The following is a 57,671-nucleotide window of genomic DNA, read 5'->3' as shown; positions in this document are numbered from 1 at the left end:
GAAGCGTTCTCCCCAGCCTGGCAGCAGTATCGCGACAGCCCATACCAGAATGTAACTCAGGCTCAGCAGGGCATACGCTTTACTGAGCGCCATTCGGTGCAGGGCCAGATACCAGCAGCCCATCGACGCCACATACCCCATTAGCCCCAGCACCAGCGCGCCAGTGCCCGATGCAAAATGCCAGAGGGCAGAGATAAACGTCATCACGTCGCTGACAGGCGGCAACGCCATCATGGCCTCTCGCAGCGACAGCTGCGCCGCACTGACCAACATTACGCTGCATAAAGCCCAGCCCCCCCCTTTCACAGGCTTCCTCCCAGAAAAATAATCCCGATGATGATCAACCCGACGCCCAGCCAGTGATGCGAAGCGACGTTTTCACGCCAGAACACCTTCGCAGCCAGCGTTACCCAAACAAAATTAAGGCTCAGCATCGGATAGGCAATTCCGACGGGGAGACGTTGTAAGACCACCAGCCAGACCAACATCCCGCAGCCCAGAGCCAGCATTGCCAGCCCTAGCCACAGCGCGATATGTGCTCCTCGCCGCCCGACTTTCGCCGGACGGGTAGCCTGTTTCTGGCAAAGCTGTCCTGCGCAGCTTAACAAGCTTGCCAGCGCCAGCCAGAGCCAGGCCATCATTGCGGCAGATACTGCAGCCAGGCCAGACGCCCCTGAACGGTCAGGCTATCTGGTTTTGGCAGCCCGGCGCGGGCAAGGTCATCATTCCGCGACAGCAAAATAACCACGGAAACCGCCCCCTGCTGGCGGTGTTCAGCCAGCCAATGTGCAAAATCGTCTTTGCGCACAAACCGGCCTTTCACATCCGGGTAATCGAGGCCGTACTTCAGCTCGCCGCTCTGACCAAAGAGAATGATGTCATGACGATTCAATTCCCACGCCAGCCCTGACGCGACCCCGACGTTATTGGCCAGCACGAACTTACTCTCCTCCAGCGGCTGGCGAACGGTATCTACCAATGACTGCGGCTGCTTGGAATCCACCACCAGATTGGGAATCGCAAAGCCGATCAGCAGCGCCAGACCCGCCGGGCACAGCGCCGCCAGCCACCAGCGCTGCTGGCTTTGTTTGAGGGTAAACCAGCCGACCGCAGCCCAGATGAGGAAAGCCACCACCGCGCAGAAGACTTTATACAGTTCGACCGATGTCCAGACCGGATGCTTTGAGGGCCCCCACGGAGAGACCACCAGCGCCGCCAGCACGCCAACAGCACCAAACGCGAGGTTAATCCCACCGTTAATGCGTAATACTCTTGCCCCTTTCTCCGCCGCGTTAACGGCATAGCGCGCCATCAGGATTGCCAGCGGGGCAAAACACGGCAGGATATAGGTCGGCAGCTTGCCTTTGGCAATGCTGAAGAAAATCAGCGGCATCACCACCCATCCCAGTAAATAGAGCCCGCCGCCTTCGCCATGCCTTTCACGCCAGCCAAGACGCAGCGCGCCCGGCAGCAGCGCCAGCCACGGCAGGCTTCCGGCAATCAGGAACGGCAGGTAATACCAGAAGGGAGCTTTGTGCTGCGCATCGCTCTGGGCAAAACGCTGAATATGTTCAACCCAGAAGAAGTAGCGCCAGAAATCAGGTTCGCGGTGGGCAATAGCCAGCGCCCAGGGCAGGACGATCAGCACGCAGCTCAGCACCGCCAGCCAGCCAAAAATCAGCACCTCTTTCCAGCGCTTATGCACAATCACCCACGGCAGCACGCCAATTACCGGTACCGCCAGCGCCAGAAAACCTTTGGTCATGACGCCCATGCCGCACGCCAGACCAAGCAGCACATAGCCCCCTGCTTTTCCGGCAGTCGTCGTCGACTGCGAGGCCAGCCAGAAGCTACACATCGCGGCGACCAGCCACAGGGTAATGATGGGATCCAGCACCGCATAAGTACCGATACCGTAGACCAGGAACAGCGTTAAGAAGATAAGGCCGGAGAAGAGGGCAACGCGCTTATCCCGCCAGAGACGCCAGGCCATCCAGATAACCAGCAGCGCCGTTAATCCGGTAGAGAAAATGACCCCCGCGCGTACGGCAAAGTTGGAGTGCCCAAACAGCAGTTGCCCGATACTGTTGATCCAGTAGCCGGCAATGGGTTTTTCAAAATAACGCAGACCGAGAAAATGCGGGACAACCCAGTCTCCTGACGCCAGCATTTCGCGGCTGATTTCCGCATAGCGCGTTTCATCAGGCTGCCATAACAGGCGGATATCGACAGGAATAAGATAGTAAACGATAAACAGTGCGAGTAGCGCTACGCCATAACGGGCTGTTTTCATGATACCGGGCTCACGGTTTGTTGATAGCCAAGCCAGCCTTCCCGGCCAGCCATTTCATTACGCACAATCTTGCCCACCGGCAGCGTGCTGAGATCCTCTGGCAGCATCTCGCTCAACGGACAAAACTGAATCCCCTCCTGAGCAGCCATCGTCAATAACGCATCAAAATCATGCTGATATGCGATACCTTCCACTTCTGCGTGGATGGTGTAGACCGGCGTCCCCTCATCGCGATGAATACAGTCCAGAATGTAGCGGTTAAACCCATCGGCGGTCACCTCGCGCCCGACCACTTCATCCCAGGTGGGAAGCGTGACCGGGATTTGCACAGTACCTAAGGTGTTTTCCCCGATAAGCGGCAAAAATGGGCCTGTCCCGCGACAATCACTGTTATAGCGAAACGCGAAGGGTTGTTTAGCTTTTACCACGCGCTGGTCGGCACGCCATCCCGCCACGGCGGAACAGCGTACGGACTGGCAGGTAATGGCTTCCAGCTCCATCATGCCGCGCTCAACTTCACGCGTCAGACGCGGGATGTCCCAGACGCCAGCCCAGGCTTGCCAGGCATGGTGATCCCAGGCATGCAGCCCCACCTCATGATGCAGAGCCGCTTCACGGATAACAGCCTCATTACCCGCCCCGATACGCCTGCCGGGCCATGCGGTTCCGGCCAGCAAAATATCCCAGCCGTAGAGGGATGCTGCGCGTGAGCGCAGCATTTTGAACAGGAATGCCGGTTTAATCAGACGCCATAAATGGCGTCCCATGTTGTCAGGCCCCACGCTGAAGAAAATGCTGGCACGCACATCGTGCTTGCTAAGCAGTTCCAGCAGGCGCGGCACGCCGTCACGTGTGCCACGGAAGGTATCGACATCAATGCGTAAACCGACTTTTTTCATGATCCTTGTTCCGACAGCTCCACGGTGCGCAGGAAGAAATCGAGCGTTTCATCGATGGTCTGATCCATCTTCACGGTTGGCGTCCAGTTCAGGCAGCGCTTCGCGTTGCGAATGCTTGGCTTACGGTGCTCAACGTCCTGATAACCTTTACCATAATAGCTGCTGCTTTCCACTTCGCGGAAGCCGGCAAACGGCGGGAACTGATTACGCAGCGGGTGACGCTCGAAGCTTGCCAGCAGCATTTCCGCCAGCTCACGGATGCTGGCTTCGTTTTCCGGGTTACCGATGTTGATGATTTGCCCGTTGCAGCGGCCATCTTTGTTTTCGATGATGCGGAACAGCGCTTCGATACCGTCGCTGATATCCGTAAAGCAGCGTTTCTGTTTGCCGCCTTCGATAAGCTTGATTGGCGACCCTTCCACCAGGTTTAGGATAAGCTGGGTGATGGCGCGGGAGCTTCCGATACGCGCCGCGTTCAGGTTGTCCAGACGTGGCCCCATCCAGTTAAACGGACGGAACAGGGTAAAGCGCAGGCCCTCTTTTTCACCGTATGCCCAAATCACGCGGTCCAGAAGCTGTTTGGAGACGGAGTAAATCCAGCGCTGTTTGTTAATCGGCCCGACCACCAGGTTGGAGTTATCTTCATCGAAGTTGTTGTCGGTGCACATGCCGTACACTTCAGAGGTGGACGGGAAGATGATGCGTTTATCGTATTTCACGCAGTCGCGAATAATCTTCAGGTTCTCTTCGAAGTCCAGCTCAAACACGCGCAGCGGGTTACGGGTGTATTCAATCGGTGTGGCAATGGCGACCAGCGGCAGCACCACGTCACATTTTTTAATGTGGTACTCGATCCACTCGGAGTGGATGCTGATATCCCCTTCCACGAAGTGGAAGCGCGGGTTGTCCAGGAAACGGCTGATGGCGTCGGAACCAATATCCAGGCCATAGATTTCGTAGTTATCATCCTTCAGCAGGCGTTCGGTCAGGTGGTTACCGATAAAACCGTTCACGCCGAGGATCAGCACGCGCGTGCGGCGTTTCATGGCAACAACCGGTGCGCTGGTGATAAGCGCGCCCGCGACCAGGCCAAGAGACTGCGCCAGCTGCATGCCCTGAACATAGAGGCCGTTGTCGGTTTGTCCGGTAACAATTTCCAGGGCCTGCTCGCCACAGCTCACAATCATCGGAGACACCGAAACAACGGTGCCCGGTTTCGCTGCCGGAATGTCGTCGCGCACGCGGGATTTCCAGACGATAAATTTGCTGACACCCGCAAAGCTGTACGCGCCCGGCCACGGGTCGGTCACAGCACGCACCAGGTTGTGCAGCTCGCGAGCTGGCCGGGTCCAGTCCAGACGGCCATCTTCCGGCTTGCGGCGGCCAAAACAGGTGGCCTTACTCTCATCCTGCATGGTTTCGCTATAGGAACCGTTAAGGATGGTTGGCAACGCATCGCGCAGCAGGTTCTGCGCGGTCACGTTCAGTTTTTGATGCAGTTCCAGCGCGGTTTCATCCGCATCGATAGCCACGCTCTGCTGCGCCACGATCCCGCCCGCATCTGCGCGGTGCACCATACGGTGCAGGGTCACGCCAGTTTGCGATTCTCCGTTAACCAGCACCCAATTTAGCGGGGCGCGACCACGGTATGCAGGCAGCAGGGAGCCGTGAAGATTAAACGCGCCTTTTGACGCCACGTTTAAGATGTCGTCACAAAGCAGGTTGCGGTAGTAGAACGAGAAAATCACATCCGGGGAAAGCGCGCGAATGCGATCCACCCACAGCGGATGGTTTACATCGTCCGGGGCATACACCGGAATGCCGTGTTCAGCCGCAATACGCGCTACCGAGCCAAAAAAGTTGTTCTCACCGGCAGTGTCCGGATGGGTGAAGATTGCAGCAATGTCATAGCCCGCATCCAGCAAGGCCAGCGTGCCCGTGCACCCCATATCGTGATAGGCAAATACGACAGCTTTCATGGGTGTTTTTCCTCTTGAGATGCTTTGTGTTCCTGACGGACAACACGTTGAATAAAGTAGCGCGGACGTGCGCGAACATCGTTGTAGATACGGCCGATGTACTCACCGAGCAGACCCATACCGATAAACTGGGCTCCGATGAACATGAACAGGACGGCAAACAGCATAAAGACCCCTTCCGCCGCCCACTGCGGGCCAAAGACCAGCCGCAGCACAACCAACAGGACGGAAAGTGCAAACCCGGCCACCGCGATAATGCTGCCGAATACGCTCAGCAGGCGCAGCGGCGTGGTGGTCAGGCAGGTGATCAGGTCGTACATCAGGTTGATGAGGCGCATAAAGCTGTACTTCGATTCCCCATGCTCACGCTCGGCGTGCAGCACCGGGATCTCTGTCGCTTTGCGTGCAAAAGTATTGGCCAGAATGGGAATGAAGGTACTGCGTTCATGGCAATGCAGCATGGCATCGACGATGTGGCGACGATAAGCCCGCAGCATACAGCCGTAATCGCCCATCGCTTTGCCCGTCGTGCGCTGGATCAGGCGGTTGATGGTGCGTGAAGCCAGCTTGCGGAACACGCTGTCCTGACGATTTTGGCGCACCGTGCCCACGACGTCATAGCCTTCATCCGCTTTGGCGACCAGGCGCGGGATCTCTTCAGGCGGGTTCTGCAGATCGGCGTCCAGAGTGATGATCAGATCGCCCGTCACGTGGCTAAAGCCGGCCATAATTGCCGAGTGCTGGCCGTAATTTCGGTTCAGGAGTACGGCAACGATATGGCTATCGTCGGCCTGCGCGGCCTCCGTCAGCATCATCGCAGAGTTATCACTGCTGCCATCATCCACCAGCAGAATTTCGTAAGCTTTGCCCATCGTGTCGCAGGCGGCCGTCGTGCGGCGGATCAGTTCGGGCAGGCTCTCCTGCTCGTTGTAAACCGGGATTACCACAGACACTTTTTGTACAGGCGGTACAGTGAACATATCAATGTCCTGCAAGCTGATGGAGTGCGGTAATGACGCGGGTTGTGTCGTCATGAGTCATGTCCGGGAAAAGAGGAAGAGAACAAATACGCGCGCTATTCCATTCAGAGTTTGGGAGAGAAACGTCTGGGAAACGCTCGCGGTAGTATTTTTGCGTGTGTGCCGCACGGAAGTGCAGGCCGGTGCCAATGCCTTTCTCCTTCAGCGCCGCCATCAGGTTGTCGCGCGAGATCCCACACCGGGCTTCGTCAACGCGAATGATGAACAGATGCCAGGCGTGCAGGTGTGGCCAGGCTGGAATGTGCAGCGGCTGGAACGGGGTATCAGCCAACTCAAGCAGGTAGCGGTCGGCAATGTCACGACGCCGCTTGTTGGCGTCACCCAGCTTGCCCAACTGCACCAACGCCAGCGCGGCGTTGATATCCGCCAGGTTGTATTTAAAGCCCGGTGAGATCACCTCAGCCTGTGGCGCGCGGCCGAGAGTTTGGCGATCGTAAGCGTCTACGCCCAGCCCGTGGAATTTCAGGCTGCGGATTTTTGCTGCAAGCAGCTCGTCATCGGTCACGACGAGCCCGCCTTCGGCACAGGTCATGTTTTTAATGGCGTGGAAAGAGAAGATCGCGGTGCCCTGCCAGCCGACGTGCCGATTTTTGTAATACGTTCCTGCCGCATGGGCCGCATCTTCAATAACGGGGATCCCGTGGCGTTCACCCACGGCGCGAATCGCGTCGATATCACACGGTGCCCCGGCATAATGAACGGGTACGATGGCTTTAGTGCGGGGCGTTACTGCTGCCTCGACGGATTCTGGCGTCACCATCAGCGTGTCTTTGTCGACATCGATCATCACCGGAGTTGCCCCCAGCAAAACGATCATATTCAGCGTCGATACCCAGGTCAGTGAGGGGGTAATCACTTCATCGCCGGGACCAATACCTAACGCCATCAGGGTGACATGCATTCCCGCCGTGGCAGAACTGACGGCAATAGCATGACGATTGCCCGTAAGCGTGCAGAATGCCTCTTCAAGCGCCTGATTTTTGGGTCCAGTGGTGATCCAGCCAGAGGTTATTACCTCCTGCAACGCGGCGATTTCCTCATGCCCCATTGAGGGACGCGAAAAAGGCAAAAAATCACTCATTATTAATGTCCTTGAGATAGGAAAGGCATTTTTTGATATTAACCAAAAGAGGATCAGCTTATTTCAACGAACCATAAACTCATTCAATAGTAGTGCGCATTTCTTAGGAAAGAATTAAGGGAGGATAGGAATAAAATAGTAGGAATACTTTAACTCATTGATAAAAAATAAAATTAATGAGTGTTAAATATTTATTTTGTGATGAAATTCCATATTAATAGGCCTGGTGTTATAAACCAAACCTCAACAAATAAAAAAAATCCCGGCCCTTCCGAATAAAATCGAAATGAGCCGGGAACTTTTCTTTCTAGTTAATTGTCGCGCTTATTTTAAATTTTCTGGAAAGTTTTCTGGCAACTCGCTGGCTGCACAGGAAATAACGCTATCGTCATTCGCGCCACAGTCGCGAACGAACGTAATCGTGGCGAACTCGTCAATCACTTCTGTTGGGTAAGCCGGGCCAGCATCGCGATAGCTGTTCATCAATGGAATGTGATCGTTCTGGAAGCAGACGGTTTTTTCCGGATTGTTCATGACCCAGCGTGGGAAGAAGATGGTGCCGTGGAACAGGCTATCACCCAGGTTGACGATCAGGCTCACGTCGGTCCCGGTAGGCTCTGTCCAGGAGATTTTATAGATGCTCTCCCCGACGCGAACAATGTATGCCTGCTGATCTTTCACCCAACGATTGCCGACCAGACCGCTGTGGATACGGTAGTCGAGGGTGTTTTCATTTTTGACATAAATTTCGTAGTTCCAGCCGTTATCGTAGGTGTAAACAAGGTGTTTGCCAACGAAGCCGCTTAAGTCATGTTTGTCGAAGGTGTTCATAAGATGTCTCCTTTGTTTTGATGAGATAATCGTACCCCTTCAAAAAATGAATGAATAACGCTATGTTTGAATCAAATCAATTCAAAATTTAGATAACTCATGCACAAGACAACCCTTGAACAGTGGTCATTATTAGAGAAGGTAGTCGAGCTTGGGAGCTTTGCCAAAGCCGCGGAAGAGACCCATCGCAGCCAGTCGTCCGTCAGCTATAACCTCTCGCTGTTGCAGGAACGGCTGGGTGTGGCGCTTCTCGTGCCGGAGGGGCGGCGCGCAGTGTTAACCCCCGCCGGCGAACTGCTGCTCAACCAGGTTAAACCGCTGCTCAAAGCCTTCTCCTACGTCGAAACGCGCGCGGCGACTCTGCGCAACGGCATGCGCACGCGACTGGACCTGGTGGTGGATAATATCTTCCCTCGCCGACGGCTATTCGCCATTTTGCGCCAGTTCCAGCAGCAGTATCCGCAGACGCAGGTGCGCCTCACCGAGGTACTGGAAAATACCCGTGCCGATGCCATTAATGATGAAGCCGATGTGATGATTTTAACCCGTCGTCAGGACATCACCGGGCTGGGCGAATGGCTGATGAACATCGATTTTGTGGCCGTTGCGCATCATGAACACCCTCTCTTTGCCCTCGACGCGCCGCTGAACGAAGAGATGCTGCGCCCGTGGCCGCTCGTTCAGATTGCGGACAGCCAGCCTGCTGCACGCCCGGCCGGTGAATCCTGGACATTTTCAACCATCGATGCCGCCATTGAGGCGGTCATGTATCAGGTTGGCTACGGCTGGCTACCGGAGGAACGTATACAGTCCCTGCTGGAGCAAGGGACGCTGAAAGCGCTGCCGCTCAGTCACGGCGTGCGTCGTGCAACGCCGCTGCACCTGATTGTGAAGCGATCGCTCGGCCCGCTCGATGAACAGGTTGAAACGCTCTTGCGCCTTTTTAGCCAGGAGCCATCATCATCAACTGCTACGCTTTAAGGTCCGAACGTTAATAACGATAAGGAGCAGATGATGAAAATTGATTTTACGGGGAAAGTGGCGTTAGTCACCGCATCAACCGGCGGGATTGGGTTCGCCATCGCCAGAGGATTGGCGGAAAGCGGTGCGGAAGTGATCGTTAATGGCCGCAGCACGGAGTCGGTCAATAAAGGGATCCAGCAGCTACAGCAGGTGGTGCCCGGCGTGCAGGTTCGTGCCGCCATTGCCGACCTCAGCTCGAATGAGGGCGTGGAATCCCTTCTAAAGGTGGCGTCCAACGTGGATATTCTGGTTAACAATGCCGGGATTTACGGCCCGCAGGATTTTTACTCCACCGATGATGAGACCTGGGAGCGCTACTGGCAGACCAACGTCATGTCCGGCGTGCGTCTCTCCCGCGCGCTTTTGCCGGGTATGGTGCAAAAAGGCTGGGGACGCGTCGTGTTTATCTCTTCCGAGTCGGCGTGCAATATTCCCGCAGATATGATCCACTATGGCGTCACCAAAACGGCGCAGCTTTCCCTGGCGCGCGGGCTGGCGAAGTTCGTTGCGGGAAGCGGCGTCACGGTGAACAGCGTGCTGCCGGGCCCTACCCTGTCAGACGGTTTCGCCGAGATGATGAAGGACGAAATCGAGAAAACCGGCAAATCGCTGGAGCAACTGTCAAAAGAGTTCGTGATGGCTAATCGCCCGAGTTCTGTTATCCAGCGAGCCGCCACGGTTGAAGAGGTGGCCAATATGGTGGTGTATGTCTGCTCTGCGCAGGCCTCCGCCACCTCTGGCGCGGCATTACGCGTCGATGGTGGCGTAGTGGATGACATCATCTGACCCGTCAGGCCGCACTGCCTGCGACCCGCCGGGCTGTAATGTAGTGCTCTTGCCAGTAGCTATCGGTCAGAGTGGACACCGTGACGCCCTGGCTGCTTGACGCATGAATAAACTGGCTATCGCCAATATATACGCCCACGTGCTTACGGTTCGGCCCGGTCTGGAAGAACACCAGATCTCCGGCCTTCAGGCGATATTGCGCCACCTGCACGCCGCGATGGATCTGCTCGCCCGTCGTGCGTGGCAGGTCAAGGTGCGCCGCCTCGCTAAACAGATGCTGCATCAGTGCTGAACAATCCACCCCGTGATGCGTTGACCCACCCCATTGATAGTGCGTCCCTTTCCACCTCTGATATTGATCCAGGATACGTGAACGCAGCGGCCCGGTTTCCGGATGTGCCAGCGCTGACTTTGCCGGTGAAACGGCCAGCTCGCTGTTCATCGACAGCATTGAGGCCGGCAGTTGAAAACTCAGTGCAGAAAACGACGCAAAACTTAACGAGAGTATTGAAATAAACGATCTAAGAGTCATATAGAAAAGAAGTAGTGAGTGAGTTTTTCCTTACCAGTGGGGGCCAACGTTCCCCCGAAATATCTTTCGATGCGGCGATAATATAGACAGCTCACTTTTTGCCCAATCTTTATCGAGTCTGATTTTGGACTTCTTTGCCAGGTCGCAAGAATGAGAAAAAAACGCGCGGGGTATAAGGACTGTGGCGCCAAAGCAGGTAAACTAATGAACAGAATGTGTATTTAAGCTAAGACGTATTTATGACCAATATGATTGCCGACGAGGCAGTGGCGAAGTCCAGCGTGCTCTCCGTCTTTGACTTCGATGGGACACTGACCCACCACGACAGCTTTATCCCTTTCCTGCGTTTCGCGTTTGGTAAACGTTACTTCGCGGGCCGACTGGTGCGTATGGCGCTGCCCACGCTCCACTGTGTTCGCCGCAAGCTGACGCGCGATGAGCTGAAAGAGGTGTTGATCAAAACCTTCCTGACGGGCGTAGACGAGCACTGGTTACGCCAGCAGGCAGAAGAATTTTGTGAAAAATACTGGAACAAGCTGATGCGCCCTGAGGGGGTGCTGGCGGTGGCGGCTGAAGTCAACTCCGGGGCAGAAGTCACCATCTGTTCCGCTTCTCCGGCGCTGGTGCTGCAGCCGTGGGCCGATAAGCTCGGCATAAAGCTGATTGGCACACAGCTGGAAGTGAAAAACGGCAAGCTGACCGGACGTATCACCGGGAATAACTGCCGCTGTGCGCAGAAGGTGGCGCGGCTGGAAAAGGTGTATGGCAATCTGAACGATTACCACCTGCGCGCCTGGGGCGATACCCGCGGCGACCACGAGCTGCTGGCAGCGGCGCAGGATCCGCACTGGCGACATTTCCATCACCCGCGCAAGCGCCGCAATTCACCGATTAAGGGTTAAGTGTAGCCTGGCATCCTCGCTCCGGCCCTCTCCCAGTGGGAGAGGGCGAAAAGCAATACATCAGGCCTCTTTTCTCCCCGGGAACATCACGCTCGCAATAATCCCCAGCGCCAGCACGCCCAACACGACAAACAGGCTCGCCGTCGCGCCAATGCTGTAACCGTGGTGCCAGAAGTGATCGGTGGCATTCAGCCCCAGCTTGAACGCCACGAAAAACAGCAGGAGAACAACGGCTTTCTCCAGATGCACCAGATACTGTTTTAAGGCTTCCAGCACGAAGTAGAGCGTACGCAGGCCGAGAATGGCGAACATCATGGCGCTATAGATGATCAGCGGCTCGCGGCTGACCGCAATAATGGCCGGCACTGAATCAAACGCGAACATCACGTCAGAGAGCTCCACCACCGCCACGCAGAGGAGCAGCGGCGTCGCGTAGCGTTTCGCCTTCTTCACGCGTCCAACCATTACGTCCTGGTTTTCCGGTTTTTCCAGCTCCGCATCCACCTCTTTCTGGGTCAGAATAAAAGCATTGCTGCTGATTTTCGGCCAGACGGGATAGAAGCGCTTCACCAGCCTGTAGGCCAGATGACCGGAGTAATCTTCAACTTCGTCGCTCTCTTCATTGCGTTTGAGCATCATCACCGCCGTCCAGCCGACAATCAGCGCAAAGACGACCTCAACATAGGGTCCCAGGCTCAAGAGACTGGTCCCGATGGCAACGAAAATACCGCGGAAAACAATGGCGCCCAGCACGCCCCAATAGAGTACGCGGTGACGATATTTATCCGGCACGCCGAACCAGGCGAAGATCGCCATCATCACAAAAAGGTTATCGATGGAGAGCACTTCTTCCAGCGCGTAGCCGGTCAGGAACAGGCTCGCCATCTCGGCACCGTGATGGATATATAAAAACCCGGCAAAGGCCATCGCCATCGAGAACCAAAAAACGGACCACATGGCCGCGCTTTTCAGCGAGACAGGTTTATCATGACGGTGCATGAAGAGGTCGATAAACATCGCCCCGACAGCCATCACCACAAAGACAACAACGGTTTCAGTCGGAAAACCGAGATGAGCAGCAGACATACAACACCCTTTTTTAAGACAAAACACACACCATGCAGACTGGCACAGGCCAGTAATTGAAAAGGGCGAACTGTTGATCAGCGTTATCGCCCTCGAAGCCGCAGCCATAATGGCTGCGCAATGGGGTGTACTTTACCTTACAACATGGGGTCGCGCACCCGACGTTTAGATACCCATGCCCCAATACGCAAAACATCCACATCGAATGGATAACCACGGTGAGGGTAAGCAAAATAATAATGCTGAGTAGCTGCATGAAGCGTGCGCTGACCAAAAGGAACATTGTCCCGCGAACGCGGCGGGACACCTGATGTTGAGTAATCTGGCCGAAGCTTAGTGGAAGGGGGAAAACGTCGTTGCAATAATTGTGCAGAGTGATTATTTCTCTGCAAGTGCCTGTGCGCAGGCCCAGGCACTTGCCCACGCCCATTGGAAGTTGTACCCGCCAAGCCAGCCGGTGACATCCATCACTTCCCCAATAAAATAGAGACCCGGTACGTTGCGTGCTTCCATCGTACGAGAAGAAAGTTCGTGGGTATCAACCCCGCCGAGCGTCACTTCCGCCGTGCGATAGCCTTCGGTGCCGTTTGGCTGAACGCGCCAGTTTGTCAAAGTCTCGACCAGCGTTTCCTGTTCGCGGCTGTTAAGCTGCTTGAGAGCGATATCTGGAATCTGCCCTAACACCTGTAAACACTCCACCAGACGTTTCGGCAGCTGCATCGCAAGGGTGTTTTTCAGGCTTTGATTTGGATGCGCAGCGCGTTGCTCGTTGAGGAAAGCCTCAAGATCGCAATCCGGCACCAGGTTAACCGTGACGAACTCGCCCGGCTGCCAGTAGCTGGATATTTGCAGCACCGCCGGGCCAGAAAGGCCGCGATGGGTAAAGAGGAGGTTCTCACGAAACACCGTGCCGTCTTCAGCGGTGATAACGGAAGGTACCGAGACGCCAGAAAGCGTTTGAAGCTGTTCCAGAAGCGGTTTATGCAGCGTGAACGGCACCAGCCCTGCGCGCGTTGGCAGAACCTTCAGACCAAACTGCTCCGCGATCTTATAGCCGAACGGCGACGCGCCGAGCCCAGGCATCGACAGGCCGCCGCTGGCAATAACCAGACTATCGGCGCTGACGGTTTCACCGTTAAGCTGCAGCGTGTAACCCTGTTCATCACGGGCGACCTCGAGCACTTCCGTGCGCAGGCGCATAACCACGCCGCCCTTCTCACACTCGGCCACCAGCATATCGACAATCTGCTGCGCGGAGTCATCGCAGAATAGCTGACCCAGCGTTTTTTCATGCCAGGCGATGCCGTGTTTACCCACCAGGTCAATGAAATCCCACTGGGTGTATCGCGCCAGGGCAGACTTACAAAAATGGCGGTTTTGGCTCAAATACGCGGCAGGTTCAACATAAAGATTCGTGAAGTTACAGCGCCCGCCGCCTGACATCAAAATCTTGCGGCCAGGCTTTTTACCATTATCCAGCAGCAGCACGCGACGACCCGCCTGTCCGGCCATTGCCGCACAGAACATACCCGCCGCACCGGCGCCAATTACAACGGCATCAAACCTTTCCACGTCAAAATCCTCTTCGTTAACTGCTGCGGATTGTAAAGTTTCCTATGTGGTCACACCAGCGTAAAAAGATATTACAAAGTTATTCCATTGAAATTTAACGAATAACCTTTCAAGCACATTTCTCAAATAGGGGGGTATGTCAAAAAAAGTCTATATTTCACTTTGCCCGTTGCGCATTTGTCCTGGATAATGCGCCGCGTTCATGTCCTCAAAATGGCGTAACGTCCTATGCTACATTTGTTTGCTGGCCTGGATTTACATACCGGGCTTTTACTCTTGCTTGCTCTGATTTTTGTTTTGTTTTACGAAGCGATCAATGGCTTCCACGACACGGCAAATGCAGTAGCAACGGTTATCTACACTCGCGCTATGCGGTCGCAGCTTGCGGTCGTTATGGCGGCGGTATTTAACTTTTTTGGTGTCCTCCTGGGTGGACTGAGCGTTGCATATGCCATCGTGCATATGTTGCCAACGGATCTGCTGCTTAACGTTAGTTCTGGCCATGGCCTTGCTATGGTGTTCTCAATGCTGCTTGCTGCAATTATCTGGAACCTCGGTACCTGGTATTTCGGCCTGCCTGCATCCAGTTCTCACACACTCATCGGCGCGATTATCGGTATCGGGTTAACCAATGCTCTGATGACCGGCACGTCCGTCGTTGATGCACTGAACATCCCGAAAGTGATTGGGATTTTCGCTTCTTTGATCATTTCCCCTATCGTGGGTCTGGTGGTTGCAGGTGGCTTAATCTTCATCCTGCGTCGTTACTGGAGCAATACGAAAAAACGCTCCCGTATTCACCTGACACCCGCAGAGCGTGAAAAGAAAGACGGTAAGAAAAAGCCGCCATTCTGGACCCGTATTGCACTGATCATTTCCGCTATCGGCGTGGCATTCTCCCACGGCGCGAACGACGGTCAGAAAGGGATTGGTCTGGTTATGCTAGTACTGATTGGCGTCGCACCTGCGGGCTTCGTGGTCAACATGAATGCCTCCGGTTACGAAATCACCCGTACCCGTGATGCCATCAACAACGTTGAAGTTTACTTCCAGCAGCACCCTGAGCTGTTGAAGAAAGCGACCGGCGTTGACCAGCTCATTCCTTCTCCGGAAGCGGGCGCAACCACTGCGCCAGGCGAATTCCACTGCCATCCGGCAAACGCAATCAATGCGCTGGAACGCGCGAAAAGCATGCTCGGCGATATCGAAAGCTATGACAAACTGCCCGTTGAACAACGTGGCCAGTTACGTCGCATTATGCTCTGTATCTCTGACGTGACCGATAAAGTCGCGAAGCTACCGGACGTCAATGCAGACGACCAGCGTCTGCTGAAGAAACTGAAAAGCGATATGCTCAATACCATTGAGTACGCGCCAATCTGGATCATCATGGCTGTCGCACTGGCACTGGGTATCGGTACGATGATTGGCTGGCGTCGTGTGGCAACCACCATCGGCGAGAAGATTGGTAAGAAAGGCATGACGTATGCGCAAGGTATGTCCGCGCAGATGACGGCGGCTGTTTCTATCGGTCTGGCGAGCTACACCGGTATGCCGGTTTCAACAACCCACGTACTCTCCTCGTCCGTAGCGGGTACCATGATTGTTGACGGCGGCGGTCTGCAGCGCAAAACCGTAACCAACATTCTGATGGCCTGGGTGTTCACACTCCCGGCGTCTATCTTGCTGTCTGGCGGTTTGTATTGGATTTCGCTGAAGCTGATTTAATCGGCGTAGTGCGACAAAAAAGCGGGTCAGGAAACTGACCCGCTTTTTTTATGCTCAGTGCCAAATCATCAGTGCAATCATACTGACCACGACCAGACCACACAGCGCGCTGGTCAAAATGAACTGACGACGCAGGCGCTCGCAACGACGGATAAACTCGTCATCATGATGATCGCGATAGCGCTGGTAATAGATATACCCCACCAGACGCATTTGCTTGCTGGGCTGTCCATGCGAGGTGAAGAAACCTCCACCGTCCACATACTGATAAAGCAACGGATCGCAACCACGAAGTACCACTAACAGCGCACGTAACGATGAGAAATAGCGCGCCATATTCACTATGCAAACCACGCATAACGCCCAAAACAATGCGACGGTGCTAATCATACATCCTCCCCGGCGTCCACCCACGAAGCAAGGCTTCTGAGATACCGCACCCCAATGCCCTGACAGACAGTTCAGTGAAAGAATGACTAAAAGTCGATCCGGTTCGCGTTTTAATATCCGAACGGCTCATTAAATAGTGTAGGAGATCCGTTAATTTTTTTGCCACAAGGTTAATCGTTATCAACACCAAAGCTTGATAATTTTGTTTAACTGGGCCGTAATGAAAGCATCAGACGACGGCTTTCCCATTTAGTCATCGATAACTTAAGGAAGGAGTAACACTATGGCTTACAAACACATTCTCATCGCGGTAGACCTCTCCCCAGAGAGCAAAGTGCTGGTTGATAAAGCGGTATCCATGGCACGTCCCTACAACGCGAAAGTTTCGCTGATTCACGTTGATGTGAATTACTCCGATCTCTACACCGGTCTGATCGACGTCAATCTGGGCGATATGCAAAAGCGTATCTCCGAAGAGACGCACCATGCGCTGAGCGAGCTGTCCACCAACGCGGGCTATCCCATCACCGAAACCTTAAGCGGCAGCGGCGATCTGGGTCAGGTGCTGGTCGATGCGATTAAGAAATATGATATGGACCTGGTGGTTTGCGGCCATCACCAGGACTTCTGGAGCAAGCTGATGTCCTCCGCGCGCCAGCTGATTAACACCGTTCACGTGGATATGCTGATTGTGCCGCTGCGTGACGAAGAAGACGAGTAAATGCAAAATGCCCGGTGGCGCTAACGCCACCGGGCTTCGTTATTCCGGCGTACCTGAATAAATGTCAAAACGGTGCCCTTTCGTGGTCACTGCATTGGTCGTGGCGACCTCCGCCAGAGGCGGCGCGTAGTCCGGGCGCTTCACCACAACACGCTTCGTTGCTAGCTGGCGAGCGGGTTCCAGCAAACCATCCGCGTCTAAATCCGGCCCCACCAGCGACTGAAACACCCGCATCTCTTTCTTCACCAGCGCGCTTTTCTGCTTGTGCGGGAACATCGGATCGAGATAGACCACCTGCGGACGCGGCATGATGTCCGTCAGCGCCGTCAGGCTTGAGGCGTGGATAAGCTGTAAACGCGCCTGCAGCCACGAACCGATTTCCGGATCCGCGTAACCACGCGCCAGCCCGTCGTCGAGCAGTGCGGCAACGACCGGGTTACGCTCCAGCATTCGCACATGACAGCCTACCGAGGCCAGCACAAAGGCATCACGTCCTAACCCCGCCGTGGCATCGACCACATCCGGAAGATAGTTACCTTTGATGCCAACCGCCTTAGCGACCGCTTCGCCGCGACCGCCGCCAAACTTACGCCGATGCGCCATCGCACCACCGACAAAATCGACAAAAATCCCGCCGAGCTTCGGTTCATCACGCTTACGTAATTCCAGATGCTCCGGCGTCATGACCAGCGCCATCCGGTTTTCTTCATCGTGCTCCAGCCCCCAGCGGGCGGCCAGAACAGATAAGGCGCCGTCTCCGGCGCCTGTTTCATCAACTAAGCAGATCTTCACGTAACAATCAGCCTTTGATCCCGTAGTGCTCAAGCATCGCATCCAGCTGCGGCTCGCGGCCACGGAAGCGTTTGAACAGCACCATTGGCTCTTCAGAACCACCCCGGGTCAGGATATTGTCGAGGAACGACTGACCGGTTTCGCGGTTGAAGATCCCCTCTTCTTCGAAACGAGAGAAGGCATCTGCCGCCAGCACGTCGGCCCACAGATAGCTGTAGTAACCCGCCGCGTAGCCGCCTGCGAAGATGTGGCTGAAGGCATGCGGGAAGCGGCCCCAGGTAGGCCCTGGAATAACGGCAACCTGCTTTTTAATCTCGGCCAGGGTTTCAAGGATTTTCGCGCCCTGCTCCGGGCTAAACTCGGCGTGCAGACGGAAGTCGAACAGGCCGAACTCCAGCTGACGCAGGATAAACATCGCCGCCTGGTAATTCTTGGCCGCCAGCATTTTATCCAGCAATTCTTTCGGCAGCGGTTCGCCGGTTTCGTAGTGGCCGGAGATAAACGCCAGCGCGTCCGGCTCCCAGCACCAGTTTTCCATAAACTGGCTTGGCAGTTCGACCGCATCCCACGGTACGCCGCTGATACCGGCCACGCCTGCGGTTTCGATACGGGTCAGCATATGGTGCAGACCGTGACCAAACTCATGGAACAGGGTGATCACTTCGTCGTGGGTAAATAGCGCAGGTTTGCCGCTCACCGGACGGTTAAAGTTACAGGTCAGATAAGCAACCGGCTTTTGCAGCGAACCGTCGGCTTTACGCATCTGGCCGACGCAGTCATCCATCCACGCCCCGCCGCGCTTGTTTTCACGGGCGTAGAGATCGAGGTAGAAACTGCCGCGCAGCGCGTTCTTCTCGTCATACAGCTCGAAGAAGCGCACGTCCGGGTGCCAGACGTCGATATCGGTACGCTCTTTGGCCGTGATGCCATAGATGCGTTTCACCACTTCGAACAGACCGTTAACGGCTTTGTTTTCCGGGAAGTACGGACGCAGCTGCTCGTCGCTGATGCTGTAGAGGTGCTGTTTCTGTTTTTCGCTGTAGTACGCGATATCCCACGGCTGAAGTTCGTCCACGCCGAATTCCGCTTTCGCGAAGGCGCGAAGCTGTGCCAGCTCTTTTTCACCCTGCGGACGGGCGCGCTTAGCAAGGTCTGTCAGGAAGTCGAGCACCTGCTGCGGGTTCTCCGCCATTTTTGTAGCGAGAGATTTATCGGCGTAGTTTTCAAAGCCCAGCAGCTGCGCCAGCTCGTGACGCAGTGCGAGGATTTCCGCCATCACCGGGCTGTTGTCCCACTTACCGGCATTTGGCCCCTGATCGGAAGCGCGGGTGCTGTAGGCGCGGTACATCTCTTCGCGCAATGCCTGGTTGTCGCAGTAGGTCATCACCGGAAGATAGCTTGGGATATCGAGCGTTAACAGGAAGCCTTCCTGCTCTTTCGCTTCGGCCTGCGCTTTTGCCGCCGCCAGCGCGCTTTCCGGCATTCCGGCTAGCTGCGCTTCGTCGGTGATCAGCTTCGTCCAGCCCATGGTCGCGTCGAGCACGTTGTTGCTGTACTGGTTGCCCAGTTCCGACAGGCGTGCAGCGATCTCACCGTAGCGGGTCTGCTTCTCTTTTGGCAGACCAATCCCGGACAATTCAAAGTCACGCAGGGCGTTATCGACCGATTTTTTCTGCGCGGTGTTCAGTTCGGCGTAGTGGTCGCCGTCGCGCAGATCGCGATACGCCTTGTAGAGCCCTTCATGCTGGCCGACCCAGGTGCTGTATTCTGAGAGCAGCGGCAGGGTTTGTTCGTAGGCTTCACGCAGTTCCGGGCTGTTTTTCACCGAATTCAGGTGGCTTACCGGGGAGAAGATACGCCCCAGAACGTCATCCACTTCGGCCAGCGGCTGACACAGATTTTCCCAGGTGTACGGCGCGCCCTGCGCCACCACGCTTTCTACCGCCGCACGGCAGTTGGCCAGCGATTGCGTAACGGCTGGAACCACATGCTCAGGGAGGATTTTAGAAAACGGCGGCAACGAAAAGGGCGTCAGTAATGGATTGGTCATAAGCGCTGTCCTGTTGAATAAGATGAATGAAGCGCGCATCCGGCGCTGTGCATATTGGATCTAGAATGGGGTTAAGTGTAGAGGATTTCAATGGCTGTACTTACCGCACCGACGGGTAATCTGTGCCGTTCTGCTGTAAACTGTGGCAAATCGTCACTTCATCGGAATTTCACTACCCATGCTCAGTTATCGCCACAGCTTTCACGCAGGCAACCACGCCGACGTCCTTAAACACACCGTTCAGAGCCTGATCATCGAATCACTCAAAGAGAAAGACAAACCGTTTCTCTATCTGGACACCCATGCGGGCGCGGGCCGTTATCAGCTGAGTGGTGAACACGCAGAGCGCACCGGTGAATACCTTGAAGGCATCGCCCGTATCTGGCAGCAGGACGACCTGCCAGCAGAGCTGGAGCCCTATATCGGCGTGGTGAATCATTTCAACCGCAACGGTCAACTGCGCTACTACCCTGGCTCTCCGCTGATTGCCCGCCAGCTGCTGCGCGAGCAGGACAGCCTCCAGTTGACCGAATTGCACCCGAGCGATTTCCCGCTGCTGCGTTCGGAATTCCAGAAAGACGACCGCGCCCGCGTGGAAAAAGCCGATGGCTACCAGCAGCTGAAGGCCAAACTGCCGCCCGTTTCTCGACGTGGCCTGGTGCTGATTGACCCGCCGTACGAAATCAAAACCGACTATCAGGCCGTGGTTGCCGGGATCAACGAAGGCTATAAACGCTTTGCGACAGGCACCTACGCCCTGTGGTATCCGGTGGTGCTGCGCGCACAAATTAAGCGCATGATCAAAGACCTGGAAGCGACCGGCATCCGCAAAATCCTGCAGATTGAGCTGGCCGTGCGCCCGGACAGCGACCAACGCGGCATGACCGCCTCCGGCATGATTGTCATCAACCCGCCGTGGAAGCTCGAAGGGCAGATGAAAAAGGTGCTGCCGTGGCTGCACAAAACGCTGGTGCCCGCCGGGACAGGCCACGCCACCGTCAGTTGGATCGTGCCCGAGTAATCGCAGCCATCGGTGGAAACTATTGATTTCAGGTATACAATCGCGGCAATTCACGATTAAGGATAAAAGCTATGACGAAGCATTATGACTACATCGCAATCGGCGGCGGCAGCGGCGGCATCGCCTCCATTAACCGTGCGGCCATGTACGGCCAGAAATGTGCCCTGATTGAAGCCAAAGCGCTGGGCGGCACCTGCGTGAACGTGGGTTGTGTACCGAAGAAAGTGATGTGGCATGCGGCGCAAATCCGTGAAGCGATCCACCTGTATGGCCCGGATTACGGTTTTGACACCACCATCAACAACTTCGACTGGGGCAAGCTGATCGCCAGCCGTACCGCCTATATCGACCGTATTCATACCTCGTACGATAACGTGCTGGGCAAGAATAATGTCGACGTGATCCACGGCTTCGCCCGCTTTGTCGATGCGAAGACGATCGAAGTGAACGGAGAAACGATCACTGCCGATCACATCCTGATCGCAACCGGCGGTCGTCCGAGCCACCCGACTATTCCAGGTGCGGAATACGGTATCGACTCCGACGGTTTCTTCGAGCTGCCTGCCCTGCCTAAACGCGTTGCCATCGTGGGCGCGGGTTACATTGCCGTGGAACTGGCCGGTGTGATTAACGGGCTGGGCGCAGAAGCGCACCTCTTCGTGCGTAAACACGCGCCGCTGCGCAGCTTTGACCCGCTGATCGTCGATACCCTGGTTGAAGTGATGAATGCCGAAGGGCCAACCCTGCACACCAACGCTGTACCAAAAGCGGTGGTGAAAAATGCAGACGGCAGCCTGACCCTTGAGCTGGAAGATGGCCGCAGCCAGACCGTCGATTGCCTGATCTGGGCGATTGGGCGTGAACCGGCGAACGACAACGTCAACCTGGGCGTGACCGGCGTGAAAACCGACGAAAAAGGCTACATCGTCGTTGATAAATTCCAGAACACCAGCGTGCCGGGCATTTATGCGGTGGGCGATAACACCGGTGCCGTAGAGCTGACGCCGGTTGCGGTTGCGGCGGGTCGTCGTCTTTCCGAGCGCCTGTTTAACAACAAGCCGGACGAGCATCTGGATTACAACCTTATCCCAACCGTGGTCTTCAGCCACCCGCCAATCGGCACCGTCGGCTTAACCGAGCCGCAGGCGCGCGAGCAGTACGGCGACGACCAGGTGAAAGTGTATAAATCGGCGTTCACCGCCATGTATACCGCGGTGACCTCTCACCGTCAGCCGTGCCGCATGAAGCTGGTCTGCGTGGGCCCAGAAGAGAAAATTGTCGGTATCCACGGCATTGGCTTTGGCATGGACGAGATCCTGCAGGGCTTTGCGGTGGCGCTGAAGATGGGCGCGACGAAGAAAGACTTCGACAACACCGTGGCCATCCACCCGACGGCCGCGGAAGAGTTTGTGACGATGCGTTAATCCTGAAGCCCCTCCCCGGAGGGGCTTTTTTTTAACATTCATAAATCGTTGCAAAACGAATGCTCCGAAAATAGTGATCTAGCGCACATATCCCTCGCCATCTACCGAAGCGAGTGTCTACGCTTATAAGACGCCCGGAAAAACCTGTCTTTAGAACACACAACCGGAGGTTCTTATCATTATGTTCAACCAGAAACTACGCCCTGCAGACGATGTCGAGTTCGGGATTGAGGAAGATTTTTGCTACGAAACCGATCCCTGCGAGTTAAAACTGGATGAAATGATTGAGGCGGAGCCGGAACCGGAAATGATCGAGGGGCTGCCCGCCTCGGATGCTTTGACCCCCGCCGATCGCTATCTTGAACTGTTCGAACACGTGCAGTCGTCGCGGTTGTTTGCGGACAGCAAAACCTTTCCCGACTGCGCGCCGAAAATGGATCCGCTGGACATCCTGATCCGGTATCGCAAAGTGCGCCGTCACCGTGACTTCGATTTGGCTCGCTTTGTGGAAAACCACTTCTGGCTGCCTGAAGATTACAGCAAAGAATACGTCTCTGACCCCGGCCTGTCCCTGAAAGAGCATATTGATAATCTCTGGCCGGTGCTGACCCGTGAGCCGCAGGACCATATTCCCTGGTCGTCACTGCTGGCGCTTCCGCAGGCCTATATTGTGCCCGGCGGGCGTTTCAGTGAGACCTACTACTGGGATTCCTACTTCTCAATGCTGGGCCTGGCGGAGAGTGGACGCAACGATCTGCTGAAATGTATGGCGGATAATTTCGCGTGGTTGATTGAGCGCTATGGCCACATTCCGAACGGCAACCGTACCTACTATCTCAGCCGCTCCCAGCCGCCGGTCTTTGCGCTGATGGTAGAGCTGTTCGAGGAAGACGGGGTACGCGGCGCCAAGCGCTACCTTGAACACCTGAAAATGGAGTACGCCTTCTGGATGGACGGCGCCGAATCGCTGCTGCTTAACCAGGCCTATCGCAGCGCGGTCCGTATGCCGGATGGCTCATTGCTCAACCGCTACTGGGACGATCGAGACACCCCGCGTGATGAATCCTGGATTGAGGACGTGGAAACGGCTCGCCACTCTGGTCGTCCGCCGAATGAAGTTTACCGCGATCTACGTGCGGGTGCGGCCTCCGGCTGGGATTACTCCTCCCGCTGGCTGCGGGATCCGACTCGGCTTGCCAGCATCCGCACCACGCAGTTTATCCCCATCGATTTGAACGCTTTCCTGTTCAAGCTGGAAAGCGCCATCGCCAATATTTCAGCGTCAAAAGGGGAGAAAGAGACGGCTGATCTGTTCCACCAGAAAGCCGCCGATCGCCGTGCGGCAGTAAACCGCTATTTGTGGGATGAAGAGAGCGGCTGTTACCGCGATTATGACTGGCGACGCGAAGAGATGGCGCTGTTCTCCGCGGCGAGCATTGTGCCGCTGTATGTCGGCATGGCCACGCACGAGCAGGCAGAACGCCTGTCTGATGCCGTTAAAGCGCGCCTGCTAACGCCCGGCGGGATACTGGCAACTGAATACGAAACGGCAGAACAGTGGGATAAACCCAACGGCTGGGCGCCGCTGCAGTGGATGGCGATTCAGGGGTTCAAACAGTACGGCAACGACTCGCTGGGCGATGAGATCGCCTGGAGCTGGCTGCAGACGGTGAACCATTTCTACAAAGCCCATCATAAGCTGATTGAGAAGTATCATATCGCCAGCAGCACGCCGCGCGAAGGGGGCGGGGGTGAATACCCGCTGCAGGATGGCTTCGGCTGGACGAATGGCGTCGTGCGGCGGCTGATTGGTCTGTATGGGGAGCCGTAGCGCCCTATCGAATCACATCATAAATGGCGGTCTGAATGGACTGCCATTTTTTGGTGGCCGCATCCGGCTGCGATTTTGCGCGCCGCGTTGCCATGTCCACATCATGCTGCTGACGTTTTACCACCGCCGGAACGGTGCAAAACGCTTGCAGATACTGCTTACGCATTGACGTCAGGGATTCGCCATTCGACATGGCGTGGCTGAGCGTATTGATAAAGCGTCGGCATGGCTTCTCTTCCACCATATTCTGCCGATAACGCAACATCAGCTCCAGCACATCGTCGTGGTCTGCCGACATCGCCTCTTCCGTCCATGACAGCTTCCAGTCCATCCCGCCCTGTAAAAAGAGTTGCGCCACGCGCGTATCGTTACGATTGATGGCTGAACGGAAATTGTTCTCGTCCCAGCTGACGCCCATGCGCGTCAGCGTCTCCCGCGATGAAGGTGCTTCACGCATCTCTTGAGGCGGCGGCGTTTCTGTTGCCGCCACAGCGGCCTGCTGCGGTTTGGGACTGGTCACCAGCCAGAATCCGCCCGCCACAATCGCGATGACCATGACCCCCACGGCGCCCCACAGCATGCCGGAAATGAGCTGTTCTCGCTGTTCCGGCGTTCGCGGCGCGCGCTGGGCCGGTTTTTCAATCGTGTCACGAACTTCAAACAGATCGCCGCCGGTGACCCGATCCATTTTCTGTGCCTTTTCCCAGAAGTTATGCAGCTCGCTGGCATCCACCGCCATCAGTCCGGCCGGGTTGATGCGCGTTCTCCCTTCTTCAAACGCACGCTGAACAGGCCGGGTGATTTGAGAATAGTAGTTATCCAGCAGCAGGATCTGCGCTGAACTTAACGTCTGCTGCACGGCAATGGCGTTGCGGATCTGGCGGATATCATCAAGGAAGGTTTGCAGCGTTTTGCGGGGTTCAATCAACAGCGTCAGCATGGCGGAATCGCTAAACAGCGAGGCGTAATAGCGGCTAAATTCCTTCTTATCCACCAGCAGCTGCGCCAGCTCGCTGAACATCATACCGCTCAGAACGTCGTTAATTTCGCCGTGCTTTAACCAGCGTCGCACGCGGTCAGCATTGAACAAAGTCTTAAGATGGTTGTTGAGCCGTACCTGATCGGGCCACGCCTGCTGAATCAACCCTTTTATCATCAGCTCAATAGCGCGTACCTGCTTGTGCGCCTGCTGCTGCTGAAGCTCGCTGCCGGATGCCAGTTCGCTGTCGTAGGTCAGAAGAGGCTGCTGCATGCGGAGATGTTCCAGCGTGGTGACAAACCGCATCGCCGCGATGAGCTGGTTTTCACTGACGTCCTGACCGCTTTCATATTGCGGCACACGCTGCTGCAACAGACGCAGCTGAAGCGTAAATTCCGACATTTCAGCATCGTTCAGGTGAAGTTGCTTCGCCACCGCGGCCCATCCCCCCAGGCTTAAGCGAGCATTGTCCAGCTGTTCCAGGAACCAGCGAGGATCTTTACCTTCAGAAACATGTACATTCAGGAGAAGCAGGATTTCCACCGAGGCTTGCCGAATGACGGCCAGGCAGTGTTCAAACTGTTCGCGAATATGATGTGATGTGCTGAGCGTCATTATTTTCCTTCAAAGACAACGAAAACAACTGGGTCGGGCATGAAGCCGCTGTTTTTTCTTTTTATTTATATGCGGTTAAACATACCTGACTTTCTGTTGAAATAAAGTGACAACCCTATAATCATGTAAAATGTTTCAGGAGAATCTGAATGCCTGTGTTGACCACTTCACGACTAACCTGCTCGCCGCTGCAGGAGAGCGACTGGCCCTTTTTCCTGGCGTTACAGCAAGACCCGGACGTTATGCGTTTTGTCGCACAAGACCGACCGGTGACGGCGATCCGTGAAGCTTTTGATTCTCGTCTTCCCCTCTGGTCTCCGGGCAGCGCTCGCTGGTTATGCCTTGTGGTGCGCGATACGGCCACGCAGATCCCTCTTGGCGTCACCGGCTACATCCATCGGGAAGCGGATTGCGCCGAGGTCGGTTTTCTCTTCGCCCCAACGGCACAGGGAAAAGGGTATGGCTTCGAATCGCTGCAGGCGCTTTGTGATTATGCCTTTCAACACGGGGGGATCCGCCGGCTGACCGCCACCGTCACGGCAGGCAATATCGCCTCAAGACGGCTGCTGGAAAAAGCAGGTTTTCACCTGGAAGGGGAACTGCGCGAGAGCTATTTCCTTGCCGGACGCTGGCATAATGACTGGCTCTTGGGCTTATTGAAGCATGAGTACCTGGATAATCACTGCTGATTAACGGCCATTTGGCGGATATTTATCGTATTCCCTTTCCTCTACAGTAATGTCTGAGAGAGGAAAAGAATATGCTGAAGACATCTTCTGCTGCCGTAGCGTTAATTAAAAAACAGCAGGGCCTGTCCCTGGAAAAATATCGTGATGAGAATGGGATCGGCGTCATTGGATATGGGCACGTCATCCTGCACTGGGAACGCGTTCGCGGGCTGATTTCGTCCGAGGAAGCAGAGCGGTTGCTGAATAATGATATTCAAATTTATGAGACGCTGATTCAGGAAAATATTCCCCAGCCATTAACGCAACACCAACACGATGCGCTGGTGTTGTTCATGTTCAATTTTGGGCCGTCGTCCTGCCCGGTGAAAGCCGTTGCTCAGGCGGTGAGCCGGGTATAGCACATCGCGGCCTGGGTGCGATTTTTAACCTCCAGCCGCCGGAAGAGTGCTTCCAGATGAACTTTGACCGTTGCCGCGCTGATGTTCAGGCTGCGGCCAATCTCCTTGTTGGACTCTCCAGCTGCCAGCAGCTTCAAGACTTCGCGCTGGCGCTCGCTTAAGGCGCGTAACGGCTGTTGCACCGATGGCTGCGAGAGCCACTCGCCGGGAAAACAGATCATTCCCTTTGAAACGGATTCCAGCACCGAGGAAAACCGTTCCGGGCATGCGCTGCGGGGAATAATGGCCATGACGTTGCGCTGCAACATCTGTTCAGCCCAACGCGGCTCTTTTTGCGGCAATATCATCACCACGCGTAGTGCAGGGAAGCGAGTCATAACCTCTTCCAGAAATGCGGGGCCTTCATTATGGATTAATTTCCCGTCAATCATGACGATAGCAGAGGGTGACGCGGAGAGTTGCGCCCATAATTCATCCGTCTGCCGGGCTCCCGTCATCGTTATTCCTGGAATTAATGTCTGCAGACTGGTTATCGCTCCCTGAATAAATATCGACTCCCTGTCAAACATGATTACTCGCATGGTATTTTTCCTCTAAAAATAGCGAGGGGAATTCTACAGAGGGGTTATTTAAGAAAAAACTCAATGAAGAAACAGGTTACAATTCAAGCAGCGTTCTTTATATCTTCCAGTATCTGGACACACCTTACTTAAGGAAATCCTTAAAGGGTTCCCTCCCCTTAAGACGGCGGATCACAAGAACATACCGCCTGATACTTCAATACGTTGCGCGTTCATCCAGCCCAGTTTATCGCTGAGCAGCGCCGCAATCGCATCGCCTATATCGTCAGGCAGACCCACCCTTCCCAGCGCCGTTTGTGAAGCCAGGAGCTGATTCAGCTGTGCATTGTCCCGCACCCGGCCGCCGCCAAAATCGGTTTCGATCGCGCCAGGAGCGATGATATTCACAGCGATCCCGCGCGCCCCAAGCTCTTTCGCCTGATAACGGGTTAACACTTCCATCGCCCCTTTCATTGCTGCGTAGGCGCCAGAGCCAGGCTGCGTGAATCGGGCAAGGCCGCTGGAGACGTTCAGGATACGACCGCCGTCATTGATCAATGGCAGCAGGCGCTGCGTAAGGAAAAACGGCCCTTTGAAATGGACGTTCAGGGCGTCATCAAACTGGGCTTCCGTGGTCTCGGCATAAGGTGCGTACAGCCCCGTCCCGGCGTTGTTTAATAAATAATCAAAGGTGTCGCGCTGCCAGACGGTATTGAGGGTTTCCTGCAGTTGTCGCGCAAACGCGTCGAAGGTGGCAACATCACCGACGTTAAGCTGTAACGCTGCTGCTTTAACCCCTTTTCCCTGAATTTCACGCACCACGTCCAATGCTTCCTGCTGGCTGCGGTTATAGGTCAGGATAATTCCCGTTCCATCCTCAGCCAGCTTCAGGGCTGCGTTTTTACCCAAGCCACGGCTACCACCGGTCACTAATGCAATACGTTCAGTCATATAAAACCTCATTTCGTCTGTTATGGAGATTGAGAAAGAGCTTATTAGGTGATAGAAAATCAATAAAGAGGGCAATAAACGCTTCACTGTTTCAATAAGAACAACAATGAGCCAGATCTATGGATAAAATTCACGCAATGCAGCTGTTTGTCCGGGTCGCAGAACTGGAGAGTTTTTCTCGGGCCGCAGAAACGTTGAGTCTGCCAAAAGGCAGTGTTTCACGTCAGATACAGTCGCTGGAAAACCGGCTGGGCACGCAGCTATTGCACCGCACCACGCGCCGCGTCAGCCTGACGCAGGACGGTATGGTCTATTACGAACGGGCAAAAGATCTGCTGGCGAACCTCGATGAACTGGACGGCATGTTCCAGCATGACCCCTCCACTATCAGCGGACGGTTACGCGTTGACATGCCCGTCGGCGTTGCTCGAAATTTAGTCATCCCAAAACTCCCCGCCTTTTTGCAGCACTATCCAGGCATTGAGCTGGAGTTGAGCAGCAGCGATCGGCTGGTCGATGTTATTCGCGAAGGATTTGACTGCGTGGTGCGCGTAGGCACGTTGAAAGACTCCGGCCTCATCGCCCGCCCGCTGGGCAAGCTGTCGGTGATTAACTGTGCCAGCCCGGATTATCTGACGCGTTTTGGCTATCCAGAAACGCTGGAAGATTTAGGCTCTCACGCCGTCATTCACTATGCCGCCACGCTGGGGAACCGTCCGCAGGGCTTTGAATTTTATAATGGCGCGTCAACACAGTGGATGAAAACTGGAGGCGTGTTAACCGTCAACAGCACGGAAACCTATCAGGCGGCCTGTATCGCCGGGCTGGGGATTATTCAGGTGCCGCGCGTTGGCGTGCGTGATGCCCTGCGCACAAAAAAACTGGTCGAAATTTTGCCGCAATATCGGGCCGAACCGATGCCAGTGTCTCTGATTTACCCGCATCGCCGGAACCTCTCCCGCCGGGTGCACTTGTTTATGGAATGGCTTACCGACCTGACAAAAGCTTATGTGGACTAGACACAAGCTATAATTCAGTAACCTCCAGCTCAACGAAAAGGAAAATGCGCGTGACGCCGGAAAACAACCCGCAACGACCAACACCACATTTAGAGTACGATCCCATCAAAAAGATGGAAACTGAGCCCGAGCAGCCAGACTCGCCAGGCAAGGCCAGTAAAGCGCTGGATACCGTGACCAGCACGGCGGAGAAAATCCAGCGCCGCCCGATGATTGCACACCTGATACGCGCAACCGAGCGCTTTAACGACCGTATGGGTAATCAGTTCGGCGCGGCTATCACCTACTTCTCTTTTTTATCGATGATTCCGATCCTGATGGTGTCATTCGCGGCAGCAGGTTTTGTGCTGGCCTCGCACCCGACGCTGCTGCAGGACATCTTCAATAAAATCCTGACCAACGTCAGTGACCCCACGCTCGCCGCCACGCTTAAAAGCACCATCAATACCGCCGTGCAGCAGCGCACCACGGTCGGTATTGTCGGTTTGCTGATTGCGCTCTATTCCGGTATCAACTGGATGGGCAACCTGCGCGAAGCTATTCGCGCCCAGTCACGCGACGTATGGGAGCGCACGCCGCAGGATCAGGAAAAAATTTGGGTTAAGTATTTTCGCGACTTTGTGTCATTGATTGGCCTGCTTATCGCGCTGATCGTGACGCTTTCCATCACCTCCGTCGCCGGCTCGGCACAGCAGATGATTATCTCTGCCCTCTATCTCGATTACATCGAATGGCTTAAGCCCGCCTGGCGCGGCATTGGGCTGGCGATATCCATTTTTGCCAACTACCTGCTGTTTTTCTGGATTTTCTGGCGCTTGCCCCGACATCGCCCGCGCAAGAAAGCGCTGATCCGTGGAACCTTGATTGCGGCAATCGGTTTTGAAGTCATCAAAATTGTGATGACCTATACCCTGCCGTCACTGGTGAAATCCCCTTCCGGGGCCGCATTCGGCTCGGTGTTGGGGTTGATGGCCTTTTTCTATTTCTTTGCCCGCCTGACGTTGTTCTGCGCGGCGTGGATTGCCACCGCCGAGTACAAAGATGACCCGCGCATGCCGGGGAAAACGCACCGCTAAACCGCTTATCGGGCTGAAATTTCAGCCCGATTCGTCATTTCAGCATATAAATCCAGTCCGTAACTTTTATTTAACTAAAAACCAGTTTTATCATCTGATATTTAAAATCTGTGAAGCATTTCATGGAAGTGTTTTGGCTGGCGCGAAAATTATCCGCTTTTTGTTGCTTTTATCACCACACGGTGAGTTTGTTACACATTGAAATGTCGCTTTTGCTATGCCTAATATGGCCGTTCGTTCGTCCAAAAATAAGAAAATATTATGCAAGCAACAGCCACCACACTCGACTCCGGGGCGGAAAACGTTCCAGTAAATTCGCGCAATAAAGTTGTCGTCGCATCGCTGATTGGTACCGCCATTGAGTTCTTCGACTTTTATATTTATGCCACCGCAGCGGTTATTGTCTTTCCGCATATCTTCTTCCCGCAGGGTGACCCGACGGCGGCTACGCTTCAGTCTCTGGCAACCTTTGCTATCGCCTTCGTTGCGCGTCCTATTGGTTCGGCGGTCTTTGGTCATTTTGGCGATCGCGTTGGCCGTAAAGTGACGCTTGTGGCTTCTCTGCTGACGATGGGGATTTCGACCGTCGCCATTGGCCTGCTGCCGACGTATGAAACCATCGGCATTCTGGCGCCGGTACTGCTGGCGCTGGCACGTTTTGGGCAAGGTCTGGGTCTGGGCGGCGAATGGGGTGGCGCGGCACTGCTGGCAACCGAGAATGCACCACCGCGTAAACGCGCGCTTTACGGCTCATTCCCACAGCTGGGCGCACCCATTGGCTTCTTCTTCGCCAACGGCACGTTCCTGCTGCTCTCCTGGCTGCTGACGGACGAACAGTTCATGAGCTGGGGCTGGCGTATTCCATTTGTCTTCTCTGCCGTGCTGGTGCTGATTGGCCTGTACGTGCGCGTCTCGCTGCATGAAACGCCGGTCTTCGCCAAAGTGGCCGCCGCCAAGAAACAGGTCAAGGTCCCGCTGGGCACACTGCTGACCAAACACGTCCGCGTAACCGTGCTGGGCACGTTTATCATGCTGGCGACCTACACGCTGTTCTACATTATGACCGTTTACTCCATGACGTTCAGCACGGCGGCAGCACCGGTTGGGTTAGGCCTGCCGCGTAACGAAGTGCTGTGGATGCTGATGATGGCAGTGATTGGATTTGGTGTGATGGTGCCAATTGCAGGCCTGCTGGCAGACAAATTTGGTCGTCGCTCAAGCATGATTGTGATTACCACGCTGATTATTCTGTTCGCCCTGTTCGTCTTCCCGCCGCTGCTGGGTTCAGGTAGCCCGACGATGGTGATGGCGTACCTGCTCATCGGCCTGAGCCTGATGGGGCTGACCTTCGGCCCAATGGGTGCCCTGCTGCCGGAGCTGTTCCCGACGGAAGTCCGTTATACTGGAGCCTCTTTCTCCTATAACGTCGCCTCCATTTTGGGTGCTTCCGTTGCGCCGTACATCGCCACCTGGCTGCAGGCCAACTATGGTCTGTTCTATGTCGGCGTCTATCTGGCAGCCATGGCGGCACTGACGCTGATTGCGCTGCTGCTGACGCATGAGACGAAGCATCAGGCACTGTAATTCACTGCGGCCTGATGCCCTCACCTCAGCCCTCTCCCTGTGGGAGAGGGAAAAACAGAGCTACTTTTTCATCTGCGCCAAAATATTCCGGCACTGGTTGGCATCCCCTTCAGACGGTGAGATTAACGCCAGCAGCGCCGCTGCCGGCGTGACCAGCGTGGCGAGCGCGGCTGCAACCGCACCGCGGGCAATCAGCGGCCCGGCTTTCACGCCGGCCTGCGGATTTTTAAAGGTACCGCGCACGTAGAGCGGCGAGCGCAGGGTGATGATACGGATCCCTTTACTCTCCGGATCGATGGTCAAATCCAGCTGCTCTGAGGCCATACTGGCGGTACCCGTCACGTTAATCACCGCATTTTCCGTGTCGAAGGCGAAAATCTGCGGGCGTGCCACGCCGTTGACCAGATCCACGTTTGCCGCCGCACAGTTCACCCGTACCTCATCGTCTCCGAAGATTTGCCCGATGATAAAGTTCCCGACGTTCAGCCCCAGGATCTCCATCAGGTTGCGGCTGATCAGCCCATCGTTCATCAGCAGCTTCAGGTTACCATTGCCGCTGCCCAGCAGGGCCGCCACCGAGTTCCCCACGCCGCGAATGTCCGCATCGCCGTTCATTTCACCGAGCGTTTTCTGCATCAGTTCGACGTTAGGCATCAGCTCCTTCAGCTTGAGCCTGCGCGCCTTAATCTCCGCCCGTCCCTGCATCGGCTTTTTATCGCCTTCCAGATGAACGTTCGAGGAGATGGTGCCGCCCGCCAGGCCAAATTTGAGCGGCTGCAGGCGCAGGTCAGCATTTTTGAGGATGATATGGGTTGAGAGGTCGCTTATTGGCAACGTGCTGCCGTGCTCGATTTTACGCCCCTTGAAGCGCACGTCCGCATCCATCACATCCCATTTATCGGTTTCAAAACGATCGTAAGGCAGCACTTTGTCGGCAGGCTGCGCGTCCTTTTTCACCTCTTTTGACTTCGTACCTTTACCGGAATCTACGCCGATCAGCGGCCCCAGGTCGGCAAGGCGCAGCTGGCGGGACTCAACATCCCCTTCCAGTTTCGGACGCGGTTTCCCGGTGGTGTAGGTCAGCGAGCCGTGAATGTCACTGTCACCAATGCGACCGTTGAAATCCCGATACTCATAGGCCGAGGATTTTTCGGTATCGATTTTTGCCACCAGACGCCCGTCGGTTTCAAACGGTGGGGTATCGGGCAGCAGTACCCCCGTGAGATCGTACAACTCTCCCAACGAATCGCCGGCAAATTTCAGCTGCAGGTCAACGCCGCCCATGTTCATCGGGTCATTAACCGTCCCGACAAACGCCACGCGGGTATTGCCGGAACGGAAGTCAGCCTGCACCGGGAACGGCGTGCCTTCGCTGCGCAGTGCCAGCATACCGCCGATTTTACCGTTACCGGTCAGCGGCTGGCCGTTGTAGCGCCCCTTCGCGGTCAGGCCGAAAACGTAGTCGCCGGCTTTGGTGCCGTCTCCTTTGGTTTTACTCCCGGTGACTTCACTGAACGGCAGCGGTTTGCCCAACGGATCGACCAGGATCTCCACGTCAGCTTTGCTGACCTTATCGTCAATGGCGATCCGCCCGCGATCGAAAAGTATGTTGTCGAGACGGAATGACCATGAAGAAGGCTGGGCGTTGGGATCGTTCTCGCCGCTGCCCGCGAGGTTAAAGGTCCAGTTGTTGTTTTTTTCTGAGAGGCGGATCAGCCGCGCATCAGGCTTCTGGAGCTTGATCCACGGCAGGTAGACCGTTTTGGTCAGCAGCGCTAAGGGCGCCAGCGTGGCTTCAACGCGCGGCAGGTGAACCATCGTCACCTCCGGGATATCCGGTGGATTGCCCAGTATAATGTCATCGGCGTGAACGTGCGGCCAGGGAATCCAGCTGCGCCAGCCGGTTTCCTCTTTCTGGCGTTCCCACACGACGCCCAAATCACCGCGTATCGCGAAGGGCCTGTTCAGCTCAGTCGAGACTTTCTGGTTGATGGTCGGCTTAAGGCGGTTCCAGTCGAACGTAGCGATAATGATGATGACGACCACGATCAACAACAAGAAAATCCCTGCTGTCCAGGAGATAACCCTGGTTGCTTTTGTCATTTTTCTCCCCTTTCCTGATGACCTTGCCTGTAAAACTATAGTCCAGACAAAGGGAAGCGGACGGTTTAGAGGGTCGTTATCACGTTTTCGAGGGTATCCATCGGCACCGGACGGGAGAGGAAATAGCCTTGCGCGGCCGCGGCGGGCGAGTTTTGCACATCGCGCCATTCTTCCAGCGTTTCAACGCCTTCAACAATTACGCCCTGGCAATAGCGGTTCATCAGCTGCAGCAACAGCGTGAACAAATTGCGCCCCTCCGGCGTCTGGCGCAGCATAATAAATAGATCGCGCGCCACTTTAATGTAGTCATAGCGCACTTCGCTGAGGGCAGAGAAGTTTGCCATGCCGGTACCAAAATCATCCAGCCACAGCGGGCCAAATTCGCACATCGAGGCGAACGATGAGTCTTGCGGCAGGCGAACATGTTCAACCAGCTCAAAGCGCATCCACGGCAGTGTGCCGATCAGATCCTGCAGTTTCTCGTTCTGGCGCAGCGCCAGCAGGGTTGGACCGTCGACGTTCACCGAGGCGAGAATATTATGCTGCTCGAAAAAGGGCTTTTTGGTCGCCAGCATGGCTAGCTGCTCTTCCAGCACATCAATGCGCTGGCGAACGGCAACTCCGGCAAAATACCGATCTGGCGCGATACGCAGTGAAGGGTTTGAGGGATGGGTAACGACCGTCAAAATTTCAATCGCCATCAGTCGACCGTCGGTTCGGTAGATCGGCTGATAGGTATACGCGCGCTCACATTGCAGCCAGTAGCGATGCTCCTGCAAGTCCTCAATACTTGCCTCAGGCGTGGTGCTTTGCCGCTGGATAACCTGCTCTGACTTCATTTCAGATGTCCTGTTGTTGGGGATGGCCTTTCTGGACTCGTCACTGGGTTATCGGCGCGACAATTGAGAACTTTATGTTCAATTGGCAGGGAAAATGAAATTAAGATGTCACAAATTACCAGGAACACGCGCTGGCTCAAAAAAAATAATGGAACGTCGTTTTAATATCATTGACCACAAAATCCACACAGCGCACACTACCGTTAATTACTCTGTTCAGGTTCACGACTATGTCTAAAAAAATTGCCGTGATTGGCGAATGCATGATTGAGCTGTCACAAAAAGGTGCGGAAGTCAGCCGCGGTTTTGGTGGCGATACCTTAAACACCTCCGTTTATATTGCCCGTCAGGTTTCTCCAGAGACGCTTGCCGTCAACTACGTCACCGCGCTGGGAACCGACAGTTTTAGCCAGCAAATGCTGGAAGCCTGGCAGAGCGAACATGTTGAGACCTCGCTGATTCAGCGTATGGAAAACCGCCTGCCGGGGCTTTATTACATTGAAACCGACAGCACCGGTGAGCGTACGTTCTACTACTGGCGCAATGAAGCCGCCGCCAAATTCTGGCTCGAGAGCGATGCCGCAGCGGCCATCTGTGAAGAGCTGGCGACCTTTGATTATCTCTACCTGAGTGGGATCAGCCTGGCGATTTTAAGCCCATCCAGCCGTGAAAAGCTGATGTCGCTGCTGCATGAATGCCGCGCTAACGGCGGAAAGGTCATTTTCGATAACAACTACCGTCCGCGTCTGTGGGCCAGCCGTGAAGAAACGCAGCAGGTCTATCAACAGATGTTGCAGTGCACGGATATCGCCTTCCTGACGCTGGACGACGAAGATGCGCTGTGGGGTGAAAAACCGGTTGATGAGGTTATCGCTCGCACGCAGGCCGCAGGCGTTAATGAAGTGGTCATTAAGCGCGGCGCGGATTCATGCCTGGTCGCGATTGCGGGCAATTCGGTGGTTGAAGTACCGGCGGTGAAGCTGGCCAAAGAAAAAGTGATTGATACGACGGCGGCGGGTGATTCATTCAGCGCGGGTTATCTGGCAGTACGTCTGACGGGCGGAACGCCGGAAGCGGCCGCGCAGCGTGGACATCTGACGGCCAGCACCGTCATTCAGTACCGTGGGGCTATCATTCCGCGTGAGGCGATGCCTGCTTAAACGTCTTCACCCTCTCCCCGGCGGGGAGAGGGTATTTCGTTACTGACCCTGCGGAATATCCGTCGCATCCTGATGTAAATCATCTGCCGCTGCAGGCTGTGCTGCCTGCGATACCGGTGCCATAATGCCATTCCAGGTTGCCTGAAGTTCTTTCATGTCGTATTCCGGCTCGCCTTTCGGCTGCAGCAGGACTAACGCCATGTCCTGAGAAAGCTGCTGACGTAAATCCTGATTAAGCATCTCGACGGTCAGCCCGTTGAGGAAGTCCTGGCGCAGCTTCTGGTACTGTTCCGGTGCGATGTCCACAACCTGATTCTGCAGTGAACGAATGCGCTGGCTGATCAAAATGTCCGTATCGGCGCGGGCATAGGTCGCGAACAGCTTCTGCAGCTCAAGTTTTTTCTGCGCCACCAGCGCGTTGAACTCTTCTTCAGAAAGCCCCTCTTTGCGTACTTTTGCCAGCTCTTTCGCCACCACGCCCAAATTCGCATTCAGCTTATCGCCCGGCGACTCGACGTTAATCGCGCACTGGGCGCGCTGGAACAACACGCGGCAGTCAAAACCAAGGCCGATATTCTTGGTGTTGCTCTTGCTGAGCGTCTGCTGAACGTGCCAGAACAGGGCTTCACGCGCCAGATCGGCACGCCAGTAGCGCAGCAGCGCGGCAGATTCGCGGATAGGTTGCCAGGCGGTATCCCACATCATGGAAAGCCTGTCCTGACGCACGGTGTCCGTCATGATACTGACCGGCTCAGGGCGCAGCGGAGAGAGCGTAGGAACAGGCGCAGGCGTTTCACGCTTCCCTTTCAGCTCGCCAAACGCTTTGTTGATTTGCTCAATTACCGCACGGCTGTCTACGTTCCCGACGACAATCAGCGTCATCGCGTCCGGGGTGTACCATTTCTGGTAGAAGGATTTCACCTGCTCGGTGTCTACCGGCTGCTTCAGTGGTTCGGCCGGGTCATGACCGAGCAGCGTTGAACCTTTCAGGCGATAACGCCACCAGCCCTCTTTGGTGTCTCCGGGCCATGTGGCAACCATGTCGCTGTTGCTCAGCGCATAGTTCACGGTGTCCGGCGTAATTGCCAGATTGCCGGTAGCATCGGAGAGGTAGGTCAGGGCTTCTTTAAGCAGATCGTTACGGTTATTTGGCAGGCTCAGGTTAAACATGGTGTAGTCATACGAGACCACAGCCGGAGGCAGCGGGCGTTTAGGATCGATGGCCTGTTGCCAAAGCGAACGCACCTGAACCGCTTGCAAACTGCCGCTCTGGGTGAGCGCCAGTCGAGGAATAAAATGGCTAAAACCGGTCTGCTGGGTGCTTTCAGTGAGGGAGCCAGTATTCACAGACAGACGAATTTCGATGCGGTCACTGGGACGCTGCGGAGTGGCTAACACCTGCCACTGGAACCCATTCGCGAGTGTTCCTTGTTGCCAGGCTGGGTCTGGCTGGAGCGCATCTGCCTGCACATAACTGGCTGCTGCCATCATCAGCAAACCGCCGGTTAAGAGTCGAATTTTTGTGCCCTGCATGTGAACCCCTGATCAACATTCCTGGTTAAAAAGAGTGTCTCGCGACGCGCTTCACTCTAAAGATGACGATGAAAACACGTCGATTAGACCGCGTGTTCAGCCAAACGTCACGGTGAGAAGTGAAATATACCCAAAAAAAATCTTGTCGAATTATGACAGGTACGAACAGTTATTATGCGCAGGAGCCCGCATCCCGACAAGGGAATGCGGGCATTTATCAGTAGATTAAGAGGATAAACCGGCAGTTTTGTCGGCAGACGGGCGATTGTTTAACGTGTCGTCGAGCTTTTTGTGATCCAGCTCTTTCACCCATTTCGCCACCACAACCGTCGCCACGCCGTTACCCACCAGGTTGGTTAAGGCGCGCGCTTCAGACATAAAGCGGTCAATACCGAGGATTAACGCCAGACCCGCCACCGGCAGATGTCCCACCGCCGAAATGGTCGCCGCCAGCACGATAAATCCGCTTCCCGTGACCCCTGCGGCCCCTTTAGACGAGAGCAGGAGCACCACCAGCAGGGTTATCTGATGGAAAATGTCCATATGGCTGTTTGTCGCCTGCGCGATAAACACCGCGGCCATCGTCAGGTATATCGAGGTGCCGTCGAGGTTAAAGGAGTAGCCTGTCGGGATAACCAGCCCCACCACAGACTTACGGCAGCCCAGCTTTTCCATTTTATCGAGCATACGCGGCAGCGCGGATTCCGAAGACGATGTGCCCAACACAATCAGCAGCTCTTCGCGGATGTAGCGGATAAATTTGAAAATATTGAAACCCGCCGCGCGCGCGATGGAACCCAGCACCACCACCACGAACAGAATACAGGTGATATAGAAGCAGATAATCAGCTGGCCCAGCTGCACCAGCGTACCCACCCCGTATTTACCGATGGTGAAGGCCATCGCACCGAAAGCACCAATCGGTGCCAGGCGCATGATCATGTTGATGATGCCGAAGATGACCTGCGAGAAGCTTTCAATCACGTTGAAAATGATCTGCCCTTTGCTGCCCAGACGATGCAGCGCAAAGCCAAACATCACGGCAAACAGAAGCACCTGCAGGATATTGCCGCTGGCAAAGGCCCCGATGACGCTACTTGGAATGACGTCCAGCAGGAAGGCAACAACGCCCTGATCTTTCGCCTGCTCGGCGTACATGGCGACGGCTTTGGCATCCAGGGTTGACGGGTCAACGTTCATGCCCGCCCCGGGCTGCACCACGTTAACAATGATCAGACCGATAATCAGGGCAATGGTGCTGACCACCTCGAAATAGAGAAGCGCCACTGCACCGGTACGACCGACCGCCTTCATGCTTTCCATGCCAGCGATACCGGTCACGACCGTACAGAAGATGACAGGAGCAATGACCATTTTGATGAGCTTAACGAACGCGTCGCCAAGCGGTTTCATCTGTGCGCCCAGTTCAGGGTAGTAGTGACCAAGCAAAATACCGACTGCGATGGCTGTCAGGACCTGAAAGTAAAGGCTTTTGAAGATTGAGGTTTTCATAGGGTGTCCTTGGGAAGAAAAACCACAGGCTTTTTAAGGTTATGGTTAACCTGCGGCTCTAAAATAACACCCACATAACAGGACAGAAATAAACCTGGTTCAAATTTGAAACACAAATGTTAAGAACTTTGAGCTGGCTCGCACAAGCCAGCAACAAAATTACACGTTTGCGTCTTTACCAGCGTTGGAAAGGTAACGTTGTTCAAAAACATCGGACGGCACGGCGCGGGCAAACAGGAATCCTTGTCCGCTCTCCACGCCCGCGCCGGCTAACCAGCTGCGCTGCGCTTCCGTCTCAATACCCTCGGCAATCAGATGCAGGTTGAGGCTCCGCGCCATCTGGATGATGGCCTGCACCATGCTGCTGTCTTCCGGTAGCCCGTCGACAAAGGTTTTGTCGATTTTCAGCACATCTACCGGCAGCGTTTTCATGTGATGAAGCTGACGAAGCCCGGCATAGCCCATACCAAAATCATCCAGCGCTATACGGATACCGGCGTTACGCAGCGGTTTTAAGATGGCAACCGCATCATTAGGATCGTCAATCCGACGGCTCTCCGTGACTTCCAGAATCAGCGTATCGGGCTGGATCCGGTAACGATGGATCAGCTCCAGCATCTCAGAGACCATGGTCGGATGCATAAGCTGCAGGGCTGACAAATTGACCGAGAGCGGTAGCGTGACGCCGCGCTCCTGCCAGGCCGCCAGCTGGCGGCACGACTCCTCAAGCACCCAGTAGCCGACAGTGACCATCAGTCCACAGGACTCGATGCGCTCAATCAGCCCCTCAGGCAGCTCCCACGAGCCATCAGGCTGCTGCACACGCAGCAGCGCTTCCGCACTTTTGACTTCGCCTGTCAGCAAATTCACCTGCGGCTGGAGCCAGATGGCAAACTGACGGTTATCCAGCGCGGTGAGAATATCGCTCTCTTCGGTCAGGCGCTGCTGTGCTTTTTCCATCTGTTCTGGGTCAAAGAACTGGATTTGATTCTTTCCTTTGCGGCGGGCAGTAAAGGCTGCCGAGAACGCGCGACGATAAAGCTGTTCTGCCGTGAGATCGCCATAGTACATGGCAATCCCAATACTGGCGCTTGGGCGCAGCTGGATACCCTGAATGGGCAGACGCTCGTTAATGACAGTGAGCACTTGCTGACCTAATGTAATCGCGTGCCACGGCTCTTTCACACCGTGAGCAATAACCACAAGGTCATAGCCGCTGACCTGGGTGAGCACCATGCGCGGGGCAAGAACCGATTTGACCTTCTCCACCAGCGTCAGGAGCAGCATTTCACGCTGGCTCTCTTTGAGTACGCCCGCCGTGTCCTGCAAGGTTTCGCAGGCAATCACCATCAGCGCCGTGGTTTGCTGCCGGGCAACGGTCTGCTCAAGCAACGCCATCAGGAAGGCTTTGTTCGGTAAATCGGATACCGGGAAACGGGTGGCGCTGCTGTTGAGCTCATCCTGCTGGCGCATCGCGCGCTGCTGGTTGATATTGTAACTGCGCACCAGCATGCCTATTTCATCGTCGTGATGCAGGCGAGGAAGTTCAAGCTGATGCCCTACCTGATCCTGAGGAGAGAGATCATTCAACTGCCGGGCGATGCGTCGCAGAGGGTGTACAATGAGCCGGTTAATGCACCAGGTGAGCGCCACGCTCAGAATAAGCGTTAAAAGTAAGTAAGTGGTTACTAATGTAGCAACCCAGCTCATCACAAATTTATACATGCGATAGGAGTCGGCCTGCAGCACAAGATAGGCTAACGGCTGCGGGTTGGCGGGTCGCTCCAGGGAATAGACAGGCAGAGAGATTTGTACCGGAAGTTCAAACAGGCGCATCACCATCATCGGCACGGGGCGCTCCGGGATGAAGCTCATCCGTAATGCCTGGAACTGGTTAGGCAGCACGACATCCGCACGGCTGACAATTCCGGCAGGCTGGATGCGTTTTAAGATCGCCTCAGCCTCAGGGATATCCCCTTTCAGGATGGAGGCCGACAGCGGTTCACGCACCGAGCGGGCAATACTTTCTAATTGTGAAGCCGTGTTATAGCGATTCTGCTGTACGGAATGAAACAGCAGAATGACGCAGAAGAGAAATACAAACAGCATCGTGACGGCAGAAACCATCGCCATCTGTTTGATTGTTAAGGAACGGCTGACACGCAAAATGACTCTCCACAAAACTCGAAGCGCAGGGCGCACCAGGGTGTAAACCTGGCGCGCCTGAGTATACCCGATCGCCGTGCTTTTAAGAGATACTTACAATTGGATTAAGTTAAATCCGATTACCAGTCCGCATAAGGTATTAGCGGCTGCGGCGGTAAGTCCATGTCGCCCTGCCAGCCTGCAGCAGAGTAACGCACATAGAGCAGCGCATGGCTTGGGGTATAGTCTTTCGCTTCCTGAATATCCACGCCCATTCCGACAAACCAATTGGACGTCACGCGGCGTTCAATAATGGCTCTTGCGGTATAACCCGTGCCAGAGGACGAGCTACCCGTTTCCATTGCGCCTCTGTCGGTATAGCGACCCGGCTCATCGGTAGGGATCAGCCCCTGGTTCGGATAACGCAGCTCATCTTTTGTCTTGGAATGCGACCAGGAGACGGAGCCGCCCAGCTCCCATGACCAGTTCTCGGTGCGCTTGCGCCAGGTCACTGGCAGCGCAAAGGAGACATACTCCTGCGGGCTATAATAACCCCCTTGCCCCAGCGAGTAGCCGCTGAGATCTTTGTCATAATGCCAGAGCATGTTAGAGACGCCGACCGTCAAGCGCTCGTTGTTCTCGTTGATCAGCTTATAGTAATAGCCGGTCATCCAGCGGATGCGCCAGTTATCTTCCACATTTTTACCGGTCAGGCTGTCCATGTTCAGGCTCGACCAGATACCGTTCGCTTCGCCTTTATCATAGCTTACGCTCACCCCACCACCGGTTGAACGCACGCCGCCCCAGGTGGTGCCGGTATTGGTATCTTTTTGACCAGCAAAGGCCAACAGGGAGCTGGAGATCGGGCGACGATGTGCATTCAGAGTGTAACCAATCGGACCGAGGTCATTGCTATAGCTTACGCCACCGACCACATCGACCACGTCAAAGCCCATCGGCGTCGTGCCAATATCCCACGCCCAGGTTTTATTCTGCCAGCCAACGGCCACGCTTGCGCCATTGCCTGTCTGATTTGTGCTGCCGCTACACGGCGTTTCAGCACAGGTTCCCCACTTCGGATCGTAGGTTCCGTTGGTGGTGGCAAACGAACCCGCGTCCATATTCACGAGGTCGCTGCGAAAGAACATCCGTCCGTCTGACAGCGGCGCATCGACCTGCAGCATCGTGGTATGCGCTTTAAGGTCGGAATAACCGCCCGTGCCGCTTGAGCCCCAGTAATCATGCTGCAGCGTAACGTTAACATCCTGCTGGCGGTACAGATCGCCGGCATCGCTACGCACGCCGCGCTTGAGCCAGTCATCGCTTTCGTCGTTTCGGGTCAGGCGGGTAAAGCTGTCGTTGTCAGCCGGACGCGTCTCGGTGACGCCAGACGACACCATCGCGTCTTTATACGTGTCCAGTGCCTGTTGCGGCTGGCCGTTTTGGGCCTGGAAACGCGCCGCGTCACGTAATACCAGCGCGTTTTCCATCGACGCAGGCTGCGATTTGGCCTGAGGAATGAGGGCGTTGAACGTCTGTTCTGCGGCGGCTGAATCACCCAGACCGGCCTGCGCCAAGGCGATCCGGCGCTGCATGTTAAGCGACGGCGGCTGGCCATTCTGCGCGACAGGCAGTTTCGCCAGCTCTGCGCGCGCCGCATCCTTGCTGCCCTCGGCTATGTAGACTTCCGTCAGGCCCAGGATTGCATCTTCATTTTGTGGCTCACGCTGCAATACCGTGTTGTAGGCAGTTTTCGCTGCCGTGCGGTCGCCACGCTGCAACGCCCAGTCCGCAAGCGTTAAATCGATTCGGGTTGAGGCGGGCTGCTGGCGAAGCAGCGTTTCTGCCTCCTGCTCTTTACCGCCGTCGCGCAGGCGGTTCGCGGTTTCAAGCACCTGATTACTTTGCAGGCGATCTGCCAGCTCCTGAATATTTCCGTTCCACTGGCTACGCGGCAGCGTATTCAGGTGTGCCAGCGCGGCGCGATCCTGATCGTTACCCGAGAGATACAGCCCGTTGGCATACACCTGTTCCGGGTCTGCCGGTTTCTGGCTGGCAAGCTGGCGCATCAGGTTATCGGCCTGGCCGTGCTGGCCGGCGCTATAAAGATCGCGTGACAGGCGGTAGGTTATCCACACATCACCCGGCGCGAGCGCCAGACGGCGTCGCTGAATTTCAGCGGCCTGGGCATATTTGCCCTGGTTTTCCAGCTGTTCTGCCTGGGCAGACAGTTGTTCGTTGGTCAGGCTGCGTTCAATATCATCAATGCTGCGACGCTGGCTGGCAGAGAGCGACTGAATAAACTGAGAGGCTTTCTCAGGTGACTGCGCACGATACACATTGGCAAGGCCGCGTACCGCATTGCTGTTTCCGCTGTCCATACGTAATGCCTGGCGATAATAACGCTCGGCGGCGTCATTATCTTTACGCGCCACCGCGACGTCCCCCAGCCCAAGTACCGCGTAGCTGTCGGTATTGTCGATGCTGCGCGCCTGCTGATAGTAACGCTCTGCCTGCACCGGATTATTCGCCTTGAGCGCGGCATCACCCTGCTGGATCAGCAGCCAGTAGCGGTTCACCTTCAGCAAACTGTCCCACTTGCCCCGGTTGTCGCTCTGCGGATCGAGTGCGATCGCCTTTTCAAACTGTGCCACCGCGCGTGCGCGATCGCCTTTCTGTGAATATGCCTGACCCAGCGCGCCTACGGCTTCGCTGTCAGTATGATTCGCGCTGACCGCTTTTTGCAGCTCCGTCACCGCTTTACTGCCCTGCCCGGCATCCACCGCCGCTAACCCTTCTGCTTTTGCACGGAACGTGGGGTCGGCAAGCTGTTTTTGCTGTGCATCAAGCTGTGAACGCGCCGCCGCCACGCTATCGCCATCGCTGAACACGCTCAGGTATTTTTGTAACGCGCTGACGCTGGCGCTGCTGGCAGGCCGATCTTTGATCTGCTGATACCACATATCAGACGCCTGATTACGGCCACCGGTGGACTTAGCCATTTCCTGCAGTACCGCAAAGCCTTCATCGCTCCGCCCGGTCTGGAATAACAGCTGCGCCAGCGTGGCCTGTAGCTGGGTATTACCGGGACTGCTGGCGTTGATCTTCTTCAGCTGTTCAATGGCCGCACCGCGACGGGCGAGATCTTTCGCCACCACGTTCCAGTATTCCGTAGCCAGATCGCCACTCGGCGGATTGCCGGCAAAGAGCTTCTCATAGGCGGCAATCGCTTCCTGAGTATGGCCCGTCGTGGCAAGCAATCGCGCCTGCTGTAGCGCCTGACGTCCATCAGGCGTGGAGAGCAGCATCGTATTACGCGACGACTGATAAGCGCCGGAACTCGGGGCGATCCCTTTCAGGCGATCCAGCTCTTTTTGCGCCCCGGCGGTATCGCCCTGACGAAGCAGGTAGCGGAAACGCGCGGCAATGACGTCAGGATTGTTCGGGTCTATCAGCTCAAGGCGATAGAGCGACTGACGCACCAAATCTTCACGCTGCGTCGATTCCCCCAGACGCACCTGCTCCAGCAGCTGTTGCTGCTGCGGGGAGTTGGCGGCCTGGGCCCACGGCATCAGCGCCAGGCCAAGCGATAAACTGAGTAGATTTATTGTGAACTTGCGCATTCCTGGCCCCAATCCGGTATTAATTCACCCTTTGCGGTGAAGCGAAAACGATGCTGATCCCATCCTTGCCCGAAGAGTGTCAGCACGTAGCTGAAATAGGCATTTTTATCGGGAAAATGGTCCGTGACGCGCTGGCGCTGTACCGCTTGCGCATCCCGCTGCTGTAAGAATGGCAGCATGGAGGCGGAAAAACCGACCGGGCCATTGCCTGTGGCTTTTCCGCTCGCCACGTCCACTTTCTCCGGCGGAACACCCTGTTTCGTGGTCATTGCCGCCATTGGCTGAAAGCGCGCCAGCAGCCGAGCTTTCTGAGGATCTTTATCACTCATCATCCCCACCCAGAGATAGACGCGGATGGCGTCATAGCTGCCCACCAGCGCGTTATCCTGCTTGAGCTGCCAGCCTTTGTTTTTCTGGTATTGCACCCAGTCAGGTGAGAAACCTTTCGGTGCCGTCTCCAGCAGTAACCGCTGGTTGGTTTCACGAAGCGTGGTCCACGGGGCACCAAAGCGCGTGAAATAGCTCGCTAGCTGAGGCGGAAGATAGCTGGGGTTAAAACGCCAGGCATTTTCTTCAGCAAAACCGACTTTACCGGGTAGCAACATTGAGCCAAGCCCGGGGACTTTCACCACTTCCTCGCGGGCAATACGCTTAAGCAGCGCCTTGCCCGTGCGGGTATAGTCCGATTGATTCCACAATCGACCCGCTTCGAGCAGCGACCAGGCAATCCAGATATCGCCATCGGATGCAGAGTTAGGATCGATCACCGCCCAGCTTTCTTTATCTTTCTGCCCCCATAACCACGCCGGCAGATGGTCATCCAGACTCCCCTGGGCCAGGTTATCCCGGGTCCACGTCAGCAGCAGGTCAAACGCCTTGCGGTCATTCGCGGCCAACGCAAAGAACAACGCGTAGCTTTGCCCCTCAGAGGTGCTGATTTTTCGCGTGTCACTGGGATCAATGACACGCCCGCTCTCGCTGATGTAATCCTTTTTAAACTGCTCCCATGCAGGCCAGGTACAGGCGGCGCGAAGATTCGACGCCCCCAACATCAACGCGGCTAATACACACCAGCGAAAGACTTTCATCACATCTTACTCATTGTCGGGGTTCAGGCGACGACGGCTGATGATACGCAGCAGACGCCACAGCACCCAAGCCAGTAATACCACGCTGACCGCAGCCAGAATGGCCAGCAACACCGGATGGTTAGACAGCGCATACCACAGACGCTCGAACCACGGGAGATGGCCCACATAGTAGACCTCCCCTACGCGCAGGCTGTTGACGCCCGATTCACGGATAACGGAGACGGAGCCAAACATTGCCGAGCGTTTACCGCTGTCATTCATGGCGGTATTTAACAGTTCATAACCACGAGGACTGTCCGCCAACAGCGCGATAACGCTGCGCTGATCGTGATACGGAGACTGGAAGCCAACGATAGCGGCCATCGGCCCCGTTGAGCTGACGGTGGTTTTGACGTTCGCCTGGCGATCGCCACTGTCTGGCATAATGCTCGGGAACTCGGTCTGACGCAGCGGGGTGTTAACCCACGACTGAGCGGCCTGCACCAGCAGATCGACGCGTTTATCGTCCTTCAGCGTGTCCGGGATGCCGCCAATAATCATGATATCGGCATCTTTGTTCTGGATCTGGCTACCCTCGTCCGTGAGGGTCACGTTAATAGCCGGCAGACCGGTTTGCGCCCCGACGGTGCCCATCGTATCCAACAGCGTCGATACCTGGCCCTCGCTTGGCGCTTTCGGCATCACGACAATCGACTCAGACAGGTCGGCCATGCGGCTGAACGGGAAGCTGGCATTGGCGAAGGCCCGCAGATCCGGCATCGCAATAAAGTGATAATACTTCGAGAAGTCGATGGTCGACTCATCCCCTATCACCACGTGGTTCTGCACCGGCTGGAAGGTGATGCAGTTATCCACCGAACCGCCAGGCATCGGGTTCATGTACTGGAAGTTAAAACGCAGCTGGTTTACTGCGCCCAGCTTCAGCGCCGGGATAGAAACATCGGTTTTACCGTCCAGCAGGCCTTGCAGCACCGGCAGACGGAGCATTAGACGGTTTGTATCCTGTGTGCTTGTCAGGCTAAAGGATTGCAGGAACTGGTTGTTCAGGCTGATATCCATGCGCGAGCTGTCTTTGGTCGACGGCGCGGTGTAACGGTAGTTGAGGTTGATATCAATCCCGTTGGTACGCAGCAGATACAGGTCCGGCGGCAGGTTCAGCGACAGGCTAATCGGTGATGGCTCAAGCCCCGTAGACTGCAGCTGCTCTTCATAGGTTTTCAGCTCGCCGAAGGTAATTGCGCGATCGGTGCGTACCCAGTTCGGCGCATCATATGGCTTACGCGCCAGCAGCGGTTTTACGTCATCGACGACGACGCTGTTACCACGGAACAGAATATTTCCCTGAGCAATGCCTTTTGCCGCCTGCACCAGATCTTTTTCATCGCGACCGAAGACCACCAGCAGCTTCACATAAGGGTTGTCCGGGTGACTAATCATTTCAACGGTTGGCGCTTTGACGTCCGGATGGTCGCGCAGGAACGCAGGGCGTTTTGCGTTAGTCGCAAAGACGATGGCATTTTTGTCCGGCATCTTGTCGTACATGACTGGGAAGCTCTGGCCACGCCAGCCGGAACGGGAACCAAACCACGACGCCACAATGGTGGCAGCCAGCTGTTCGGTCACGTCCGGGGACGCCGCAAACACCATCGGCAGAGTGAGCTGACGGTTGTCACGCGGATCGAAGAATGGTACCGGGAAGGCAGAAAGATCGTTTTTCAGCGCCAGCGACTGGTAGGTCATCTGTAGGGATGAATTTCGGCCTACGTCTACCCACAGCGTGCTGCTGGCTGGGTTTTCACAGACGTCGCGATAGTGACCCACAAACTCCAGTCGCACACGGTTGAAGTCGGTGATAAACAGCGGATTGATCGGCACCTGCGCCTGGGTTTTCTTGCCCAGCTGCTCTTTGGTGACCGGCAGAACGTCCATCAACTCGTCGTTGAGATACACCTTCAGCTGAGATTGTACCGGCAACAACGACGGTGACGGCGTGTATTCCAGATTGAGCATTGCCTGAGAGATAACCTCATCGCTACGCATCCCAAACTCAATGCCGCCGTTCGGGTTGATACCGCGCAGAACCATGCTGCCCGGAGGAGGCGCAATTTGCGCGAACGTCAGCTTCACATCGCGCGATGGCGCATTTTCCGCAACGACGGGCGCGTTGGCACCGCGCACTCCCGGCATCACCTGTCCGACGACGTTGTCGTCTGCAGGTAGGGTGTTACCCTCTGTCGGCTGGTTTGGAACGATATTTTCCGTTTGGCCCGGTGCCGCAGTGACAACCGGGTCAGTCGCTTGCGCGACGACGGGAACCGTTGGAGCAGGCGTGGCCGCGGCGTTATCAGGCGCTGCGTTAGCCATTGTTGCGGGAAGCGTACTCATCCCCATTGCCACTGCACATAACCAGGAAAGTTTTGTTTTCATCGCGTTATCATCATTGTTGAGCCATAACCGGGTCCGCCTGCTTCGCCTCATCCCGCTCAGGTCGGCGAGGAATGAACGACACGACCCAGGAAACCAGTGAAGTAAGTGACCGGAAAATTATTTTCACCGACGACGGGGCAAATTCTGCAAGGTGACGATAGCCACGGAACCCCAGCTTCAGAATATCCAGCAGGCTTTCCAGAGGTTTATCTTCCGGGAAGCTGTCCTGCCAGAGAGCCCACGTATCCGCGCGGGCAAACGTACACTGCACAAAATCAATATGCTGCTTCTTGGTCAGCGGCATCAGCTGCAGACCCACTTCATTCCCCGACACACGCACAACCTGTGTCGGGAAGACATACTCTTGCTGGCCACGCTTAAGCAGTAAGTTGACCTTCTGCCCTTCCAGCACCTTTGCCTGGCCGTTGATTTTGATACCTACCCCTCCGTCAGAGAAGTCGTGCACGGTGCAGGAGAAGAGATGTCCATCTTCACGGGCTATCGCCGCAGGCATGGTGATTTCAACGCGATGCGCGCGGCGCACCTGTTTGCTTTCCACCGACACCGCCACCGCGCCGCCGAGAATAATCAGGTTGTAGAACACCCATGCCATACTCACGAACACCGTCAGGATCTCGTTTTCAGGGCCGGTGTAGTAGCGCCAAATACCGGCGATAATACCCACGATATTGAGCAGAACCAGGAAGATGTACGGACGGGAAATGACCCAGTCAACATACTCTTCCTCCACCAGTCCGCCTTTCGCGGTGACGTTGAATTTGCCTTTGTGTGGGTTAATCAGCGCCACCATCGTCGGCGGTGCAATATACCAGGCCAGCACCGTTTCATAGATTTCACTCCAGAACGAGTGGCGATATTTACCCTGAATTTTCGAGTTCGTCAGGCTCGCGTGAATCATGTGCGGCAGAACAAACAGGGCAATCATCAGCGCGGGCGCGTAGATGATGTAAGCATGAAGCAGCAGGAACGCCAGCGGTGCCGTCAGGAAGATGAGCCGCGGGATACCGGATAAGAAGTGGAACATCGCGTTGACGTAACACAGACGCTGCGCCAGCTTCAGCCCTTTCCCCATCAGCGGGTTATCGAGACGGAAAATCTGCACCATCCCGCGTGCCCAGCGAATACGCTGGCCAATGTGTGCCGACAGTGATTCTGTTGCCAGACCTGCCGCCTGCGGAATACGCATGTAGGCAGAGGTATGCCCGCGACGGTGTAAACGCAGCGAGGTGTGGGCATCTTCGGTCACCGTTTCCACGGCGATGCCGCCAATTTCATCCAGCGGTCCACGGCGGATCACCGCACACGAGCCGCAGAAGAAGGTGGCATCCCACATGTCGTTCCCATCCTGCACCAGGCCATAGAACAGCGTGCCTTCGTTAGGGGTCTTACGGAAGCGGCCGAGGTTACGTTCAAACGGATCCGGTGAGAAGAAGTGGTGCGGCGTCTGCATCATCGCCAGCTCTTTCTCTTTCAGGAACCAGCCCATCGTCATCTGCAGGAACGAGCGCGTGGGCACGTGGTCACAGTCAAAGATGGAGACAAACTCCCCTTTGGCATATTTCAGCGCGTTGTTGATGTTCCCGGCTTTCGCGTGCTCGTGAGTGGTACGGGCGATATACTCGACGCCAACCTCTTCCGCGAACTGTCGGAACTCCTCGCGACCACCGTCGTCCAGAATCCAGATTTTGAGCTTATCTTTTGGCCAGTCGATACCCAGCGCCGCATAGATAGTGTTTTTAACAACACTCAGATCTTCGTTATAGGTCGGCACAAAGAGATCGACCGACGGCCACTGGCTTGTGTCTTTCGGCAGCGGAACCGGCTGGCGATTGAGCGGCCAGATCACCTGAAAATAGCCCAGCACCAGCACAATCCAGGCATAGGTTTCTGCAAACAGCAGAACCAAACCGCACACCAGACTGACCGGATCGTCCCAGTTCAGCGTTGAGGTATAACGCCACCAGATGTAACGGCAGGAGACGGTCAGCGAGAGCACAATCAGCATCAGGGCTGAGAAGCGCCCTGGGATCCGTCGGACCAGCAGCGCGACGCCCCACAGCAGGATCAGGAAGGTGAACTGCGCCAGCGGGTTGAACGGCTGCGTAATACAAACCAGCGCAAGAATGAGCGAGAAGACGACAATCACGCCGAGAATAAAACGCCGCAAGCCCGGATGCAGGTGCCCGAGCTCTTTGTGGTTATCAAGATGGCTGGTCTTGTCGCTAACGCTGTCTGGCAGCCTGTCGAGCCACTGATGGTAGCGTTCACGTAAGTTCGCCACACGATCGAAACTGCGCCAGCGCGGGGTCTTCTTTTCCGAACGTGGCGTTGTAGCCACCAGCCAGAGGGCTTGAATGAGATAGCGTGCCGGGTCTAACGGCCGTGGTCTGTCGGGATTAATGTGCGGATAGAGTTCACTGTGCCTGGCACGAATACGCTGCCAGCGCGGGTGTTCGAGCGGAATGAACATCCAGGCAAGAATCATCCATAAACAGCCGAATGCGGCACTCCATGACGAAGCGCCGTGCCGCCGATAATGCCGATAACGCTCGCTTAACCGCGAACTGACCGGCGGGATGAGTAACCAGGTCGACAGACGGCTCATACAGCGCTCCTGCCCGGCTCCGCCCTGTTGGCGAAGTGCAGCAGACACCAGTTAGCCAGCGTCAGGATCTCTTCCGCCGCCAGTGAATCGCTGCGGTATTCGCCGAGCGGCTGTTTAGAAGCGAGGCATTCGGCCATGCCTTCATCACGATGGATGACGATCGGCAGCAGACGGCGCTGGCTTTGCAGCCAAACCTGGTACAGGTCATCCTGGATCTGGCTACCGATGCGCAGGTCGTTAATCAAAATATGGGCATTTGCGGGCAATGGCTGCTGATGCAAACGGATATGACAATTTGCATCCACATTCACAACAGACAGCACATGATCGCACTGGGAAAGAAGCTGGCGCGTCAGCGAGGCGGCGCCGTGCGGCAGATCCAGCAGGATCCAGTGATAGTGACCTTTTTCTTTCAGGCTCTGCAGCGCGGTCGTGAATTGAGAAAACAGACGCTGATATGCGGCTTCATTTCCGCGCTCCATTTCGGTCAATTGACCGAAGGGAAGCAAATCGAGCTGGGAGGTATAGCGCAGGCCCGCATCGCGCCAGTCTTTATCATCAAGCAGCGCGCGGGCCCAGCCTTCGGTACGCGTAAAATCAACATTAAATGACATGCGCAGCAAATTATCGGAGGAGGCATCAATAACCAACACCGATTCACCTAATAGCTGTAATGACCACGCCAGCGCTGCGGTGATGGAGGTTGTACCCACTCCACCACGGACGCCCTGTAATCCGAGTATGGCCATCAATGGCTCCCTTATTGTTGTTGGGCAAATTCAGCTAATAAAGGCCAGCGTTTAATAGCCGCGGCCAACTGTTCCCGCTGGGAAATATCGGTGTAATCTATTTCAGGCAAAGAAAATGCCTGCATAAGTGCCAGAAAATCGTTTTGGAATGTGTAACCGAGGCTGGAGTCAACGGTTGTACCGGATTCATTATTATGCATTCTTATTTCATCCCTTTGAGTAAAATCACACGATCAGATGCAGCGAGGCTTCCTGCCTACGAAATTTCATTTACATGCTAAATCTGATGTTCTTTAATTTCAATGTTAGGTTTATTTCTACGCTTTCGCTAGTAAACTGAGATACAGAGAAATTCGACGAAAAGAGGGACACCGTGGACTCCATATTTTCTATTGGCATCCAGTCATTATGGGACGAATTGCGCCACATGCCAGTCGGAGGAGTCTGGTGGATTAATACGGATCGCAATGAAGACGCCATAAGTTTGGTAAATCAAACTATTGCCGCGCAGGATAAGGATTCCCGCGTTGCCGTCATTACAATGGGCGAAGAACCGAAAAAAATCATCAGGCTTGAAAACGATCGTGGTCCACAAACTGTGAAATTATTTTCCATGTCCACGGAAGCGGATAGTCTATACTTTTTGACCCGCGACATTCAGTGTTCGATTGATCCGGATAACTATTTTTTGATTCTTAAATGCTCGAATAATACTCTACAAAATATTCCGGCTGAAAAACTGCTGAAGTGGCTCGCAAGAACCAATAAATGGGCAACGAACCACAACTGCACGCTATTGGTTGTAAACCCCGGCAGTAATAATGACAAGCTTTTCTCACTTTTAATGGGTGAGTATCGTTCTCTTTTCGGTCTTGCCAGTATCCATGACCAGGCAGACAGCTACCTTTACGATATTGCATTCTGGTGCAATGAAAAAGGAGTGAGTGCGCGCCAGCAGCTGAATCTCAAACATATTGAGGGTGAGTGGCATCTGTCACGCCAGGAAGAAACGGTCGTTCAGCCGCGCAGCGATGAAAAACGTATTCTAAGCCATCTGGCTGTTTTAGAAGGCGCGCCTCCTCTCTCTGAAAATTGGTCACTGTACGAAACGAATGAAGCCTTATTTAATGAAGCGCGCACAACGCAGGCTGCGACCATTGTTTTCTCTTTAATGCAGAATAACCAAATAGAAACCCTGGCAAGACACATACACACCTTGCGCCGCCAGCGCGGTAGCGCATTGAAAATCGTGGTACGTGAAAATACGACCAGCCTGCGCGCAACCGACGAGCGTCTGCTGCTGGGCTGTGGTGCGAATATGGTCATTCCATGGAATGCACCGCTGTCACGTTGCCTGACGCTGATTGAGAGCATTCAGGGCCAGCAGTTTAGCCGACACGTGCCGGAAGATATCTCCACCCTACTTTCGATGACGCAGCCGATGAAGCTACGCGGCTATCAAAAGTGGGATACCTTTTGTGATGCTGTCGGCAACATGATGAGTAACACCCTGCTTCCGGCCGACGGAAAAGGGGTGATGGTAGCCCTGCGCCCGGTTCCGGGGATTCGCGTTGAGCAGGCACTGACCTTATGTCGACCAAACCGCACCGGAGACATCATGACGATTGGCGACAACCGTCTTGTACTGTTTTTATCCTTCTGCCGGGTAAACGATCTGGATACGGCCCTCAACCATATCTTCCCGCTGCCTACCGGCGATATTTTCTCTAACCGCATGATTTGGTTCGAAGATAATCTTATTAATGCGGAACTGGTACAGATGCGGGCCCTGGCTCCGGAACAGTGGGCAAAACCGTTACCCATGAGCAGTGACGTCAAACCGATTCTCAATGCTAAGCATGACGGGCATGTCTGGCGCCGGATCCCAGAACCACGACGCTTGTTATCCGAGCACGAGGAGAGCGCATCATGAATCTCAGCGATATCATTCAACTGGTTATTCTTTGCGCGCTGATATTCTTCCCGCTCGGCTACTATGCGCGCCATTCTCTGCGCCGTATTCGCGATACGACCAGAATGTTGTTTGTAAAACCTCGCTACATCAAACCAGCCGGAACACTGACACGAGCTCCGAACGTCAAGGCAAACCGAAAACATGACTAATTCTACCTATACCACGTCGGCGCCATCGCCGCTCTGGCAATACTGGCGCGGCCTTTCGGGCTGGAACTTCTACTTTCTGGTGAAGTTTGGTCTGCTGTGGGCAGGCTATCTGAACTTCCATCCTCTACTTAACCTGGTGTTTATGGCTTTCCTTCTGATGCCCATTCCGAACATCAGGCTGCATCGCTTACGCCACTGGGTTGCTATCCCAATTGGTTTTGCACTGTTCTGGCATGACACCTGGCTACCGGGACCAGAAAGCATTATGAGCCAGGGTTCTCAGGTTGCGGGGTTCAGTTCAGACTATATCCTCGACCTGACCGAGCGCTTCATTAACTGGCAGATGATTGGTTCTGTCTTTGTGCTGTTGGTAGCCTGGCTGTTCCTGGCCCAGTGGATCCGCGTCACGGTGTTTGTCGTGGCGATCATGATCTGGTTTAACGTCCTGACCCTGGCTGGGCCGAGCTTCTCACTGTGGCCGGCTGGTCAGCCGACGACGACGGTGACCACTACCGGGGGAAGCGCTGCGGCAACCGTAACAACGGCAGGCGATACGCCTGTAGTGGGCGATATCCCAACGCAGACCGCACCGCCCACCTCCACCAACCTGAACGCGTGGCTCTCCAGCTTCTACACCGCTGAAGACAAGCGTCATACCACGTTCCCTGAGGCATTGCCTGCGGATGCACAGCCGTTCGAATTACTGGTGATCAACATCTGTTCCCTCTCCTGGGCTGACGTTGATGCCGCCGGGTTAGCCTCGCACCCGCTGTGGTCCCATTTCGATATTCAGTTTAAAGATTTTAACTCTGCGACCTCGTACAGCGGCCCGGCGGCTATTCGCCTGCTGCGCGCAAGCTGTGGTCAGCCATCGCATAAAAACCTGTATCAACCGGCCGGAAACCAATGCTATCTGTTTGATAACCTCTCCAGACTGGGCTTTACGCAGCATCTGATGCTGGGGCATAACGGCCAGTTTGGTAATTTCCTGAAAGAGGTGCGTCAGGAGGGAGGGATGCAGGCACCGCTGATGGACCAAACGGGTCTACCGGTTACGCTGCTGGGCTTCGACGGTTCGCCTGTGTATGACGATACCGCCGTGCTGCAACGCTGGCTGCAGACCGTCAGCAAAGAAGGTGATTCACGCAGCGCGACCTTCTATAACACCTTACCGCTTCACGACGGAAACCATTACCCAGGCGTGAGCAAAACGGCAGATTATAAAGTTCGTGCGCAGAAGTTCTTTGATGAGCTGGATGCCTTCTTCACCGAGCTGGAAAAATCAGGTCGTAAAGTGATGGTGGTCGTGGTGCCAGAACACGGTGCTGCGTTGAAAGGTGACAGAATGCAGGTCTCGGGCCTGCGCGATATTCCAAGCCCATCCATCACCAACGTACCCGCCGGGATTAAGTTCTTTGGTATGAAGGCTCCCCATCAGGGCGCACCGATTGAGATTACTCAGCCAAGCAGCTATTTGGCCATTTCCGAGCTGGTCGCCCGTGCGGTTGACGGTAAGCTGTTTGTGGAAGATAGCGTGAACTGGGATCAGCTCACCAGTAAGCTGCCGCAAACGGCTGAAGTGTCGGAAAATGCCAATGCGGTGGTGATTCAGTACCAGAACAAACCGTATGTTCGCCTGAACGGTGGCGACTGGGTTCCTTATCCTCAATAACGTACTTTATATCCTCTCCCCACCGGGGAGAGGATCTTTCTTATTCTGCACTTCTTAACGAAATTTCCCCACCGACCCAAGGTTTAATTACGCCGTCCTGTTCAAGCAATAGCGCCCCCTGCGCGTCGATACCGCGGGAAGTACCGTAAATCTCTTTATCGCCAATCAGCAATTTTACCGGGCGGTTGATAAAGTTATCCAGTTTTTCCCAGCGCGAAAGGAACGGTGCAAGTCCGTCTTGCTCGAAGAGGGTTAATGCGCTACGGAGTTCTTTGATCATGCGTACTGCAAGGGTGTTTCGATCGATGGTGAGCCCCGCTTCCTGCAGGTTTGTCCACGCCTGGTTAACCACGTCACTTTGCACGTTACGCATTACCATGTTCAGCCCTGCACCAATGACAATTTGCGCCGCATCACCCGTTTTTCCCGTCAGCTCAACGAGAATACCGGCAAGTTTACGATCGTTAAGATAGAGATCGTTCGGCCATTTTACCCGCACCTTATCGGCACCCAGATCGTGCAGCACTTCTGCCATCACGATCCCGATCACCAGGCTCAGGCCAATTGCCGCTGCCGGACCCTGTTCGAGTCGCCAGTACATGGACAGATAGAGATTGGCACCAAATGGCGAGAACCACTTGCGCCCGCGACGGCCGCGCCCGGCCTGTTGATACTCGGCAACACAGGCATCTCCCGATGACAACTCGCTCAGCCGGTCCAGAAGGTACTGGTTGGTCGAGTCGATAACCGGCAAGACTGCGACCTTGCCATGCCCGATTTGGCCGCGGATCGCTTCTTCATTCAGCAACTGAATGGGCTCCGGCAGACTGTAACCTTTCCCGGGAACCGTGAAAACATCGACACCCCAGTCCCGAAGCGTCTGAATGTGTTTATTGATAGCGGCACGGCTCATGCCCAGCCGCTCACCCAGTTGCTCACCAGAATGAAACTCACCGTCAGCAAGGATGCTTATCAGGGTTAAAGGGATGGTATTGTCCTTCACGCAATGGCCTCCACGGCATTCACTTCACCTGTACGACCAATGAAGCGGACCTCTGGCTCAAGCCAGACGTTAAATTTTTCGCCCACGCGCTGACGAACATGATGCGCCAGTTTTATCACATCATCGCTGGTTGCATCGCGTTGATTTATTAGCACCAGCGCCTGCTGTTGATGAACGGCAGCGCCGCCCACCGAGGTACCCTTTAACTGACACTGATCGATAAGCCAGCCTGCAGCCAGCTTCACGCTGCCATCAGGCTGAGGGTAGTGCGGCGCTGTTGGCCATCCGGCAAGTAATGCTGCTGCGGTTTCGCTGCTGATAACCGGATTTTTGAAGAAGCTCCCCGCATTTCCGTTCACTTTCGGATCGGGAAGCTTGGCCATTCGCATATGACAAACGGAATCAAATACATCGCGGGGAGTCACGGTAGCCGGATCGAAGCGGGTGAGATCGCCGTACGTGAGGATCGGTTTCCAGGCTTTCGCCAGACGCAAACCGACGCCCACGATCGCATAGCGATCCTGATATTCATGCTTGAAGATACTGTCACGATAGCCGAAGCGGCACTCTTCAGCGGTCAAACGCTGTGCCATTCCCGTCACTAATTCAATGCAGTCTACGTATTCACAAACGTTTTTGAGTTCGATGCCATACGCACCGATATTCTGAATGGGTGACGATCCCGCGCAGCCCGGTATAAGGGCAAGATTTTCGAGGCCGGCCATCCCTTTTTCCAGGGTGTATTGCACCAGTTGATGCCAGTTTTCTCCGGCCCCTACGTGCAGATGCCAGCTGTCAGCGCGCTCTTCGACATCAATTCCCATGATGCGGTTAACGATCACCGTTCCCGCAAAATCTTCGAGAAACAGGACATTACTTCCTTCGCCCAGAATCAGTACGGGTTCACCGTTTTCTGTTGCATTTTGCCATGCATCCAGCAATTGCTGAGCATTATTGGCACGTACAATTTGATGAGCATTACGTTGAATACCAAAGGTATTCCAGGGCTTAAGGGAGTGGTTCATAGACGCTATCCTGATGCAAAAACCGGGATAGTTTACCGTATATAGGGAAGGATAGGTGATTAGTTTATGGGTGTCGGTAAGGGAGAAAAACGCAAAAAGGCCATCCTTGCGGATGGCCTCTTCACTTGTTTGATGCCTGGCAGTTCCCTACTCTCACATGGGGAGACCCCACACTACCATCGGCGCT

The 57,671-nt window shown here is 55.2% G+C and carries 47 protein-coding genes (1 of these 47 running past the window's edge); 17 read left to right on the top strand and 30 right to left on the bottom strand.

Features of this window, described 5'->3' with window-relative positions; genetic code table 11:
• The 8 genes from arnF to V5P19_RS17285 form a co-directional block, all read right to left on the bottom strand.
• On the bottom strand, positions 1-273 hold the 5' portion of the coding sequence (gene arnF / locus V5P19_RS17320; RefSeq protein WP_334405469.1) for a 4-amino-4-deoxy-L-arabinose-phosphoundecaprenol flippase subunit ArnF. It extends 99 nt beyond the left edge of the window; 273 of the gene's 372 nt are visible here — the first part of the coding sequence; its start codon is at positions 271-273; its stop codon lies off the left edge, out of view.
• A 29-nt stretch (positions 274-302) separates the two neighbouring features.
• Complete coding sequence (gene arnE / locus V5P19_RS17315; protein WP_334405467.1) at positions 303-641, bottom strand: 4-amino-4-deoxy-L-arabinose-phosphoundecaprenol flippase subunit ArnE; 339 nt, start codon at positions 639-641, stop codon at positions 303-305.
• Complete coding sequence (gene arnT, locus V5P19_RS17310) at positions 638-2,293, bottom strand: lipid IV(A) 4-amino-4-deoxy-L-arabinosyltransferase (RefSeq protein WP_334405466.1); 1,656 nt, start codon at positions 2,291-2,293, stop codon at positions 638-640. Before arnT ends, arnE begins: the two co-directional genes overlap by 4 nt.
• The gene (arnD, locus tag V5P19_RS17305) at positions 2,290-3,192 is read right to left on the bottom strand and encodes a 4-deoxy-4-formamido-L-arabinose-phosphoundecaprenol deformylase (protein WP_334405464.1); all 903 of its coding nucleotides are present in this window, start codon (positions 3,190-3,192) and stop codon (positions 2,290-2,292) included. The genes arnT and arnD overlap by 4 nt, the downstream gene beginning before the upstream one ends.
• Positions 3,189-5,171 (bottom strand): bifunctional UDP-4-amino-4-deoxy-L-arabinose formyltransferase/UDP-glucuronic acid oxidase ArnA, encoded by a 1,983-nt coding sequence (gene arnA, locus V5P19_RS17300; RefSeq protein ID WP_334405462.1) that lies wholly within the window; start codon positions 5,169-5,171, stop codon positions 3,189-3,191. The genes arnD and arnA overlap by 4 nt, the downstream gene beginning before the upstream one ends.
• On the bottom strand, positions 5,168-6,151 hold the full coding sequence (gene arnC / locus V5P19_RS17295) for an undecaprenyl-phosphate 4-deoxy-4-formamido-L-arabinose transferase (RefSeq protein WP_334405688.1): 984 nt from the start codon (positions 6,149-6,151) through the stop codon (positions 5,168-5,170). The genes arnA and arnC overlap by 4 nt, the downstream gene beginning before the upstream one ends.
• A 1-nt stretch (position 6,152) precedes the next feature.
• The gene (arnB, locus tag V5P19_RS17290; protein ID WP_334405460.1) at positions 6,153-7,292 is read right to left on the bottom strand and encodes a UDP-4-amino-4-deoxy-L-arabinose aminotransferase; all 1,140 of its coding nucleotides are present in this window, start codon (positions 7,290-7,292) and stop codon (positions 6,153-6,155) included.
• 324 nt (positions 7,293-7,616) lie between these two features.
• Entirely contained in the window at positions 7,617-8,123 is a 507-nt protein-coding gene (locus V5P19_RS17285) for a phenolic acid decarboxylase (protein WP_334405458.1), read from the bottom strand.
• A 99-nt stretch (positions 8,124-8,222) separates the two neighbouring features.
• Between V5P19_RS17285 and V5P19_RS17280 the strand changes: the two genes are divergently transcribed.
• Positions 8,223-9,104 carry a LysR family transcriptional regulator gene (locus V5P19_RS17280; RefSeq protein WP_334405456.1) on the top strand — a complete coding sequence of 294 codons (882 nt, stop codon included), beginning with the start codon at positions 8,223-8,225 and terminating at the stop codon, positions 9,102-9,104.
• 33 nt (positions 9,105-9,137) lie between these two features.
• Entirely contained in the window at positions 9,138-9,932 is a 795-nt protein-coding gene (locus V5P19_RS17275; RefSeq protein WP_334405686.1) for an SDR family NAD(P)-dependent oxidoreductase, read from the top strand.
• 4 nt (positions 9,933-9,936) lie between these two features.
• On the opposite strand, the gene V5P19_RS17270 is transcribed toward V5P19_RS17275, so the two are convergent.
• Positions 9,937-10,383, bottom strand: coding sequence for an NlpC/P60 family protein (locus V5P19_RS17270; protein ID WP_334405455.1), 447 nt, complete (start codon positions 10,381-10,383; stop codon positions 9,937-9,939).
• 320 nt (positions 10,384-10,703) lie between these two features.
• Between V5P19_RS17270 and V5P19_RS17265 the strand changes: the two genes are divergently transcribed.
• The gene (locus V5P19_RS17265) at positions 10,704-11,366 is read left to right on the top strand and encodes an HAD family hydrolase (protein WP_334405453.1); all 663 of its coding nucleotides are present in this window, start codon (positions 10,704-10,706) and stop codon (positions 11,364-11,366) included.
• A 60-nt stretch (positions 11,367-11,426) separates the two neighbouring features.
• On the opposite strand, the gene V5P19_RS17260 is transcribed toward V5P19_RS17265, so the two are convergent.
• Entirely contained in the window at positions 11,427-12,452 is a 1,026-nt protein-coding gene (locus V5P19_RS17260) for a TerC/Alx family metal homeostasis membrane protein (protein ID WP_334405451.1), read from the bottom strand.
• A 378-nt stretch (positions 12,453-12,830) separates the two neighbouring features.
• Positions 12,831-14,024: an NAD(P)/FAD-dependent oxidoreductase gene (locus V5P19_RS17255; RefSeq protein ID WP_334405449.1), complete on the bottom strand. Its 1,194-nt coding sequence runs from the start codon at positions 14,022-14,024 to the stop codon at positions 12,831-12,833.
• Between the two features lie 228 nt (positions 14,025-14,252).
• Between V5P19_RS17255 and pitA the strand changes: the two genes are divergently transcribed.
• Complete coding sequence (gene pitA, locus V5P19_RS17250; protein WP_334405447.1) at positions 14,253-15,752, top strand: inorganic phosphate transporter PitA; 1,500 nt, start codon at positions 14,253-14,255, stop codon at positions 15,750-15,752.
• A gap of 54 nt (positions 15,753-15,806) precedes the next feature.
• Here pitA and uspB read toward each other — a convergent pair whose 3' ends face one another.
• The gene (gene uspB, locus V5P19_RS17245) at positions 15,807-16,142 is read right to left on the bottom strand and encodes a universal stress protein UspB (protein WP_102890054.1); all 336 of its coding nucleotides are present in this window, start codon (positions 16,140-16,142) and stop codon (positions 15,807-15,809) included.
• Positions 16,143-16,425: 283 nt separating this feature from the next.
• On the opposite strand from uspB, the gene uspA reads away from it, so the two are divergent.
• Positions 16,426-16,863, top strand: a complete 438-nt coding sequence (uspA, locus tag V5P19_RS17240; RefSeq protein WP_003861223.1) for a universal stress protein UspA — start codon at positions 16,426-16,428, stop codon at positions 16,861-16,863.
• A 39-nt stretch (positions 16,864-16,902) separates the two neighbouring features.
• Here the strand turns inward: uspA and rsmJ are convergent, their stop codons facing one another.
• Both rsmJ and prlC read right to left on the bottom strand, forming a co-directional pair.
• The gene (gene rsmJ / locus V5P19_RS17235) at positions 16,903-17,655 is read right to left on the bottom strand and encodes a 16S rRNA (guanine(1516)-N(2))-methyltransferase RsmJ (protein ID WP_334405440.1); all 753 of its coding nucleotides are present in this window, start codon (positions 17,653-17,655) and stop codon (positions 16,903-16,905) included.
• 7 nt (positions 17,656-17,662) lie between these two features.
• Positions 17,663-19,705 (bottom strand): oligopeptidase A, encoded by a 2,043-nt coding sequence (prlC, locus tag V5P19_RS17230; protein ID WP_334405438.1) that lies wholly within the window; start codon positions 19,703-19,705, stop codon positions 17,663-17,665.
• Positions 19,706-19,883: 178 nt separating this feature from the next.
• Here prlC and V5P19_RS17225 point away from each other — a divergent pair, with 178 nt between their 5' ends.
• The 3 genes from V5P19_RS17225 to V5P19_RS17215 all read left to right on the top strand — a co-directional run bounded on the left by V5P19_RS17225 (position 19,884) and on the right by V5P19_RS17215 (position 23,981).
• Complete coding sequence (locus tag V5P19_RS17225) at positions 19,884-20,726, top strand: 23S rRNA (adenine(2030)-N(6))-methyltransferase RlmJ (RefSeq protein WP_334405436.1); 843 nt, start codon at positions 19,884-19,886, stop codon at positions 20,724-20,726.
• 71 nt (positions 20,727-20,797) lie between these two features.
• A complete protein-coding gene (gene gorA, locus V5P19_RS17220) occupies positions 20,798-22,150 on the top strand; it encodes a glutathione-disulfide reductase (RefSeq protein ID WP_334405434.1) in 1,353 nt (450 codons plus the stop codon).
• A 181-nt stretch (positions 22,151-22,331) separates the two neighbouring features.
• Positions 22,332-23,981 carry an alpha,alpha-trehalase gene (locus V5P19_RS17215; RefSeq protein WP_334405432.1) on the top strand — a complete coding sequence of 550 codons (1,650 nt, stop codon included), beginning with the start codon at positions 22,332-22,334 and terminating at the stop codon, positions 23,979-23,981.
• Between the two features lie 4 nt (positions 23,982-23,985).
• On the opposite strand, the gene V5P19_RS17210 is transcribed toward V5P19_RS17215, so the two are convergent.
• Positions 23,986-25,575, bottom strand: coding sequence for an STY4199 family HEPN domain-containing protein (locus tag V5P19_RS17210; RefSeq protein WP_334405430.1), 1,590 nt, complete (start codon positions 25,573-25,575; stop codon positions 23,986-23,988).
• Positions 25,576-25,724: 149 nt separating this feature from the next.
• Here V5P19_RS17210 and V5P19_RS17205 point away from each other — a divergent pair, with 149 nt between their 5' ends.
• Positions 25,725-26,264, top strand: a complete 540-nt coding sequence (locus V5P19_RS17205; RefSeq protein ID WP_334405428.1) for a GNAT family protein — start codon at positions 25,725-25,727, stop codon at positions 26,262-26,264.
• A gap of 71 nt (positions 26,265-26,335) precedes the next feature.
• A complete protein-coding gene (locus tag V5P19_RS17200) occupies positions 26,336-26,662 on the top strand; it encodes a lysozyme (RefSeq protein WP_334405426.1) in 327 nt (108 codons plus the stop codon).
• Here the strand turns inward: V5P19_RS17200 and V5P19_RS17195 are convergent.
• Both V5P19_RS17195 and V5P19_RS17190 read right to left on the bottom strand, forming a co-directional pair.
• Positions 26,641-27,243 carry a response regulator transcription factor gene (locus tag V5P19_RS17195; RefSeq protein WP_334405425.1) on the bottom strand — a complete coding sequence of 201 codons (603 nt, stop codon included), beginning with the start codon at positions 27,241-27,243 and terminating at the stop codon, positions 26,641-26,643. The genes V5P19_RS17200 and V5P19_RS17195 overlap by 22 nt on opposite strands.
• Before the next feature lie 171 nt (positions 27,244-27,414).
• Positions 27,415-28,173: an SDR family oxidoreductase gene (locus tag V5P19_RS17190; RefSeq protein ID WP_334405424.1), complete on the bottom strand. Its 759-nt coding sequence runs from the start codon at positions 28,171-28,173 to the stop codon at positions 27,415-27,417.
• Positions 28,174-28,292: 119 nt separating this feature from the next.
• On the opposite strand from V5P19_RS17190, the gene V5P19_RS17185 reads away from it, so the two are divergent.
• The 3 genes from V5P19_RS17185 to V5P19_RS17175 all read left to right on the top strand — a co-directional run bounded on the left by V5P19_RS17185 (position 28,293) and on the right by V5P19_RS17175 (position 31,852).
• Positions 28,293-29,192, top strand: a complete 900-nt coding sequence (locus V5P19_RS17185; RefSeq protein ID WP_334405422.1) for a LysR family transcriptional regulator — start codon at positions 28,293-28,295, stop codon at positions 29,190-29,192.
• 50 nt (positions 29,193-29,242) lie between these two features.
• A complete protein-coding gene (gene yhjD / locus V5P19_RS17180) occupies positions 29,243-30,268 on the top strand; it encodes an inner membrane protein YhjD (protein WP_334405420.1) in 1,026 nt (341 codons plus the stop codon).
• Positions 30,269-30,529: 261 nt separating this feature from the next.
• On the top strand, positions 30,530-31,852 hold the full coding sequence (locus V5P19_RS17175; RefSeq protein ID WP_334405419.1) for an MFS transporter: 1,323 nt from the start codon (positions 30,530-30,532) through the stop codon (positions 31,850-31,852).
• 60 nt (positions 31,853-31,912) lie between these two features.
• On the opposite strand, the gene V5P19_RS17170 is transcribed toward V5P19_RS17175, so the two are convergent.
• Together V5P19_RS17170 and pdeH are read right to left on the bottom strand one after the other, a co-directional pair.
• On the bottom strand, positions 31,913-33,955 hold the full coding sequence (locus tag V5P19_RS17170) for an AsmA family protein (RefSeq protein ID WP_334405417.1): 2,043 nt from the start codon (positions 33,953-33,955) through the stop codon (positions 31,913-31,915).
• A gap of 65 nt (positions 33,956-34,020) precedes the next feature.
• The gene (pdeH, locus tag V5P19_RS17165) at positions 34,021-34,794 is read right to left on the bottom strand and encodes a cyclic-guanylate-specific phosphodiesterase (RefSeq protein WP_334405415.1); all 774 of its coding nucleotides are present in this window, start codon (positions 34,792-34,794) and stop codon (positions 34,021-34,023) included.
• Positions 34,795-35,024: 230 nt separating this feature from the next.
• On the opposite strand from pdeH, the gene V5P19_RS17160 reads away from it, so the two are divergent.
• Positions 35,025-35,954: a sugar kinase gene (locus V5P19_RS17160; protein WP_334405413.1), complete on the top strand. Its 930-nt coding sequence runs from the start codon at positions 35,025-35,027 to the stop codon at positions 35,952-35,954.
• Positions 35,955-35,993: 39 nt separating this feature from the next.
• Here the strand turns inward: V5P19_RS17160 and V5P19_RS17155 are convergent, their stop codons facing one another.
• The 9 genes from V5P19_RS17155 to bcsR all read right to left on the bottom strand — a co-directional run bounded on the left by V5P19_RS17155 (position 35,994) and on the right by bcsR (position 51,860).
• Positions 35,994-37,487, bottom strand: coding sequence for a pitrilysin family protein (locus V5P19_RS17155; RefSeq protein ID WP_334405411.1), 1,494 nt, complete (start codon positions 37,485-37,487; stop codon positions 35,994-35,996).
• Between the two features lie 225 nt (positions 37,488-37,712).
• Complete coding sequence (locus V5P19_RS17150) at positions 37,713-38,999, bottom strand: dicarboxylate/amino acid:cation symporter (protein ID WP_334405409.1); 1,287 nt, start codon at positions 38,997-38,999, stop codon at positions 37,713-37,715.
• Positions 39,000-39,158: 159 nt separating this feature from the next.
• Positions 39,159-41,165: a biofilm formation regulator HmsP gene (gene hmsP, locus V5P19_RS17145; RefSeq protein ID WP_334405407.1), complete on the bottom strand. Its 2,007-nt coding sequence runs from the start codon at positions 41,163-41,165 to the stop codon at positions 39,159-39,161.
• Positions 41,166-41,284: 119 nt separating this feature from the next.
• The gene (gene bcsC, locus V5P19_RS17140) at positions 41,285-44,767 is read right to left on the bottom strand and encodes a cellulose synthase complex outer membrane protein BcsC (RefSeq protein WP_334405405.1); all 3,483 of its coding nucleotides are present in this window, start codon (positions 44,765-44,767) and stop codon (positions 41,285-41,287) included.
• The gene (gene bcsZ, locus V5P19_RS17135; RefSeq protein ID WP_334405684.1) at positions 44,749-45,855 is read right to left on the bottom strand and encodes a cellulose synthase complex periplasmic endoglucanase BcsZ; all 1,107 of its coding nucleotides are present in this window, start codon (positions 45,853-45,855) and stop codon (positions 44,749-44,751) included. The genes bcsC and bcsZ overlap by 19 nt, the downstream gene beginning before the upstream one ends.
• A 6-nt stretch (positions 45,856-45,861) precedes the next feature.
• Positions 45,862-48,285: a cellulose biosynthesis cyclic di-GMP-binding regulatory protein BcsB gene (bcsB, locus tag V5P19_RS17130; RefSeq protein ID WP_334405403.1), complete on the bottom strand. Its 2,424-nt coding sequence runs from the start codon at positions 48,283-48,285 to the stop codon at positions 45,862-45,864.
• Positions 48,286-48,295: 10 nt separating this feature from the next.
• Positions 48,296-50,911 carry a UDP-forming cellulose synthase catalytic subunit gene (gene bcsA, locus V5P19_RS17125; RefSeq protein WP_334405401.1) on the bottom strand — a complete coding sequence of 872 codons (2,616 nt, stop codon included), beginning with the start codon at positions 50,909-50,911 and terminating at the stop codon, positions 48,296-48,298.
• On the bottom strand, positions 50,908-51,660 hold the full coding sequence (gene bcsQ, locus V5P19_RS17120; protein ID WP_334405398.1) for a cellulose biosynthesis protein BcsQ: 753 nt from the start codon (positions 51,658-51,660) through the stop codon (positions 50,908-50,910). Before bcsQ ends, bcsA begins: the two co-directional genes overlap by 4 nt.
• A gap of 11 nt (positions 51,661-51,671) precedes the next feature.
• Positions 51,672-51,860 carry a cellulose biosynthesis protein BcsR gene (gene bcsR, locus V5P19_RS17115; RefSeq protein WP_334405396.1) on the bottom strand — a complete coding sequence of 63 codons (189 nt, stop codon included), beginning with the start codon at positions 51,858-51,860 and terminating at the stop codon, positions 51,672-51,674.
• Between the two features lie 173 nt (positions 51,861-52,033).
• Between bcsR and bcsE the strand changes: the two genes are divergently transcribed.
• Genes bcsE through bcsG form a run of 3 tightly spaced genes read left to right on the top strand, consistent with a single transcriptional unit; the run spans position 52,034 to position 55,456 of the window.
• Entirely contained in the window at positions 52,034-53,593 is a 1,560-nt protein-coding gene (gene bcsE, locus V5P19_RS17110) for a cellulose biosynthesis c-di-GMP-binding protein BcsE (protein WP_334405394.1), read from the top strand.
• Positions 53,590-53,784, top strand: coding sequence for a cellulose biosynthesis protein BcsF (gene bcsF / locus V5P19_RS17105; protein WP_334405392.1), 195 nt, complete (start codon positions 53,590-53,592; stop codon positions 53,782-53,784). The genes bcsE and bcsF overlap by 4 nt, the downstream gene beginning before the upstream one ends.
• A complete protein-coding gene (gene bcsG / locus V5P19_RS17100) occupies positions 53,777-55,456 on the top strand; it encodes a cellulose biosynthesis protein BcsG (RefSeq protein WP_334405390.1) in 1,680 nt (559 codons plus the stop codon). Before bcsF ends, bcsG begins: the two co-directional genes overlap by 8 nt.
• Before the next feature lie 40 nt (positions 55,457-55,496).
• On the opposite strand, the gene birA is transcribed toward bcsG, so the two are convergent.
• Both birA and murB read right to left on the bottom strand, forming a co-directional pair.
• The gene (birA, locus tag V5P19_RS17095) at positions 55,497-56,459 is read right to left on the bottom strand and encodes a bifunctional biotin--[acetyl-CoA-carboxylase] ligase/biotin operon repressor BirA (protein WP_334405387.1); all 963 of its coding nucleotides are present in this window, start codon (positions 56,457-56,459) and stop codon (positions 55,497-55,499) included.
• Positions 56,456-57,484: a UDP-N-acetylmuramate dehydrogenase gene (murB, locus tag V5P19_RS17090; protein ID WP_334405385.1), complete on the bottom strand. Its 1,029-nt coding sequence runs from the start codon at positions 57,482-57,484 to the stop codon at positions 56,456-56,458. The genes birA and murB overlap by 4 nt, the downstream gene beginning before the upstream one ends.
• Positions 57,485-57,671 lie beyond the last annotated feature (187 nt).

Origin of the sequence: Enterobacter sp. UNJFSC 003 (assembly GCF_036903355.1) — a bacterium.
Taxonomy (GTDB): Bacteria; Pseudomonadota; Gammaproteobacteria; order Enterobacterales; family Enterobacteriaceae; genus Enterobacter.
This window is presented reverse-complemented; position numbering and strand designations above follow the sequence as displayed.

Coding starts and splice junctions, on each gene's coding strand:
- gorA (WP_334405434.1), top strand. CDS start 20,798: ATGACGAAGCATTATGACTACATCGCAATCGGCGGCGGCAGCGGCGGC.
- arnE (WP_334405467.1), bottom strand. CDS start 641: ATGATGGCCTGGCTCTGGCTGGCGCTGGCAAGCTTGTTAAGCTGCGCA.
- prlC (WP_334405438.1), bottom strand. CDS start 19,705: ATGACCAATCCATTACTGACGCCCTTTTCGTTGCCGCCGTTTTCTAAA.
- V5P19_RS17155 (WP_334405411.1), bottom strand. CDS start 37,487: ATGCAGGGCACAAAAATTCGACTCTTAACCGGCGGTTTGCTGATGATG.
- V5P19_RS17205 (WP_334405428.1), top strand. CDS start 25,725: ATGCCTGTGTTGACCACTTCACGACTAACCTGCTCGCCGCTGCAGGAG.
- arnT (WP_334405466.1), bottom strand. CDS start 2,293: ATGAAAACAGCCCGTTATGGCGTAGCGCTACTCGCACTGTTTATCGTT.
- bcsA (WP_334405401.1), bottom strand. CDS start 50,911: ATGAGCCGTCTGTCGACCTGGTTACTCATCCCGCCGGTCAGTTCGCGG.
- V5P19_RS17285 (WP_334405458.1), bottom strand. CDS start 8,123: ATGAACACCTTCGACAAACATGACTTAAGCGGCTTCGTTGGCAAACAC.
- arnA (WP_334405462.1), bottom strand. CDS start 5,171: ATGAAAGCTGTCGTATTTGCCTATCACGATATGGGGTGCACGGGCACG.
- murB (WP_334405385.1), bottom strand. CDS start 57,484: ATGAACCACTCCCTTAAGCCCTGGAATACCTTTGGTATTCAACGTAAT.
- V5P19_RS17195 (WP_334405425.1), bottom strand. CDS start 27,243: ATGCGAGTAATCATGTTTGACAGGGAGTCGATATTTATTCAGGGAGCG.
- uspA (WP_003861223.1), top strand. CDS start 16,426: ATGGCTTACAAACACATTCTCATCGCGGTAGACCTCTCCCCAGAGAGC.
- V5P19_RS17160 (WP_334405413.1), top strand. CDS start 35,025: ATGTCTAAAAAAATTGCCGTGATTGGCGAATGCATGATTGAGCTGTCA.
- V5P19_RS17260 (WP_334405451.1), bottom strand. CDS start 12,452: ATGTCTGCTGCTCATCTCGGTTTTCCGACTGAAACCGTTGTTGTCTTT.
- bcsB (WP_334405403.1), bottom strand. CDS start 48,285: ATGAAAACAAAACTTTCCTGGTTATGTGCAGTGGCAATGGGGATGAGT.
- V5P19_RS17275 (WP_334405686.1), top strand. CDS start 9,138: ATGAAAATTGATTTTACGGGGAAAGTGGCGTTAGTCACCGCATCAACC.
- V5P19_RS17225 (WP_334405436.1), top strand. CDS start 19,884: ATGCTCAGTTATCGCCACAGCTTTCACGCAGGCAACCACGCCGACGTC.
- bcsC (WP_334405405.1), bottom strand. CDS start 44,767: ATGCGCAAGTTCACAATAAATCTACTCAGTTTATCGCTTGGCCTGGCG.
- V5P19_RS17170 (WP_334405417.1), bottom strand. CDS start 33,955: ATGACAAAAGCAACCAGGGTTATCTCCTGGACAGCAGGGATTTTCTTG.
- pdeH (WP_334405415.1), bottom strand. CDS start 34,794: ATGAAGTCAGAGCAGGTTATCCAGCGGCAAAGCACCACGCCTGAGGCA.
- bcsF (WP_334405392.1), top strand. CDS start 53,590: ATGAATCTCAGCGATATCATTCAACTGGTTATTCTTTGCGCGCTGATA.
- V5P19_RS17210 (WP_334405430.1), bottom strand. CDS start 25,575: ATGACGCTCAGCACATCACATCATATTCGCGAACAGTTTGAACACTGC.
- V5P19_RS17280 (WP_334405456.1), top strand. CDS start 8,223: ATGCACAAGACAACCCTTGAACAGTGGTCATTATTAGAGAAGGTAGTC.
- V5P19_RS17150 (WP_334405409.1), bottom strand. CDS start 38,999: ATGAAAACCTCAATCTTCAAAAGCCTTTACTTTCAGGTCCTGACAGCC.
- V5P19_RS17185 (WP_334405422.1), top strand. CDS start 28,293: ATGGATAAAATTCACGCAATGCAGCTGTTTGTCCGGGTCGCAGAACTG.
- arnB (WP_334405460.1), bottom strand. CDS start 7,292: ATGAGTGATTTTTTGCCTTTTTCGCGTCCCTCAATGGGGCATGAGGAA.
- V5P19_RS17265 (WP_334405453.1), top strand. CDS start 10,704: ATGACCAATATGATTGCCGACGAGGCAGTGGCGAAGTCCAGCGTGCTC.
- V5P19_RS17270 (WP_334405455.1), bottom strand. CDS start 10,383: ATGCTGTCGATGAACAGCGAGCTGGCCGTTTCACCGGCAAAGTCAGCG.
- bcsZ (WP_334405684.1), bottom strand. CDS start 45,855: ATGAAAGTCTTTCGCTGGTGTGTATTAGCCGCGTTGATGTTGGGGGCG.
- arnD (WP_334405464.1), bottom strand. CDS start 3,192: ATGAAAAAAGTCGGTTTACGCATTGATGTCGATACCTTCCGTGGCACA.
- V5P19_RS17175 (WP_334405419.1), top strand. CDS start 30,530: ATGCAAGCAACAGCCACCACACTCGACTCCGGGGCGGAAAACGTTCCA.
- bcsG (WP_334405390.1), top strand. CDS start 53,777: ATGACTAATTCTACCTATACCACGTCGGCGCCATCGCCGCTCTGGCAA.
- pitA (WP_334405447.1), top strand. CDS start 14,253: ATGCTACATTTGTTTGCTGGCCTGGATTTACATACCGGGCTTTTACTC.
- V5P19_RS17190 (WP_334405424.1), bottom strand. CDS start 28,173: ATGACTGAACGTATTGCATTAGTGACCGGTGGTAGCCGTGGCTTGGGT.
- bcsQ (WP_334405398.1), bottom strand. CDS start 51,660: ATGGCCATACTCGGATTACAGGGCGTCCGTGGTGGAGTGGGTACAACC.
- V5P19_RS17215 (WP_334405432.1), top strand. CDS start 22,332: ATGTTCAACCAGAAACTACGCCCTGCAGACGATGTCGAGTTCGGGATT.
- bcsR (WP_334405396.1), bottom strand. CDS start 51,860: ATGCATAATAATGAATCCGGTACAACCGTTGACTCCAGCCTCGGTTAC.
- uspB (WP_102890054.1), bottom strand. CDS start 16,142: ATGATTAGCACCGTCGCATTGTTTTGGGCGTTATGCGTGGTTTGCATA.
- arnC (WP_334405688.1), bottom strand. CDS start 6,151: ATGTTCACTGTACCGCCTGTACAAAAAGTGTCTGTGGTAATCCCGGTT.
- V5P19_RS17200 (WP_334405426.1), top strand. CDS start 26,336: ATGCTGAAGACATCTTCTGCTGCCGTAGCGTTAATTAAAAAACAGCAG.